The organism is Streptomyces sp. LN549 (genome assembly GCF_043203805.1).
Lineage (GTDB): Bacteria > Actinomycetota > Actinomycetes > Streptomycetales > Streptomycetaceae > Streptomyces.
In genome coordinates, this window is the sequence record NZ_JAZHRI010000002.1 from 2,242,023 (window position 1) to 2,299,693 (window position 57,671).

Sequence of the window (57,671 nt, forward strand, 5' to 3'; positions counted from 1 at the left end):
CCGCGATCAGCGGCAACGTGCCGTAGACGGTCCAGCGCACGCCGCGCGCGTTGAAGCCAGGACGGAACAACGCGTACAGCAGGACCGGCGGCAGTACGGAGGCGGCGGCGGCGAAGGAGAGCGAGAGCAGCACCTGCGGATTGCGGTCGTGGGTGTACATCGAGACGTAGACGGAGAGCGCGCCGGTCAGGACGACTGCCAGGCGTGCGCGGAGGATCTCGCGACCGGCGGACCGGTCGGACCGGGCGGCCGTACGGGACCGGGCCTTCGTCGCGAAGTCGCGGGCGACGGAGGAGGCGGCGGCCAGCGTGATGCCGGCCACCGCGGCCAGTGTGGTGGCGAACACCGCGCAGGCCACGAACGCGAAGAGCAGACTCTCGCGCGGCCCGTCGGCACCCGGGTCGAGCGCACCGGTCACCAGCAGCAGCGCGGTGCCGCCCGCCGGATCCGCGGCCTGAATGATCTTGTGGCCGAGCAGGGCGGACGCGCCGAGGCCGACCACGACGACGCCGGCGCACAGGAAGGCCACCGGGGCCGCCGCCCAGACGGTGGCGCGGCGTACGGTCCAGCTGTCGCGCATCGGGTGCAGCCGCATCATGATGTGCGGCATACAGGCGGCCCCGAGGACCAGGGTCAGCTGGAAGCCGAGCAGATCCAGGGTGCCGGCGAAGGTGTGGCCGAACTGCAGTCCGGGGCGCGCGTAGGACCCGCCCGCACCGCTGCCGTGCCGGGCGGCGTCGAAGAGGGCGAACGGGTTCCAGCCGTAGCGGGCGAGCACCAGACCGGCGAGCAGGGTCACCGCGGCCAGCACCACGGCGACCTTGACGATCTGGATGTAGCCGGTGCCCCGCATGCCGCCGACGGCGGAGTAGCAGACCATCAGGGCGCCGCAGGCGACGGTGCAGCTGGTGAGCGCCCCGTCGGGCAGCCCGAACACGGAGGCCATGACCCGCCCCGCGGTGGCGAGTTGGACCAGCAGCAGGGGGGCCAGGACGACCAGAGTGGTGATCCCCAGGGCGCGGCGTACGGTCGGGTCGCCGAGCCGGTCCGCCAGGAAGTCGCCGAGGGTGAACACGCCCTTGCGGCGCATCGGTTCGGCCAGGATCCGCATGACCAGGATCAGGGAGGCGACCGTGGCGACGGCGAAGAGAATGCCGTCGAAGCCGGCGAGGGCTACGGAGCCGGTGGTGGAGAGCAGGGTGGCGGCCGAGATGTAGTCACCGGCGATGGCCAGCCCGCTCCCGGCCGGGCCGAGGGCGGAGCCGCCGCCCGCGTAGAAGTGTTCCGGGTCGTCCTGGTCCGCCGCGGCGAGTCCGCACAGCAGCAGCGACACGGCGACGAATCCGAGGAAGACGACCACGGCCAGCGACCGCGCGTCGAAGCCGCCGCTCACCGGCGCGGTCCCGGGGCCGGGACGGGCGTGGCGGCGGGTGCGCAGGCGCTCGCGGGGGCGCGGGGCGTGCGAGGTGTCGGGCGGTCTGAAGACATGCCGGTTACGGCATCAGGCCCCGGGGTCCGCGTACAGCGGGCGGGGTGGGGGCGCTGCGCGGGTACAGCCGGTACGGGCGAGGACTGTGCGCGAGCACATCCCCGGCCTGCGCGGTGGCGGAGGGGTGGATGTGGCCGCGGAGGGGCGGGCGGGGCCGCGAGGGGGCGGCGAAGGGACCCGTGGCGGTGGGGCGGCGGAGAGCTCCCGGCCGCCGGACAGTTGGCGGACCGGCGGCCGGGAGCGCCCGTCAGCCGGGCAGCAGGCGGCGGGCCGCCAGGGCGAGGGAGACCTCGACCGCGTCGGACGGGCGGGTGAGACAGCGTCCGGTCAGCTGCTCGAAGCGGCGCAGCCGGTTCAGGACCGTGTTGCGGTGGCAGTAGAGCCGGGCCCCCGCCCGCTGCGCGGAACCGTCCGAGTCGAGCCACGCCGTGAGCGTCTCGATGATCACGTCGCGGTCGGCCGGGTCCAGCCGGTCCAGTGGCCCCAACACCCGCGCGGCGAGCGCCGAGCCGAGTCCCGGGGACGAGACGACCAGGGCGGCGGGCAGCTGCTCGTCGAGCAGGACGACCCCGCCCCCGGCCGGGCAGGCCCGCAGAGCGGTCTCGGCGAGCCGCCGGGCGTCCCCGACTGCCGCCAGCCCGACGACGACGGAGCTGATGCCGACCCGGGCGCCCGGCGGGGCGCACAACCCGGCGGCCAGCGCGGCGAGTTCCCCGTCCCCGTCGACCGCACCGGCAGGCGCGTCGGACGGCCCGTCGCTCCCCTCCGCGATCGCGGAACCGGTGGCCGCCTCGGCGAGCGGCGCGACGGGGTGCGCCGCCCTCTCGCACCTGGCCAGTGGCAGGATCGCGAACTCCGCGTCCGGGCCCGGGTGCCAGAGCGCGTCCGTCCCGGCGGGCAGCGTCATCGGCGGCTGCGCGGTGCCGTGCGGGGCGCGACGGGCGGTGGAGACCGCGAGCACCGCGTACCTGCCGTGCTCCGGCAGCCCCAGCATCGCGGCGGCGTCCGGCAGTTCGGCGATCTGGGCGGTGCCGTCCAGCAGCGCCGCCGTCATCAGGCGCTGACGGTTCTCGCGCCGCCAGGCCAGCCGGCGCTCGGTCTGGCGGTAGGCGTCCGCGACGACACCGCAGTGCTCGTCCACGAAGTTCCAGACGTCCGCCGCGACATGCACCAGCAGCCGGATGTCCTCGGGGTGGCGGCGCGCGGTGTCGTCCACCAGGTCCTGCCAGACCATCGCACCGCCCATCCGGAAGGCGTGCAGAACCGCGTCGAGCGGCAGACCCTGCTCGGCCCGCACCTCACCGATCCGCCGTGAGGTCCGGTGGGCTGCGTCCCGGAACTCCCGGGGCTGGATCAGCGATCCGACGTTGTGCCGCAGCGAGTGGTGCACCTCCTGCCAGATCTCCGCCGCGTCGGCCTCGATGGCCGAGCGGTAGGCGGGTTCCTGCTCGCGCAGCGCCTCGACGAGCCGGTCCGTCAGCTCCGGCAGCGCCTCGACCAGCGACCGGGCAGCCCGGTGCAGTACGGCGACGGCCTCGCGATCGGCCAGCGAACGGAAGCGGCGCGGCACCGGCGCGGCGGGGGGCGGCCCGTGCAACGCCCTGACCCGTGAACGTACGACCTGCGGCATGGCGGCCTCCACCGGGATTCGGCCGGCTCCGGAAATCGGCCGGCTCCGGTTCACCCAGCCCGGCGTTGGGCATGAGCACACCGAATCATCCTGACGCCCGCAGAATGGCATACCGCCCGGTCGGTACCTAGGGGTCTGCGGCGTACTTCTCATCACGGTCCTGCAACCTCCCGGACTCGGACATGACTGCGGGGCCCCTGCCGGGGCCCCGCGCGCTGCCCCGCAGCCGGTTGCGCTAGCGGTCCAGCAGCCTGGCCAGCTCCGTTCTGGACCGCACTCCCAGCGCCGCGAACACGTTGCGCAGATGGTGGTCGACGGTCCGCGTGCTCACCGAGAGCCGCAGCGCCACCTCACGGTTGGTGGCCCCCTCGGCGACGCACCGGGCGATGCGCTGCTGCTGCGGGGTCAGCGCGGCCAGCGGAACCGTGCCCCGGCCGTGGCCGGGCCCTCCACGGCTTCACCGGCGGCCCGCAGTTCACCGCTCGCCCGGTCGGTCCAGGCCCGCGCACCGCACCGCTCGAAGGCGACCAGGGCGTCCCGCAGCGGGCTCCTGGCCTCCCGGGTACGGCGGCGCCGGCGCAGCCATGCCCCGTACAGCAGCTGGGTGCGGGCGCGTTCGAAGTCGCCGCCCGCACGGTCGTGGTGGGCGAGCGCCTCCTCGTACCGGCCGGCCACGTCGGCCGGTGCCGCCAGCAGGGCACGGCAGCGGGCCAGCTGGGCGGGGGCCTGGGGGTCGGTGGTGCACGTGACCCAGACGGCGAACTCCGCCACGGCGTCGGCCACCGGGTCCGCTCCCCTGCCCCGGGCCGCCCGCCCGGCCAGGACGGACGCCTCGACGTAGCACGGTACGGCGAGCATCCGGGTGGCGAAGTGCCCGCGCCGGGGCCCGGGCCGGACGAGCGGGTCGAGCCGGGCCGCGGCCGCGCCGGAGCGCCCCGCCGCCAGGTCCGCGCGGGCGAGTGCCCAGGTGGCGAGGGTCGCGGCCTGGGCGAGTCCGTGCGGTCCGGCCCCCGCGAGGGCCGCGTCGGCATGGGTGGCACAGGCCTCCGGGCCGCCCTCCACGGAAGCGGCGAGTGCGAGCACGGCGTGCAGGTGGGAGGCGGTGTTGGGCTGCCCCGTGCGTCGGGCGGCGTGCAGGCCCTCCAGCGCGTGGGCGCGGGCGGGGGCATGGCGGCCGGCCCGGAGCTCGGCGTACGCCAGGTGCTCCAGGGCCTGCGGCAGCAGGGCCTCGGGGCCGGCCGACCGTACGGCGGCCAGGGCCCGGGTCCCGAACCGGCAGGCGGCGTCGATGTCGCCCAGCACCAGGGCCGAGACCCCGCCGCGCAGCAGCGGGGCGGGGTCGTGCGCCCGGCCGGCCGGGTCGAGGCAGCGGCGCAGCAGCGCCTGCCCTTCGGCGATGCGTCCGCAGAGCACCGCGCTCATGCCGTCGCAGTACTGGGCGAGGGCCGGATCGGACACGGAGACCGGGATACGGGTCATGGCGTCGAGGTACGCGAGCGCGTCCCCCATCGCCCAGGCGGCCTCGGCGGCACCGAGCCGGGCGTCGAGGGCGCGGCGCGGGTCGTGCGGCGCGAGCAGCGCCGCAGCGGTGAGGAGGGCCTCGTGGGCGTCGGCGGCCGGTCCGTCGCGCAGGGCGAGCAGTCCGCGTACCAGATGCGCTCCGCCGTGTGCGGGGCGCGGGCCGATCCGGGCCAGCAGCGCGCGGGCCCGGCCGGCGTCTCCCGCGAGCCGGGTGTGCTCGGCGGCGCCGGCGAACCGGGCGGCCCGCACCGCCTCGTCCGTGGTGAGCACCGCCGCGCGGGCGAGCGCGGCTGCCCGCTCGGCGTGCGGCCGGGGAGCCACGGCCGCCGCCTCCAGCGCATCGGCCAGTCCGTCGTCGGGCCCTCCGGCAGCACAGGCGCGTTGGACGAGCGCGGGGAGCACGGACGGCCCGGCCGCCAGGTGTCCCGGTCCGGACCGGAGGGCTGCCTGCTGAAGGGCGAGGGCCGGCACGGCACGGGCGGCGCCGTCACGGGCCGGACCGGAGACGGTGCCGGGTGCGGAATCGGAACCGGCTACGGAACCGGCCGCCGCGCGGGCGTCACCGGTACGGAAACCGGAGAAGGAACCCCCCGCACGGGCGCCACCGGAACCGGAAGCAGCCGCCCCGCCATCACCCGGACGGGAACCGGAAGCGGTCACGTACGAGGCACCGGATCCGGTCCGGGGGGAAGCCGGGCCGCCGTAGCCCGCTCCCCCCGCCCCCGTGGACCGTCGCAGCGGTCGGCGGACGCGTCCGCGGGCGTCGGCCGGGACCGTCGCCAGCACGGTGGCGAGCAGGCCGTGCACCGCGCGGCGGCGCTGCGGGGAAGCGCGGTGCAGGACCGCCCGGCGCACCAGCGGGTGACTGAAGTGGAGGCGGTCGCCCGCTCGTTGGAGGGCGCCGGCGGTCCCGGCCGGGGTGAGCAGGGCGAGGTCGAGCGCTGCGGGGCCGAGGCCGGCCGAGGCGGCCGCGCGGAGCAGGAGGGTCACGTCCGTGCCGGCGCCCTCCGGCTCGTGCTCCTGCGCCGCTGCCGCGAGTAGCAGCAGCGCTCGGGTGTCCGGGGGCAGCCCGTCGAGGCGGGCGGCGTGCGCGTCCAGGACGTCCTCGGCGCCGGGCAGTGGATAGGGCGGCGGGGTCCGGCCGGCGAGCTGGTCGGGGGTGAGCCGGCCGGCCAGCCCGGCGAGCAGCCGGGGATTCCCGGCCGCCTCCCGGAGGAGTTCGCCGCGGACCACCGGATCGACCTGGTCCGCGGCATCGGTGATCCGGTCCAGGACGGCGGCCGCCGCGTCGTCGTCGAGAGGGCCGATCCGGAGCGCGGGCAGCCCGGCGAAGCTCGTCTCGTCACCGGCGCCGATCACCACTGCGACCCGGCTGCCCGCGCCGAGCCTGCGGGCCGCGAAGACGAGGGCGGCACGCGATTCGGGATCCCAGGCGTGCGCGTCGTCCACGCACACCAGAAGCGGCTGTTCGGCGCCGAGTTGGCGCAGCAGGGCGAGCAGCGCCGTGGGGGTGATGCCGTCGTGCAGCACGGCGTCGGGCGACAGCGGAAGCGGGCCGGGTGCGGAACAGAGCAGGGCGTGCAGCCCGCTGTACGGCAGCCGCTGCTCGGCCGGGGCCGCGGTGGCGGTCAGGACGGGGCCGGTGCGCCGTTCGCGGTGCGCGGCCACGGCCTTGTCCAGGAGCGCGGTACGACCGATGCCGGGCAGCGCGGTCAGCACCAGCGCACTGCCGTCACCGTTGCGCAGCCGTACCAGCAGAGTGTCGAGGATGGCGAGTTCACCGCTGCGGCCGTACAGCCGGAGCGGACTGTGCACGGTCGTCGATGGAGTCACAACCGGCACGTTACTTCCGCGTAAACAGTGTCGGAAGACGTGCGTCCGCCCCCGGACCGCGCCCGGCCGGTTGTGGGGCACCCTCCCAAGGTGAGCCGTAGTTGACTGTGCACGCGCACAGTGCGGACCCGGTCTCGCGCGCGCCGCCCGTAACGTCGGGCCATGACTGATGAATTCCGTACGGACGACGGTCTGACGCTGCGTTACAGGTCCTGGTCCCGCGGGCCGCGGGCCGGACTGCCCCCGGTGCTCCTGCTGCACGGTTTCGCCGCCGATGCCCGGCTGAACTGGGAGGGTCCCGGTGTGGTCGAGGCCCTGGTGGCGCGGGGCCGCCACGTCCTCGCACTCGACGCCCGGGGACACGGTTCGTCGGACAAGCCGCACGACGACGCCCGGTACGGCGAGTCGGTGATGGCCCGTGACGTGAGGCAGCTGATCGACCGCACCGGTGCCGGCGAAGTGCATCTGGCGGGCTACTCGATGGGGGCGGTCGTGGCGCTGCTCGCGGCCGCAGGCGACGAGCGGATCACCCGGCTGGTGGTCGGCGGGATCGGCGCGGGCGCGGTGGAGGTGGGCGGGCTGGACACCCGGGCCATGCCGCCGGAGCTGGTGGCGGCCGCGCTGACGGCCGAGGACGCGGCCGACGCCCCCGAACGGACCCGGGGCTTCCGGATCCTGGCCGACACCGCGGGCTCCGACCGGCTGGCTCTGGCCGCGCAGATCCGCTCGGTGCACCGGGGCCCGCTGCCGTTGGACCGGATCCGGATACCCACGCTGGTGCTCGCCGGGGCGGACGATCCCCTGGCCGTGCGGCCCGAGGTGCTGGCCGACGCCCTGACGGGCTCACGCCTGAAGGTGCTGCCGGGAGACCATCTCACCGTCGTCCGCGATCCGGGATTCGCCGCCTGTGTCGCCGGGTTCCTCACCGAGGAGGACTGACGCGGCCCGTGGCGGGCCCGACGACGAAGGGCCGGACCGCCGTGCGCGGTCCGGCCCTCACCAGGCGTCAGGAACTACGAGGTGTGGGGGCAGTTGCCCCGGGACTCGGCGATCGTCAGACTCGCCGCGGGCAGCGGGCACAGGAACTGCTCGTAGCGGGAGTCGTTGTCGATGAAGCGCTTCAGCCACGAGATGCTGTACTTCGCGATCGTGGTGTTGGAGGAGTTCGGGGTGAAGTGCGTGGCCCCGCGCAGCTCCACGTACGCCTTGTCCAGCGTGCTCGGCAGCGACTGGTAGAACGGCTCGGAGTGGGTGGCTACGGGGGCGATCGTGTCCCCGTCCGCGCCGAAGATCAGGGTGGGCGTACGGACTTCGGGCCAGGTGGTGTCGAGGTTCCAGCCGGTCAGCGGGATCGCCGCCTTCAGCGAGGTACGGCTCTTGGCGGCCTCCAGAGTGCCGCCGCCGCCCATGGAATGGCCCATCACGCCGAGCCGGGAGGTGTCGATCCGGCTGCGCACCGAGCTCGACTGCGTCAGGTAGTCGAGCGCGGCCAGGAGCTGACGGCCGCGGCTGTCGGGCTGGTCCAGCGTGGTGTTGGTGTCGATGGTGAAGACGACGAAGCCCTGCGAGGCGAGCCGCGGTCCGAGCCAGGCGATGCTGGACTGGTAGGCGGTGAAGCCGGGCGAGATGGCGACCGCGCCGAAGGTGCCGTCCGCGGTGGACGTCGGGTAGTAGATCGTGCCTCCGCCGAAGCCGCTGACGCTCAGCGAGGAGACGCTGGTCTGCGAGACCGCGTACGAGCCGCGGCTCGCCTCGATACTCGAATTGCTCGGGGCCGGGCCGCGCTCGTAGGGGTTGTCGGCGGCCTGGGCGCCCGGCATCAGCGCGGTGCACAGACCCGCGGTGGCGATGGTCGCGGCCAGCAGGCCCTTCACGATGCGGGAACGGCTCCTGGACATCCGGTGGCGCGGGGAGGTGTCGCCGGAGGGGAGGTGCTGCACGAGGGGGGTCCTCTCGGTCGTGGCGTGAGCCACGCCGGGCAGGAACCGAGGACCCGTTGTCACCTGGGGCCGTTCGGGGTGCACCGCGTGGAACCGCCGTTGTTCTCTGGCGGTCGCCACTTTCGCGGTGCACCCCGGTGGTACACATCGGCAACTTCACCGGTCTTCGCGACCGGTGCTCCCTGCCGGTCCTCAGCGGACCGGGTGTCCGGCCTCCCGCAGAGCGCCCTTGACCTCGGAGATCCGCAGATCGCCGAAGTGGAAGACGGACGCCGCGAGGACCGCGTCGGCCCCGGCGTCGATGGCCGGTGCGAAGTCCGCGAGCCGGCCCGCGCCGCCGGAGGCGATGACGGGAACGGTCACGTGCTTCCGTACGGCGGCGATCATCTCGGTGTCGTAGCCGTCCTTGGTGCCGTCGGCGTCCATCGAGTTGAGCAGGATCTCGCCCGCGCCGAGCTCGGCGGCCCGGTGCGCCCACTCGACGGCGTCGATGCCGGTGCCCTTGCGGCCGCCGTGCGTGGTGACCTCGAAGGTGCCGGCGGGCGTGCGGCGGGCGTCCACGGACAGGACGAGCACCTGACGGCCGAAGCGTTCGGCGATCTCCCGGATCAGCTCCGGCCGGGCGATGGCCGCGGTGTTGACGCCGACCTTGTCGGCGCCGGCCCGCAGCAGTTTGTCGACGTCGTCGGGGGTGCGGACGCCGCCGCCGACCGTGAGCGGGATGAAGACCTGCTCGGCGGTGCGGCGCACCACGTCGTACGTCGTCTCCCGGTCACCGCTGGATGCGGTGATGTCGAGGAAGGTCAGCTCGTCGGCGCCCTCGGCGTCGTACAGCTTCGCCATCTCGACGGGGTCACCGGCGTCGCGCAGGTTCTGGAAGTTGACGCCCTTGACGACCCGGCCCTTGTCCACGTCGAGGCAGGGGATGACACGTACCGCGAGCGTCATCGCGCACCTGCCCGGTAGGCCTCGACCTCGACCTCGACGACCAGGCTCGGGTCGACGAGACCGGACACGATGAGCATGGAGGCCGCGGGCCGCACGTCGTCGAACAGCTCCTTGTGGGCGCGGCCGACCTCGTCGGTGTCCCGGGCGTGCGTGACGTACATCCGGGTCCGGACGACGTCCTCGCGGCCGAGACCCAGCTGCTTCAGCGCCTCGAAGGCGACCTGGAAGGAGGTGACGGTCTGCTCGTAGGGGCCGCCGGCGGAGATCGCGCCGCCCACCACCGACGTGCACCCGGCCACCAGCACCAGCCCGTTCGGCAGCTCGACGGCGCGGGAGTAGCCGAACTTCTCCTCCCAGGGGGCGCCGGAGGAGATGCGGTGTACGGAGTCCGTCATACGGAGACCGCCTCCAGCGCCTCTTCGAGGGTGAACGCCTTCGCGTACAGAGCCTTGCCGACGATCGCGCCCTCGACGCCTGCCGGGACGAGCGAGGAGATGGCGCGCAGGTCGTCGAGCGAGGAGACGCCGCCGGAGGCGACGACGGGCTTGTCCGTGGCCGCGCAGACGTTCTTCAGGAGCTCCAGGTTGGGGCCCTGGAGGGTGCCGTCCTTGGCGATGTCGGTGACGACGTAGCGGGCGCAGCCCTCGGAGTCGAGACGGGCGAGCGTCTCGTAGAGGTCGCCGCCGTCGCGGGTCCAGCCGCGGCCGCGCAGCGTGGTGCCGCGGACGTCGAGGCCGACCGCGATCTGGTCGCCGTGCTCGGCGATGGCCTTGGCGACCCACTCCGGGGTCTCCAGGGCGGCGGTGCCGAGGTTGACGCGGCGGCAGCCGGTGGCGAGGGCGGCGGCGAGCGAGGCGTCGTCGCGGATGCCGCCGGAGAGCTCGACCTTGATGTCCATGGCGCCGGCCACTTCGGCGATGAGCGCGCGGTTGTCGCCGGTGCCGAAGGCGGCGTCCAGGTCGACGAGGTGCAGCCACTCGGCGCCGGAGCGCTGCCAGGCGAGTGCGGCCTCCAGCGGGGAGCCGTAGGAGGTCTCGGAGCCGGACTCGCCGTGCACCAGGCGGACCGCCTGGCCGTCGCGGACGTCTACGGCGGGGAGCAGTTCAAGCTTCGGCATTACAGCGTCTCGATCCAGTTGGTCAGCAGCTGGGCGCCGGCATCGCCGGACTTCTCGGGGTGGAACTGGGTGGCCCACAGCGCGCCGTTCTCCACGGCCGCCACGAACCGTTCGCCGTGCGTGGCCCAGGTGACCTTGGGGGCACGGATCTTGGCGTTGGTGACTTCGAGGGACCAGTCGTGCGCCGCGTAGGAGTGCACGAAGTAGTACCGGGCCTCGGGGTCGAGTCCGGCGAACAGCCGGGAGTCCTCGGGAGCCTCGACGGTGTTCCACCCCATGTGCGGGACGACGTCGGCCTTGAGCGGGCCGACCGTGCCGGGCCACTCGTCGAGCCCGTCGGTCTCCACACCGTGCTCGATGCCGCGCTCGAAGAGGATCTGCATGCCGACGCAGATGCCCATGACGGGGCGCCCGCCGGAGAGCCTGCGTCCGATGATCCATTCGCCGCGGGCCTTCTTCAGACCCTCCATGCAGGCGGAGAACGCACCGACGCCGGGCACCAGCAGCCCGTCGGCGTTCATCGCCGTGTCGAAGTCACGGGTGATCTCGACGTCGGCGCCGACATGGGCGAGAGCGCGCTCGGCGGACCGGACGTTGCCGAAGCCGTAGTCGAAGACGACGACCTTCTTCTTCGTATCCACGTTTCGCTCCTCAGTCCCACAGGCCCTGGATCCGCATGACGCCCGCTACCAGGCACATCACGGAAGCGATCGAGAGCAGCACGATGACGCCCTTGGGCATGCCCTGCTTCGAGAAGGAGTAGACCCCGCCGGCCAGGAAGAGACCGACCAGGATCAGGACGGTGTTGAGGCCGGTCACAGGGCGCCCTTCGTGGAGGGGAGGATGCCGGCCGCGCGCGGGTCGTGCTCGCTGGCGTAGCGCAGGGCGCGGGCCAGCGCCTTGAACTGGCACTCCACGATGTGGTGGGCGTTGCGCCCGTACGGGACGTGGACGTGCAGGGCGATCTGCGCCTGGGCGACGAAGGACTCCAGGATGTGCCGGGTCATCGTCGTGTCGTACTCACCGATCATCGGTGCCATGTTCTCGGGCTCGGTGTGCACCAGGTACGGGCGGCCGGAGAGGTCGACGGTGACTTGGGCGAGCGACTCGTCCAGCGGGACGGTGCAGTTGCCGAAGCGGTAGATGCCGACCTTGTCGCCGAGGGCCTGCTTGAAGGCGGCGCCGAGTGCGAGGGCGGTGTCCTCGATGGTGTGGTGCGAGTCGATGTGCAGGTCGCCGTCGGTCTTGACCGTGAGGTCGAACAGTCCGTGGCGGCCGAGCTGGTCGAGCATGTGGTCGTAGAAGCCGACCCCGGTCGCGACATCGACCTTGCCGCTGCCGTCGAGGTTGATCTCGACGACCACGGAGGTTTCCTTGGTGGTCCGCTCCACTCTTCCTACGCGGGCCTCGCGAGTCATGCGTCGTGCTCCTTCTTCAGTTCGCGTACCGCATCGAGGAACGCGTCGTTCTCGGCCGGGGTCCCTGCGGAGACCCGCAGCCATCCCGGTACGCCGTTGTCCCGGACCAGGACGCCCCGGTCGAGGATGTGCTGCCAGGCGGTGTGGCTGTCGGCGAAGCGGCCGAACTGGACGAAGTTGGCGTCCGAGTCGGTGACGTCGAAGCCGAGAGCGCGGAGCTCGGTGACGATCCGGTCGCGCTCGCTCTTGAGCTGCGCGACGTACCCGAGGAGCGTATCGGTGTGCTCCAGGGCGGCGAGCGCGGTGGCCTGGGTGACGGAGGACAGGTGGTACGGCAGCCGCACCAGCTGGACCGCGTCGACGACGGCCGGGTCCGCGGCGAGGTAGCCGAGCCGCAGTCCGGCGGCGCCGAACGCCTTCGACATGGTGCGGGAGAGCACCAGGTGGGGGCGGCCCTCGATCAGCGGGAGCAGCGAGTCGTGGTGGCTGAATTCGCCGTACGCCTCGTCGACCACGACCATCGACGGCTTGGCCGCCTGCGCGGCGTCGTACAGCGCGAGGACGGTGTCGGCGTCGACGGCGGTGCCGGTGGGGTTGTTCGGCGAGGTGATGAAGACGACGTCGGGGCGCTCCTGCGCGATGACCGCGCGGGCCGCGTCGACGTCGATGGTGAAGTCCTCGTTGCGCGGCCCGGAGATCCAGCCGGTGCCGGTGCCGCGGGCGATGAGGGCGTGCATCGAGTACGAGGGCTCGAAGCCGATGGCGGTACGGCCGGGGCCGCCGAAGGTCTGCAGCAGCTGCTGGAGCACCTCGTTGGAGCCGTTGGCCGCCCACACGTGGGCGCGGGTGACCTCGTGCCCGGCGGTGCGGGTGAGGTAGCGGGCGAGCTCGGTACGGAGCTCGACGGCGTCCCGGTCGGGGTAGCGGTTGAGGTCGCGGGCGGCCTCGCGGACCCGTTCGGCGATCCGGTCGACGAGTGCGTCGGGGAGCGGGTACGGGTTCTCGTTGGTGTTCAGCCGGACGGGTACGTCGAGCTGGGGCGCCCCGTACGGGGACTGGCCGCGCAGTTCGTCACGGATGGGGAGGTCGTCCCAGGCGTTGCGCGGGGTGCCGTTTCCCTTGCCGCTGTCCGTGCCGTTGTCCGTGATGCTGTCGTTCGTCACTGCTGCGGAACCTTCCACCCGAACCTGGCCTTGAGCGCGGCGCCGTGGGCGGGGAGGTCCTCCGCCTCGGCGAGGGTCACCACGTGGTGGGTGACCTCGGCGAGCGCGTCGCGCGTGTAGTCGACGATGTGGATGCCGCGCAGGAAGGACTGCACGGACAGGCCCGAGGAGTGGCAGGCGCAGCCGCCGGTGGGCAGGACGTGGTTGGAGCCGGCGCAGTAGTCGCCTAGCGAGACCGGCGACCAGGGCCCGACGAAGATCGCGCCGGCGTTGCGGACGCGGCCGGCGACGGCTGCGGCGTCAGCTGTCTGGATCTCCAGGTGCTCGGCGGCGTACGCGTCGACGACCTTGAGACCGTCCTCCAGGTCGTTGACCAGGACGATCGCGGACTGGCGGCCGGCCAGGGCGGGTTCGATCCGGTCGGCGACGTGCTTGGTCGCGGCCACCTGCGGCTTCAGCTCGGCCTCGGTTGCGGCGGCGAGCTCCTCGGAGTCGGTGACCAGGACCGCGGCGGCCATCGGGTCGTGCTCGGCCTGGCTGATCAGGTCGGCGGCGACGTGGACCGGGTCGGCGGTGGCGTCGGCGAGGATCGCGATCTCGGTGGGGCCGGCCTCGGCGTCGATGCCGATGCGGCCCTTGAGGAGGCGCTTGGCGGCGGCGACGTAGATGTTGCCGGGGCCGGTGACGAGGTTCACGGGCAGGCAGTCCTCGGTGCCGTACGCGAACATCGCGATGGCCTGGGAGCCGCCGGCGGCGTACACCTCGTCCACTCCGAGCAGGGCGCAGGCGGCCAGGATCGTGGGGTGCGGCAGTCCGCCGAACTCCTTCTGCGGCGGGGACGCGACGGCGATGCCCTCGACGCCCGCCTCCTGGGCGGGGACCACGTTCATCACGACGGAGGACGGGTAGACCGAGCGGCCGCCCGGCACGTACAGCCCGACGCGCTCGACCGGCACCCACTTCTCGGTGACGGTGCCACCGGGCACGACCTGAGTGGTGTGCGTGGTGCGGCGCTGCTCGCGGTGGACGAGGCGGGCGCGGCGGATCGACTCCTCCAGAGCGGCGCGGACGGCGGGGTCGAGCGTCTCGAGTGCGCCCGCGATCGCGTCGGCCGGTACGCGGATCGAGCCGAGCCGCACCCCGTCGAGTTTCTCCCCCCAGTCGATCACTGCCGCCGAGCCACGATGGCGTACGTCCTCGCAGATGGGCCGCACCGTCTCCAGGGCGGCTTCCACGTCGAACTCGGCACGGGGCAGCAGGTCGCGCAGGGCGCCGCCCTCGGGGAGGGCGTCGCCGCGCAGATCGATTCGAGAGATCACACCGCAATTCTCTCAGACCGCCTCAGGCGCCCGGACGTCCGTATCACTGGCTGATACATGCCCCCGGTGTGACGGCTGACTATGGGCGTTCACCTGGTCACTCAGAGGGAATAAGGGGATTACGACCTGGTGCGCGACAGAGAGCGGATCAGTGAGCGGCGTCACGCGGCTTCGATTCCGGCTTCGCCTCCCGTTTCGGTTCCGGTTCCGGTTCCGAGGCGGGGAGGGAATCGACGCGGAGCGTCGTCGGACCGACGACGAGACCGGCGCCGGAGTCGCACGACGCCGGGGCCCGCTCGCCATCGTGCACCAGGCCGTTGCAGCTCCGAGTGGAAGGAGCGTCGGTGACCGAACCGCACGACGGGGAAATTCCGGACGGCCTCAGCGCGGCAGAGCTGGGCATGTGGCAGTCCTTCCGGACCGGGACCACCTACGACCTGCGCGCCCGCGACAGGGTGCGCGACGATCCCTTCGCCCCATACCTCTGGGGTCCCGAGCGCAGCGTGGAGGCCCGGGTCGTCGCCCGGCTGCTGCTGAGCGCGCCTCGGGCCCGGCCCGGCCGGGTGGCGGCGCTGAAGCTCCGGGGGCTGCGGATCACGGGAAGGCTCGACCTCGCGGGCGGCCGCGTCGATCCGTACGTGGAACTGACGGGCTGCCGCTTCGATGAGGAGGTGGTGCTGCCCGAGTGCCACTTCACGACGCTGCGGATGGTGGGCTGCGCGGTGCCGCGGCTGGAGGCGGCGCGGCTGCGCACCGAGGGCGACCTGCATCTGCCGCGGTGCCGGATCGAGCGCGGGATCAGGCTCACGGACGCCCAGATCGGTACGGATCTGCTGATCAACCAGATCGACATCGGCCCCGACCGGCAGGGGCGGGCGCTCAACGGTGACGGGCTCACGGTCGCCCAGGACCTGCAGGCCGAGATGATCGAGACGCTCGGCGAGCTGAGCCTGCGCGGGGCGAAGGTGGGCGGTTCGCTCAGTCTGCGCGGCAGCCGGCTGCGGGCGACGCAGGGGCGCCGCGCGCTCAACGCCCCGCAGCTCAGCGTGGAGCGGACGCTGTACATGAGCGAGGCCTGGGTCAGCGTGGATTCGGGGAACCTTGGCACCACTCCCCCGCACGGCATCCCCACATCCGCGACACCGGCCCGCGGCACCCGCCCGCAGGTCTTCCGGTGCCGGGGTGGGGTGCGGCTGGACGACGGGCGGTTCGGTGACGCGGTCGATCTGCACAAGGCCGTCTTCGTGCTGGCCGGCCACGAGGAGCTGTCGCTGCGCCGGATAGTCGCTCCGGAACTGCGGTTCAACCCGGCGCGCCCGGCGCAGGGCAGGGTGGTGCTCAACGGGGCGAAGGTCATCACGCTGATCGACGTGTCGACCAGCTGGCCGGGCCCGGGCGGTCTGGCGATGGGCGGTTTCGTGTACGAGAACCTCGTCCCGTACGGACACTTCCCGCTCTCCCGGCGCCTGGAATGGGTGTCGGCGGCGACCCCGGAGTACGTGCCGGAGCCCTACGAGCGGCTGGCCGCCGTGCTCCGCAGCAGCGGGGAGGACTCGGACGCCCGCGAGGTGCTGCTCGCCAAGCAGCGGCGCCGCCGCGAGACGCTGCCGCCCGCCGCGAAGCTCTGGGGCTTCGTCCAGGACTGGACGGTGGCGTACGGCTACCGGCCCGGGCGGGCCGCGGTGTGGATGGCGGTGCTGTGGGCGGCGGGCACGCTGGCCTTCTCGCGGTACGAGCCCGCCGCGATCAAGGCGGACGAGCATCCGGAGTGGAACGCGGCTCTGTACGCGCTGGATCTGCTGGTGCCGGTGATCAACCTCGGCCAGGACGGGTACTGGCGGATGGAGGGCGGCTGGCAGTGGGTTGCGGCGGTCCTGGTCCTGCTGGGTTGGATACTGGCCACCACCGTCGCGGCCGGCGCCTCGCGGATGCTGCGCCGCAACTGACCGGGCGGGCTGCCCCACGGTGGGGCAGCCCGGCCGGGCCCCCTTGTGCCGGCAGGCCGGGAGGTGACCGAACCCTCGCACCCCTGCGTCGGACGCACGGCCGCATCCCCGCCACCGGAACATCCGGAACAGGCCAGACTCCGCGATTTCCTTTACCCTTTCTTGGCCCCGGACAGCACAACCCATCCACTCCCTACCAAAGCTTCACAGCACCCCTCTGGCGCCGTCCCGACCAGCGCTTTTCAATGGTCTGCACCATGCCTTTCCTCCGCGCCCTGTTCCGTACCGCGCGCATGATCCGGCACGCCCCGGTGCTCTCCGCCGGGTTGCCCGCGGACCATGTGGTGATGCTCGACGCCCCCGACGAGCGGCTCTCGCCCGCGCTGGTGGCGGCCGCCCTCGGGGAGTACGAACCGGCGGCGAAGTTGCTGGCGACGACCCGGGACGCCGCCGAGTGGGAGAGCCGGGACCGATATCTGAACCGGCTGGTGGCCTTCGCCCGCAACCGGGACGGCTGGCTCCGCGACTGGCTGGCCGTCGCCCCGCACGACTGCGACGCGATCCTCGTCAAGGCCCAGCTCGCGGTCGAGCGGGCCTGGGAGTCACCGGCCCGCGCCGAGCAACTGCGCGCGGTCGCGCCGATGATCACGGCGGCGGCCGAGAGCGATCCGCGGGATCCGGTGCCCTGGCGGCTCGCGCTGGACCACGCCCGCGGCACCCATGCCACGCACACCACGTTCGAGGCGCTGTGGGAACAGGCGATACAGCGCTCCTCGCACCATTACGGCTGCCATGTCGCCGCCCTCCAGTACCTCTCCGCCGCCTGGTACGGCTCGCACCGCGAGTGCTTCGACTTCGCCGAACGGGCAGCCGAGGACTCGCTGCCCAGTTCCCTGGTGCAGGCGCTGCCGCTGCGGGCCGCCTTCGCGGTGCTGACCGAGGGGCCGGGGGCCGGGTTCACCTCGGTGCAGGAGGAACGGATCGACTCCGCGGCGGATCTGGCGATCTCGCTGTCCGCCGCCTTCGCACCGGGTGACGCATGGCCGGCCGAGGTGCGCAATCTGCTCGCGTACGTGCTGGTGGTGCGGGGCCGATGGGACGAGGCACTGGAACAGTTCCGGCAGATCGGACCCCACGCGGCGTCGTTCCCATGGACCTCCGTGTCCGACGATCCGCTCGGCAGGTTCCTCGACGTACGGGACGCAGCACGGCTCCAAGTGGCCTCCGGAACGCCGTTGCGCGACCGGGCCGACCGGGGACGGGCGCGCGGCCATTACGCTTGACCGTTGTGACCACCGCTCGCCTGCCTCTGTTCCCGCTGAACGCGGTGCTGTTTCCCGGCCTTGTGCTGCCGCTGAACGTCTTCGAGGAGCGTTATCGCGCCATGATGCGCGAGCTGCTGAAGACCGACGAGGACGAACCGCGCCGCTTCGCCGTGGTCGCCATCCGCGACGGCCGCGAGACCGCCCCGACGGCCGCGGGCATGCCGGACGCGGTGAGGGTCCCCGTCGAGCGCGGCCCGGCGGACGGCTTCGGCCCGGACCCCGTCCAGACGTTCCACCGGGTCGGGTGCATCGCCGACGCGGCGAAGATCCGGGAGCGTTCGGACGGCAGCTTCGAGGTCCTGGCGACCGGCACCAGCCGTGTGAAGCTCCTGTCCGTGGACGCGACCGGCCCGTATCTCACCGCCGAGCTCGAAGAGCTGGACGAGGATCCGGGCGAGGAGGCGGAGGCGCTCACCGAGGGCGTCCTGCGGGCCTTCCGCGCGTACCAGAAGCGACTGGCCGGCGCGAGCGAGCGCTCCCTGACCACGGGCGCGGAGCTGCCCGACGAGCCGTCGGTCGTCTCCTATCTGGTCGCCGCCGCGGCGGTCCTCGACGTCCCCGCCAAACAGCGGCTGCTCCAGGCCCCGGACACCGCGACCCGGCTGCGCGAGGAGCTGACGATCCTGCGCTCCGAGACCGCCGTCATCCGCCATCTCCCGTCGCTGCCCGCCGTGGAACTCACCCGCGCCCCGACCCACCCCAACTGAGCGACCGGAGGGCCACTCCCCCGTGGCGAAGAAGCCGAAGAAGCAGCCCCAGTCCGGCGGCACCCCCGCGACGGTCGCGCTGACCGCGGCCGGCACGGAGTTCACGGTGCACGCGTACGAGCACGACCCCGCGTCGGCCTCCTACGGCGAGGAGGCGGCCGAGGCCCTCGGAGTCTCCCCCGACCGGGTGTTCAAGACCCTGGTCGCCGACGTGGACGGCCGGCTGACGGTCGCGGTCGTCCCCGTGGCGGGCTCCCTGGACCTGAAGGCCCTCGCCTCGGCGGCCGGCGGCAAGCGCGCCACCATGGCGGACCCGGCGGCTGCGGAGCGCACCACGGGCTACGTGCTCGGCGGCATCTCCCCCCTGGGCCAGCGCAAACGGCTGCCCACGGTGCTGGACGCGTCGGCGCGGTCCCACACGACGATCTGCGTGTCGGCGGGCCGCCGCGGCCTGGAGGTCGAACTGTCCCCCACGGACCTGGCCGCCCTGACGGACGCGGTGTTCGCCCCGATCGGCCGGGCGTAGACCCACCGCGGTCCGCCGCCCCCGGCCGCCCCGGTCTCGTCCTCATACGTTCGACGGGCCCACCATCGCCCCGTCCACCCGCCACCGGAGGACCGGGGCACAACCCAGCCCGTCCGGCGCTTGAGGACCGGGGCACAACCCAGCCCGTCCGGCGCTTGAGGACCGGGGCACAACCCAGCCCGTCCGGCGCTTGAGGACCGGGGCACAACCCAGCCCGTCCGGCGCTTGAGGACCGGGGCACAACCCAGCCCGTCCGGCGCTTGAGGACCGGGGTCCGGGGCAGAGCCCCGGTTACGGGAAGGGGCGGGTAGGGGACAAGCCCCGCGCAGCGGCCCCGCTCACCCGGCGGCCGGCGGCGCAGGCGGCTCGGGCGAGGACGACGGCGCAGGCGCAGGACCCGACGGCGCAGGACCCGACGGCGCACCCCCGGACGGCACCGAGTGGTACACCCCCCACTCCGGCTCCGGATCCCGCGGCCCGAACAGCGCCGTCAACCCCAGATGCACGGCCATCGCCGCCAACGACCACGCCAGCAACGCCCCCTTCGCATGCAGCTCCAGCGGCGCATCGAAGATCACACCCTTGCCGACCTCGCGCGCATGGGCGACCACGTCGTCGGTCGGCCCCAGCCGGGTACCGAGCTGCCACGCCAGGAGCGAGCCGAGTACGCCGCCCACGGCGAGCGCCACCACGAGGGCGATTCCGCCCTTCCGGTGGAACCAGAAGACCAGCCCCGCCGAAACCGCACCGAAGGCCAGCGCGAGCAGCGCGAACGTGCCGTCGGCGCCGATCGCCTCCTCGCCCTCGCTGTCGCTGAGGAAGACGGCCGTGGAGTCGGAGACCAGTGGCACCCGCGGCGCCAGCCACAGCCAGAGCAGGCCGAGCGCGACCCCGGCGACCGTCACGGCGACGGCGACCAGTGCCGCCCGGCGCAGTTCCGTACGGAGTTCTCTCTCCTCCGGCGACCGCAACAGGGTTCCGAGGTGGGATCCACCGGGGCCACCCCCTTCCGGCGGCTTCTGCCACGGGTCGTGGGGCGAGGGCTGGTGCGGCGGCGTCAGAGGTGCTGTCACCGTGCCATCGTGCCAGGCGTCCTTGTGGCGCGCCTCACCGGACCGCTGCCCTGCGGTACGCCCAGGTCGCCACGGCGAGCGAGAGGACGCCCACGACGGCGCAGACGGCGAGATCGAGGGCGATGACGGCCCAGTCGGGGTGGGCGTCGAAGGAGCGGGCGAGCGCCTCGACACCGTAGGTGGAGGGCAGCAGGTCGCGGGCCCAGCCGATGGGCCCGGGCAGCCGGTCCGCCGGGAGCACGCCCAGCAGGAGCGCCGCGGACATGCCCAGCTGGCCCAGCAGCGTGGCCAGCTCCTGCCGGGGTGCGAGCAGCCCGAAGGCGGCGCCGAGTCCGGAGAGGGCCGCGCCGGAGAGCGGGATGACCGCGACGAGCACCCACAGATGGGTGACGGGCAGCCCGAACAGCACGCTGCCCGTCACCGCCGTCACGATCGTGCCGGGCACGGTGAAGGAGGCGTACGCCCCGGCCGCGCCGAGCACCACGGCGGCGGGCGGCACCGGCAGGGTCGCGTAGTGGTCGAGCCCTCCCTGGGCCCGCAGCTGCCCGAAGTACTGGGCGAGCATGTTCAGCGCGACGAAGGCGACGACCAGGACGCTGGACCCGGCCACGACGGCGCGGGCCTCGGAGCCGCCGTCCACGACCCCGCGCATCAGGACCATGATCCCGATGGACTGGAAGGTCGCCACGAAGAGCAGCGGGATGCGGGCGACGCGGGCGCGGGACAGCTGGGCCCGGTAGACCGCGGCGAGCGAGGGGAACAGCCGGGCGCGCGGCGCGAGCGGCGCGGGCGCCGGGCCCGGTGCGCCGGCGTCGTCACCGGCCGGCCCGCTCCGCCCCGTCCGGCCCGGCTGCCCGTCCTGCCCGGACACCGCTTCCGCAGGAACGATGCTCGTCACCTGACGCTGCTCCTGTTCGGTCCCTGCCCGGCCACGCACCCGTACCGCTCCGCTTCGCCCACCGCACCGATCCCGCTCATGACTTCACCAGTCCCTTGGTCGCGTCCCCGCCGAGCGCCAGGTAGACATCCTCCAGGCTGGGTGTCGCCAGGGTGAAGTCGTCGAGTGCGGCGAAGGCCGCGCCACCGGTCACGGCGGCGACCGCCGCCCGCGCCTCGTCGGGCCCGAGCCGCAGCACCCAGCGCCGCCCGGACTCCTGCGCGGACGCCCGCAGGGCGGCGACCTCGGGCACGTCCAGCGGCGCACGCTCGCGCCACACCAGCTCCACCCGGACCTCGCCCGCGACCCGCTCCTTGAGCCCGGCCGGGGTGTCGCAGGCGATGACCTTGCCGCGTTCGATGACGGCGACCCGGTCGAGGACGGTCTCGGCCTCGATGACGTTGTGGGTGACCAGCAGCACCGTCGCACCGCGTTCGGCTCGCCGGCGGTCGACGGCGGCCCAGACGGCACGCCGGGCCACGGGGTCCATTCCGGTCGTCGGCTCGTCGAGAATGAGCACCGGCCGCTCCCCGACCAGTGCGGCCGCGACGCAGGCGAGCCGTCGCTGTCCGCCGGAGAGCTTCTTCAGGGGGCGGCCGGCAAGCTCGTCGAGGCCGAGTTCACCGAGCACCGCGTCGCGTTCGGCGCGGGCCTCGCGCACCGGCAGGCCGCGCAGCCGTCCGGTGGTCTCGGCGGCGAGGCCGACGGTCAGCTCGTCGAGCGCGGTCGATTCCTGCCCGAGGTAGCCGATCAGCCGGGAGGCCCGTTCGGGATGGCGCACGAGGTCGTGGCCCAGCATGTCGACGCTGCCGGAGTCGGGCCGCATCAGTCCGGTGAGCTGTCGTACGAGGGTGGACTTGCCGGCGCCGTTGGGGCCGAGCAGTCCGAAGATCTCACCGCGCCGGATGTCCAGGCTGATGCCGTCGGTGGCACGCACCTCGGGTGTGGCGGGCGTTCCGCGCCGGCCCCGGGCCGCGGGATAGGTCTTGACCAGATCACGCACCGCGCACACGGTGCCGTTCGCCGTCTGCGCCTGTGCTGTGCCCGTACTCACGAGGTACGAGGGTACGGGGTCCGGAGACCCGCATTACGCCCGGGGCCGCACCGATCGGACATCAACGCGGTGAACACGGACCGGGTTGAGCACCGCAGGTACCGATGCGGCCTCAGTCCCCGGACGCCGCCGCATTCTCCGGTTTCCCGACGGCAGGAGCATGCCGGTCGGCCACCGGGGTGTGCTTCTCGCCCGCGGGGGCGTGCTCCGCCGCGGCCCGTACGTCGATCTCGCGCCAGAAGCCCGCCCGGATCGCATAGCGGTCGTGCTCGTCGATCTGGTCGTCCTTGTGCGCGAGCAGCCCGAAGCGGGCCGCGTACCTCAGCAGTTCGCCGTCGATGCGGTGCGGGATGCGGGGGTACATCGTGGACAGCTTCTGCAGGTGGACGGTCTCCGGCAGCCGTTCCATCCAGCGCCGGGCGAAGACCTGCCCCACCTCGAAGGGGTCACCGCCGACCGTGGTGATGTCCTCCTCCCGGTCCGCCCAGCGCTGCTCGGCGCTGGTGACCTGGGCGAGCGTCGGCAGGGAGGCGGTCTCGGGGGGTTCGCCGAGGGGGCCGCCGCGCTCCACCCATCCCCGGTCGGAGGACCAGCGCAGAGTCGCGTTGGCGGGCGGCGGGGCAGGCTGCTGCCGGTCCGCCTGGGCCCCGGGGCCGCGCAGGGTGCCCGCGAGGTCCTTCGGGGTCGGGACGCCCCTGCCGCCGTGGCCGTGTGCGGTGTGGCCGGTGTTCTCGTCGGGCGGTGCGGACGTGCCGTTACGGGCGTCTTCGGCCTGGGCCCGGGCCTGGGAGCCCCGCTCGGCGGAGGCCGCGAGGGCCGCCTCGGGCAGGGGCGCGGAGAGGATCGCGGCGATCTCGGGGCGCGGTACGGGCGGCGGGGTGCAGGCGCCGCCGGTCTCCTTGGCCCGTACGGCCTGGGTGATCCAGGCCCGGTCCAGCACACGCCGCTCGTCCGCCTCCGCGACCAGGTCCTCCGACTGGTTGTAGTCGCCGTCGGCGGCCTGGACGGCCCAGAGGTGGACGGCGACGCCGTGCTCCTTGGCGGACATCAGGCCGGGCAGCAGATCGCCGTCGCCGGTCACCAGGACGACGTCCGAACAGGCCCGGTTCCTGGCGAGTTCGGTGAGCTCTGCGTGCATCGCCGCGTCGACGCCCTTCTGCGCCCAGCGCCCGTCGCTGCGGGTGAGGGCGCCCAGCCGTACCGTCACCCGCGACATGACGCGCAGCCTGCGGTGTTCGGGCTGCGGTACGCGGTCGGGGGCGCCGTCGAACCAGTAGATCCGCAGCAGAGGCTGTTCCGTGTCGGCCTCGGCCCGCTCCCGCAGGGCCTGGATCAGAGCCGCGTGGTCGACGGTGATGCGGGAACGGGCGGGCTCTCCGGCCAGCAGGCTCGCGGCTGCGCCCAGCAAGTAGCCGGCGTCCACCAGGACGACGCAACGGTCCACGCGTTCCACCCTCTTCCAGGAATTCGGGAACGGGTCCGACGGGTCCGGTCTTCGGAAAAGGATCGGCTCCGCTTACTCAGGGTTTCCTTCGAGTCTGCCCGACCGCACGGGGGTTAACGGTCGGAACTCGATCATCGGCGTGGCGTATCCGGAAAACGGCGCATCATACCTCCTCGCTACGCACGGTAATGATCCAACATGCGCGGTTTATCCGATTATGTGAATCTGACATCGGTCCTGGCCCCGAGAGTCCCCATAGGAGGAACACCATGGCCAAGAACAAGAACCGCAAGCAGGGCAGCCAGCAGGATCGCGCGTCCGAGTCGGAGCGCGGTGCGCAGGAGGCACGGTCCACGGCTTTCGAGTCGCAGAACCAGCCCCAGGCGCAGTCCCAGGGCAGCCCTGCCGATGTTGCGCGTAAGCATCAGCGGCGCTTCGGCCACAACTGACCGGACTTCTCCGGTACGGCCACAGGCCGGTAGCCGAGAGGGGCGCACCCGCTTTCGCGGGGCGCCCCTCTCGTGCGTGCGGGTGCGGGCAGTGGCTCAGCCGGCCAGGCAGGACGGGCCGAGAAGCACCTTCAGGTCACCGAAGAGCGCCGGGTCGGGCTTCACCCGGTGCCGGTCGAGCCGGAGCACCGTCGTCTTGCGGGGGCCCTGGAGCTTGATCCGTACCTCGGTGTCGCCCCGGTGGCTGTTGAGCACCTCGCCGAGCCGGCTGACCATGGGCGGGGTGATCTTGACGGTGGGGATGGTCAGGACCACCGGTGCGTTGGTACCCGCCGACGAGATGTCGGGGACCTGCATCTCCATGGCGACCAGCCGGGGCACGTCCTCGCGCTTGTCGAGCCGGCCCTTGACGAAGACGACGGTGTCCTCGACGAGCTGGGTGGAGACCAGCTGGTAGGTGGCCGGGAAGAACATGCACTCGATGGAGCCGGCCAGGTCCTCGACGGTGGCGATGGCCCAGGCGTTGCCCTGCTTGGTCATCTTGCGCTGGAGGCCGGAGATGATGCCGCCGATGGTGACGATCGCCCCGTCACTGTGCTCACCGCCGGTGAGCTGCGAGATCGCCGCGTCGGACTTGTCGCTCAGCACGTGCTCGATACCGAAGAGCGGGTGGTCGGAGACGTAGAGCCCGAGCATCTCGCGCTCCTGGGCCAGCAGGTAGGACTTCTCCCACTCGATGTCGGAGAACTCGACGTCGAGCCCGAAGCCCGGCTCGTCGCTGTCCTCCTCACCGCCGCCGAAGAGGTCGAACTGTCCCTCGGCCTCCTTGCGCTTGACCTGCACCACGTTGTCGATCATGGGCTCGTGGTGGGCGACGAGGCCCTTGCGGGTGTGGCCCATCTCGTCGAAGGCACCGGCCTTGATGAGCGACTCCACGGTCCGCTTGTTGCAGACGACCGCCTCGACCTTGTCGAGGAAGTCGGGGAAGCTGCTGTACTTCCCCTTCGCCTTGCGGCACCGGATGATCGAGTCGACGACGTTCTGGCCGACGTTACGGATGGCCGTCAACCCGAAGAGGATGACGTCGTCACCCTGTGCGGCGAAGTTCGACTCGGACTCGTTGACGTTCGGCGGGAGCACCTTGATGCCCATGCGACGGCACTCGTTGAGGTACACCGCCGACTTGTCCTTGTCGTCCTTGACCGAGGTGAGCAGCGCCGCCATGTACTCGGCGGGGTAGTTGGCCTTGAGGTATCCGGTCCAGTAGGTGACCAGGCCGTACGCGGAGGAGTGCGCCTTGTTGAAGGCGTATCCGGCGAACGGGACCAGCACGTCCCACAGCGCCTTGATCGCGGCGTCGGAGAAGCCGTTCTTCTTGGCGCCCGCCTCGAACAGGACGAAGTTCTTCGCCAGCTCGTCGGCCTTCTTCTTGCCCATCACACGGCGCAGGATGTCGGCCTCGCCGAGCGAGTACCCGGCGACGATCTGGGCGGCCTTCTGCACCTGCTCCTGGTAGACGATCAGGCCGTAGGTGAGGCCGAGGACCTCCTTGAGCGGCTCCTCCAGCTCCGGGTGGATCGGAGTGATCTCCTGGCGGGCGTTCTTCCGCTCGGCGTAGTTCGTGTGGGAGTTCATGCCCATCGGGCCCGGCCGGTACAGGGCCGAGACGGCGGAGATGTCCTCGAAGTTGTCGGGCTGCATCTGGCGCAGCAGCGAACGCATCGGCCCGCCGTCGAACTGGAACACCCCGAGCGTGTCGCCCCGGCAGAGCAGCTCGTACGTCTTGGGGTCGTCCAGCGGCAGCGCCAGCATCTCCAGATCGATGCCCTTGTTGGACTTCACCATCTTGATGGCGTCGTCCATGATCGTCAGGTTGCGCAGCCCCAGGAAGTCCATCTTCAGCAGGCCGAGCGACTCGCACTGCGGGTAGTCCCACTGCGTGATGGTGACGCCGTCGGAGTGCCGCACCCAGACCGGGGCGTGGTCGACGATCGGCTCGCTGGACATGATGACGCCGGCGGCGTGCACGCCCATCTGCCGGACCAGGCCCTCGACGCCCTTCGCCGTGTCGATGACCTTCTGGACGTCCGGCTCGTTCTCGTACATCCCCCGGATCTCGCCCGCCTCGCTGTAGCGCGGGTGCTTGGGGTCGGTGATGCCGTTGAGGTCGATGCCCTTGCCGAGGACGTCGGCGGGCATGGCCTTGGTGAGCCGGTCGCCCATCGCGTACGGGTAGCCGAGGACGCGGGCCGAGTCCTTGATCGCGTTCTTGGCCTTGATCTTGCCGTAGGTGCCGATCATGGCGACCTTGTCGGCGCCGTACTTCTCGGTCACGTACCTGATCACCTCGACGCGCCTGCGCTCGTCGAAGTCGATGTCGACATCGGGCATGGAGACGCGCTCGGGGTTGAGGAACCGCTCGAAGATCAGTCCGTGCTCGATCGGGTCGAGGTCGGTGATGCCCATCGCGTACGAGACGATCGAGCCGGCGGCGGAGCCTCGGCCGGGGCCGACCGCGATGCCGTTGTTCTTGGCCCACATGATGAAGTCGGCGACAACCAGGAAGTACCCCGGGAACCCCATCTGGATGATGATGTCCATCTCGTACTCGACCTGCTTCTGCCGGTCCTCGGGGACCCCGCCCGGGAAGCGGCGGTCCATCCCGACGCGGACCTCCTCCTGGAACCAGGTGATCTCCGTGTAGCCGTCCGGGATGTCGAACTTCGGCATCAGGTCGCGCTTCTCGAACATCCCGGTGGTGTCGATCTGCTGCGCGACCAGCAGGGTGTTGGCGCAGCCCTCCTGCCAGGCGTCCGAGGAGTCGACGCCGTACATCTCGTCCGTCGTCTTGAGGTAGTAGCCGGTGCCGTCGAAGCGGAAGCGGTCCGGGTCGGAGAGGTTCTTGCCGGTCTGGATGCAGAGCAGTGCGTCGTGTGCGGTCGCCTCGCTGGCGTAGGTGTAGTGCGAGTCGTTCGTCACGAGCGGCGGGATGTTCAGCTTCTTGCCGATTTCGAGGAGCCCGTCACGGACCCGGCGCTCGATCTCGATGCCGTGGTCCATCAGCTCCAGGAAGTACTTGCCCTCGCCGAAGATGTCCTTGTAGTCGGAGGCCGCCTGGACCGCCTCGTCGAACTGCCCGAGCCGCAGCCGCGTCTGCACCTCGCCCGAGGGGCAGCCGGTGGACGCGATCAGGCCCTCGGACCACTGGGAGATGGTCTCCCTGTCCATGCGCGGCCACTTCTGCAGCCAGCCCTCGGCGTAGGCGTCCGAGGACAGCTTGAAGAGGTTGTGCAGCCCCTTGGCGTTCGACGCCCAGATCGTCTTGTGGGTGTAACCACCCGAACCGGAGACGTCGTCGCGCTTCTGGTGCGGCTGGCCCCACTGGATCTTCCGCTTGTGCTTGCGCGACTCCGGGGCGACGTACGCCTCGATACCGATGATCGGTGTCACATTCGCCTTGGCGGCCGAATGGAAGAAGTCGTACGCCCCGTGCAGGTTGCCGTGGTCCGTCATCGCGATATGGGACATGCCCATCTCGTTGCAGGCCTCGAACATGTCCTTGAGCCGCGCGGCACCGTCCAGCAGCGAGTACTGGGTGTGGACGTGAAGGTGCGTGAAAGGCGGCTTGGTCACGGCGCTGTGCCTCCGGGGAAACTGACGATGACGGGCTGGGGGGACAGCGTGGAAGTCTACGTCTCCGAGGTGACGGACGACGGGCACTCCGCGATACGGTCGCGCGTTGGAAGGGCGAGAACACCCGTCCCTTTTGTCATGTACGTCGTCATGCAGGCCAGGTACCAGGAGGCACCCAGAGATGTCGGAAACGCAGACCGGCGCAGCGCAGCGCGGGGAGCAGATCCTCGAGGTCTTCGACACCGCTTTCGGTGAGCTGCTGGCCGCCGATCCGGCTGCCTTCCGGGTGAAGTTCCGCAAGATGGCGGGCTCTGCCTTCGCCTTCTACCGGGGCACGGCGTGTCTCTTCTACAACGACCTGGAGCGGGAGCGGCACGGCGGCCCGTATCTCGACGAGCGCACCGGCCGGGTGTGGATCCACGGCGATCTGCACGCGGAGAACTTCGGCACGTACATGGACGCCAACGGGCGCCTGGTCTTCAACGTGAACGACTTCGACGAGGCCTATGTGGGCCCCTTCACCTGGGACCTCAAGCGCTTCGCCGGCTCCGTCGCCCTGATCGGTTACGCGAAGGCGCTGAGCGACGACCAGATCAGCGAGCTCGTCCGGGTCTACGCGGCGGCCTACCGCGAGCGGATCCACGCGCTGGCGACGGGCGCGAAGAACGACGAGGTGCCGCCGTTCACACTCGACACCGCCGAAGGGCCGCTCCTGGACGCCCTGCGGGACGCCCGGTCGCTGACCCGGTTCTCGTTGCTGGACTCGATGACCGAGATCCGTGACTTCGAGCGCAGGTTCACGGAGGGCGGCGGCTCGATCGACCTGGACGCGGCGACGCGCTACAAGGTCCTCGCGGCGTTCGACGGGTATCTGGAGACGCTGCCGGAGTCGAGTCTGACCCGGCCCGACTCCTACCGGGTGAAGGACGTCGTCGGCCGTCGCGGGATCGGCATCGGATCGGCCGGGCTGCCCTCGTACAACATCCTTCTGGAGGGCAACAGCGACGCCCTGGAGAACGATGTCGTGATCTATCTCAAGCAGGCACAGACCCCTGCCGTCTCCCGGCACATCACGGACACGGCGGTGCGGGGCTACTTCCAGCACGAGGGGCACCGCACGGTGATCTCGCAGCGCGCCCTGCAGGCGCACGCCGACCCGTGGCTGGGCTGGACCGAGCTGGACGGGGCCGGGCAGCTGGTCGCCGAGGTGTCGCCGTACGCGGTCGATCTGGACTGGTCCGACATCGACGAGCCCGAGGAGATCGCGGCGGTCGTCGCCGACCTCGGCCGGGCGACGGCGACGATGCACTCCGCGGCGGACGACGAGAGCGGCCACTCGCTGGTGCCGTTCTCGACCGAGCGGGCGATCGACGCGGCGATCGCGGCGGACGAGGAGGGCTTCGGGGACCTGCTGGTGGACTTCGCCCACAGCTACGGGTCCCGGGCCCGCGCGGACCACCAGATCTTCGTGGACCTGTTCCGCAACGGCCGCATCCCGGGGCTGTAGGAAACGCACAAGGAGCTGTAAGCCTTCCCACGGCGCCCAGGACCTTTAGGGCTCGCTTACAGGTTCGCATGCGACACTCCCTGACGATGGACATCTCCGGGACGCAGCTCAGAGTCGTGCGCGCGGCGCTTTTCACAGCGCTCGTCGTGACGCTCTCCGCTGCCTCCCACGTGCTGCTCTCCCGGGTCCCGCTGCCGCTGACCCTCGTCGCCGTGCTGGCCGGCGCCGTCTTCGTCATGGCCTACGCGCTGGCCGGCCGGGAGCGCGGCTTCGGAGCCATCGCCGGGCTGCTGGTCCCCCTGGAACTGGCCGCGGACACCGTCTTCACCACCGGCCAGCACCTCTGTTACGGCGCGGCGGGCGGCCCCATCGCGGGGCCGCTGCGGTCGGTCGGCGTCGACGTGCTGTGCGGCGGCGGTGACGTCGGGACGGGCGCGACGGGGCTCGGCGGCGTCGGCCAGGTGGGCACCCCCTGACTTCGGTGGCCGTGGGCGGTCACGGCGCGGCCGCACTGCTGGCCTCGCCCGGCCCCCTGGTGCCGTGGCTGCTGCTGGCCGCGCACGTGACGGTCGGACTGCTCGCCGCCGCCTGGCTGCACCGCGGCGAGCTGGCGCTCGCCGGGCTGCTCGGCACGTTCGCCCTGCTGGCGTTCCGGCCGCTGCTGATCGCGGTGGCCGTGGCGGGGGCGGCCCGCCGCTCCGTACTCCTCAAGGTCCGTACGGCCGGCCCCGGCCCGCACCTGCTCGTCCACAGCCGCTTCCTGGTGCACTCCGTGGGACGGAGGGGACCACCGCGCTCGGCCTGCGCCACCGCCTGAGCACGCAAGTCCCTGATGACGTACGACCACGCACCCCACGGAGAACCGACCATGAGCAAGCGCAACAGCCAGGCCAACAAGTCCGCCGCCCGCGAGCGGCTGCGCGTGGAGCGCGAGCGCCAGGCCAAGAAGGACCGCACCCGCCGGCAGGTCGTCGTCGGCCTCTCGGTCGTCGCCGCCCTCGCGATCATCGGCGGCGGCGCCTACGGCGTGATGCAGCTGAACAAGCCGGACCAGTGGGACGCCGCGAAGGACGCGAAGAACGTCACCGCACCGAAGAACACCTCGGGCGAGGACGGCACGACCGTGGTGGTCGGCAAGTCGACCGCCAAGAAGACCCTGGAGCTGTACGAGGACTCCCGCTGCCCGATCTGCGCCCAGTTCGAGCAGTCCGTCGGCGAGACCGTCCACAAGGACGTCGACGCGGGCAAGTACAAGGTCAAGTACGTCGGTGCCACGTTCCTCGACAACAATGGCGGCGAGGGCTCGAAGAACGCGCTGAGCGCCCTGGGCGCCGCGCTGAACGTGAGCCCCGAGGCCTTCCTCGACTACAAGTACGCCCTCTACTCCGCGAAGTACCACCCGGAGGAGACGGACGACAAGTTCAAGGACGACTCGTACCTGATCAAGGTCGCCGACACGGTGGACGCGCTGAAGGGCAATGACGCGTTCCAGAAGAACGTCAAGGACGGCACGTACGACGCCTGGGCGATGAAGATGTCCGCCGCCTTCGACAAGACCGGCGTCGAGGGCACTCCGACGCTGAAGATGGGCGGCAAGACGCTGACCGGTTCGGACAACAAGAACGCCCCGATGACGGTGGCGGACTTCAACACCGCGATCACCGCAGCGCTGAAGGGCTGATCCGCCCCGCCCCGGACGAACGGGCAGGTGAACCCGCCGGGTTCACCTGCCCGTTCGCGTCCGCCGTGCGCGCGGACCGTCAGGATCCAGCCACTGGAGCCCGTGTTGACGGCTGATGACGACGCCGTGCCGGGCGGCTTCCTCCATGGATCCAATCCGGACACACCGGCCCTGAGTACACCCCGGTAGATGACGTACGTGTCTCAAACTCCGGAGCGGGCAGAAGATTTTCTTCCCGTTAAGCCGATTTGCACCATGAATGAATGGGCCGGATCGATCCTCACCCATGCATGACATGCCCACGTAATCTCCCCGGCGGCGGGTGAGGAAATCCCTCCCCCACACATCCGCGAGGAGCCCCTGTGCGCACTCTTGCTCGTATATCACCGCGTATGCGTCACCGTGCGATCGGCACCGCCGTCCTGGCCGGAACCCTGGCCCTGGCACCCCTCTCCGTCTCCTCCGGCGCCACCGCCGCTTCGGGCAAGGCCTCCGCGGCCACATCGGCCGAGGCCTGCGCCGACGCCCCGGCCGGCGCCACCGCCCGCCAGTCCCGCCCCACGGGCCCGCAGCACGCCGCGGATCCCAACGAGCTCACCACGGCCCAGGCCGCGGCCATCGACAAGCAGCTGAAGCAGAGAGTCGCCGAGCGCCGGGTCACCGGCTCCGCGCTCGCCGCCGGCGCGACCGTCCCCGTCTACTTCCACGTCATCCACTCCGGCACCACGGGCAAGCTCACCGCGGGCGCCATCAGCAGCCAGATGAGCGTGCTGAACGCCGCGTACAGCGGCCAGGGCACCGGCAACAGCCCCACCGGCTTCCAGTTCTCCCTGGCGGGCACCGACTACACGGACAACGCCTCCTGGTACAACGTCTCCTCGGGCTCGTCGGCCGAGAAGGCCATGAAGACGGCCCTGCGCAAGGGCGGCAAGAACGCGCTCAACGTCTACACCGCCAACCTCGGCGGCGGACTGCTCGGCTGGGCGACGTTCCCGAGCTCCTACAACTCCAGCCCCTCCATGGACGGCGTGGTGATCCTGGACACCTCGCTGCCGGGCGGCTCCGCCACCAACTACGACGAGGGCGACACCGCGACGCACGAGGTCGGCCACTGGATGGGGCTCTACCACACGTTCCAGGGCGGCTGTAACGGCAACGGCGACTACGTCTCCGACACCCCCGCGGAGAAGTCCGCCGCCTTCGAGTGCCCGACCGGGCGCGACACCTGCACCAACAAGACGGGCGTCGACCCGATCCACAACTTCATGGACTACACGTACGACTCCTGCATGTACCAGTTCACCGCCGGCCAGGTGCAGCGGATGAGCGACAGCTGGACCGCGTACCGCGGCTGATCCGCCCGCTCGTGCCCGAGGGGCCCCGCGCCGTTCCGTGCGCGGGGCCCCTCGTGTGCTCACAGCGTGGCGAGGAAGCCGATCGCGACCTTCCAGGCCAGCTCGGCCGACGCCTGGTCGAAGTCCGGCAGTTCCGCGTCGGTGAACAGGTGCCCCGCGCCGGGGTACCGGTAGACCTCGACATCGGCGCCGGTCCGCTGCATCTGCAGATACCAGGAGTTCAGCCAGTCGTGCGTCTCGAACGGGTCCGGGTCGGCGACGTGCAGCTGTACGGGCAGTTCGTCCACCGACGCGTTCTCGGCGATGTCCGACGTGCCGTGGAAGAGCAGCAGCCCGCGGGCCTTCGCGTCCCCGAGCGCCAGCGTCTGGGCGACGGACGCCCCGAGCGAGAAGCCCACGTACACCAGCCCGCGGTCGGAGTAGGGCGCAGCGGCGAGCACGGCCCGCTTGAGCAGCTCCTCCTTGCCCGTCTCCTCCTTGAAGGCCAGTCCTTCCTCGACGGATTCGAAGGTGTGTCCCCCGAAGAGATCGGGCACGTGCACCTCATGCCCGGCGGCGCGCAGCCGGTCGGCGGCCGCGTGCACCGCGGGGCGCAGGCCGTACGTCGAGTGGAAAAGCATGATGTTCATGAGGTCCATGGTGCCATTTACGGTCGAGAGCATGGAGAGCGACGACATGGAGAACGTACTGCGTCCGCTGATCGTCCTCGGCGGCTCGGCCCTGATCACCCTGGTGGCGGGCTGGCTGCTCGACCTGCTGCTCAGGCGGGCCGACGGCCGGCACAACGAGACCCCGTTGTGGGGTCTGCTGCGGCGCTGCCGGATCCCGTTCCAGCTGACGCTGTGCACGGCACTGCTGCGGGGCACGTACACCCACACCCGGCTCGACCTGGTCAGCGACCACGGGACGGGCATCGGTCAGGTGCTGACGCTGGTTCTGATCGGGGCGTCGGCCTGGCTGGTGGTGCGGATCGCGGTCGCGGTGGTGGACTCGGTGTACGCGCGCTACGCGGCGAACACCCGGGATCCGGCACGGGTACGGCGGGTACGGACGCAGGTGACGCTGATCCAGCGGGTGGTCATCGCGATCGTGACGACCGTCGCCGTCGCCGCGATGCTGCTGACGTTCCCCGCCATGCAGACGGTCGGCACCTCGATGCTGGCCTCGGCGGGCGTCCTCGGCATCGTCGCGGGTGTCGCCGCCCAGTCCACGCTCGGCAACCTCTTCGCGGGGCTGCAGATCGCCTTCGGCGACATGGTGCGGATCGGTGACACGGTGGTGGTGGACGGCGAGTGGGGCACGGTCGAGGAGATCACGCTGACCTTCCTCGCGGTCCGGACCTGGGACGAGCGGCGGATCACGATGCCGGTCTCGTACTTCACCAGCAAGCCGTTCGAGAACTGGTCGCGCGGCGGTGTCCAGATGAGCGGTTCGGTCTTCTTCCACCTCGACCACTCGGCCCCGGTCGCCGCCATGCGCGAACAGCTGCGGGACATCCTGGGCGAGTGTGCCGCCTGGGACGGCCGGGACTGGTCGCTGGCGGTCACCGACACCACGCCCTCGACGATCCAGGTGCGTGCGGTGGTCACGGCGAAGGACGCGGACGACATCTGGACGGTGCGCTGCGCGGTCCGGGAGCAGCTGATCGGCTGGCTGCGCGACCACCATCCGTACGCGCTTCCGAGGATCGCCACGGCCCCCGCCGCGCTGGCGCCCGGTGACGTGTGGCCGACGGTGAACGGCGCGGACGGGAAGCCGGCGGGGTGGGGCAGGGCGCCGCGCACCGGGCGCGGCTGAACGGAACCGCGGTCACCGCAGACTGCGTACGTCCAGCTGGCGCAGCACCCGGTCTACCACCTCGGGGTCCGCACCGGCCTCGCTGCGCGCGGAGAGCACCGCGTGGCGGGCGGCCGACATCATCTCGCGCTGGACGCGGTTGACCGCCTTGAACCGCTCGGCGCGCCGCGCGAAGGCCTCTCGCCGCTCGTCGTCGACCATGTCGGGGCTGATCCGCGCGCCCACGTCGTAGGCGAGCCGCTGGAGACGTTCCGCGAGGTCCTCGGGGAACTCCTCGACCTCCTGGATCTCCTTGAGCCGCTGCTTGGCCGCCTTGGCGGCGCGGATCGCGAGGTCCCGCTCCAGCGCGGCCTCGGCGTCCGTGTCCGCCCGGACCCCCAGCCGGCGCACCAGCCAGGGAAGCGTGAGGCCCTGGAAGACCAGCGTGACCATGATCACGGCGAACGCGATGAAGACGATCTCGTCGCGGCCGGGGAACGGCTTCCCGTCGTCCGTCTTCAGCGGGATCGCGAGCGCCAGGGCGACCGAGGCCACGCCGCGCATCCCGGCCCACCACATGATCACGGTCTCCCGCCAGCTCGTGGGGATCTCCTCGCTGACGTCGCGGCGGGTGTGCAGCCGTTTGGCCAGCCAGGTCGCGGGGAGCAGATAGAGCAGCCGTACGCCGACGACGACGGCGACGACGGCCAGCGCCCAGCCGGCCATCTCCAGCCGGCGCCCGTCGGCGGTCCCGAAGACGTTGTGCAGTTCGAGGCCGATCAGCCCGAAGGCGACACCGGTGACGAGGGTGTCGACGATCTCCCAGAAGGTGCGGCCGGTGAGCCGGCCGAGGACGTCGTCGGCGTCTGCCGTGTGCTCGGCGAGGAAGAGCGCGGTGGTCAGGACGGCGAGCACACCGGAGCCCATCAGCTCCTCGGCGAGCACATAGCTGACGAACGGCACCAGCAGGGAGAGGCCGACCTGGAGGGTGGCGTCGCCCAGCAGGCCCATGAGCTTGATGGTGAGCCAGCCGAGCGCGACGCCCACCGCCACGGCGACGACGGCGGACAGGCCCAGCAGCCCGAACGCCTCGGGCAGCGAGAAGGTGCCGCTCACCGCCGCGGCGATCGCCACGTGGTAGAGCACGATCGCGGTCACGTCGTTGAACAGCCCCTCCCCCTCCAGGATGGAGACGAGCCTGCGGGGCAGCCCGACCGATCCGGCCACAGCGGTGGCCGCGACCGGGTCGGGCGGGGCGACGAGCGCGCCCAGTGCGACGGCCGCGGCGATGGGCAGTCCGGGGACGACCGCGTTGGCCACCGCGGCGACGGCCGCCGTCGTGAGGAAGACCAGCGCCACGGCCAGCAGGAAGATCGGCCGTTTGTTGGCGGCGAACTGCCGCCAGGAAGTGCGTTGCACGGAGGCGTAGAGCAGCGGGGGCAGCAGCGCGGGAAGAATGATCTCGGGCGGGATGTCCACGTTCGGTACGAAGCTGAGGAAGGCCATCCCGACGCCCACGAGCGTCATCAGCACCGGGGCCGGCAGCCCCAGCCGTTCGCCGAGCGGCACTGTGACCACGGCTCCGAGCAACAGCAGGAGCAGCAGTGCCATTTGGTCCACGAGGTGCCTTCCGGAACGCGCCGAACCGGCCTCGGTGACCGGCCGATCTGGGGTTCAAGCCTGCCATGCAGGCCCCACAATCCGGACAACACCCCCACCTCCCGAGGCCGCCGCAGCTCCCGGGCCTTCGGCAGGGGCGCAGCGCTCGTACGAGAGGTCTACGCGTCCACGGCCCGGCGCATCGCCCGGTGCGGAATGCCCGCGTCCGGGAACTCGGGGCCGTAGGCGGCGTATCCGAGCCGCTCGTAGAAGCCGAGCGCATGCGTCTGGGCGTGCAGGTCGACGGCCGACAGGCCGAGTTCGCGGGCGGCGTCCTCGATGGCCCGTACCAGGGCCGCGCCGACACCGAGACCGCGGGCCTCCTTGGTCACGGCGAGCCGGCCGAGCGAGCCGACGGTGGGATCGCCGCCGGTCTTCGCCGCCACGGCCGGGCCGTGCAGCAGCCGCCCGGTGCCGAGTGCCGTGCCGTCCGCAGCGACGGCCATGACGTGCACCGCGTCCGCGTCGTAGGCGTCGTACTCGATCTCCTCGGGCACGTTCTGCTCGCCCACGAAGACGTCCTTGCGGATCTGGAAGCAGGCGGCGCGGTCCTGCTCGCCGGTGACCGTGCGGGTGGTGTAGACGGTCATTCGCTCTCTGCCGCGATCCTGTCGAGGGCCTGCTGGAGGTCGTCCGGGTAGGTGCTGGAGAACTCGACCCAGCTGCCGTCCGAGGGGTGCTCGAAGCCGAGCCGGACCGCGTGCAGCCACTGCCGGGTCAGGCCCAGCCGCTTGGCCATGGTCGGGTCGGCGCCGTAGGTCAGGTCACCGACGCAGGGGTGGCGGTGCGCGGACATGTGCACCCGGATCTGGTGCGTGCGGCCGGTTTCCAGCTTGATGTCCAGGAGGCTGGCGGCGCGGTACGCCTCGATCAGGTCGTAGTGCGTCACGGAGGGCTTGCCCTCGGCGACGACGGCCCACTTGTAGTCGTGGGTGGGGTGGCGGCCGATGGGGGCGTCGATGGTGCCGCTCATCGGGTCCGGGTGGCCCTGGACCAGCGCGTGGTACTTCTTGTCGACGACCCGGTCGCGGAACTGGGCCTTCAGCAGCGTGTAGGCGCGCTCGGACTTGGCGACGACCATCAGCCCGGAGGTGCCGACGTCGAGGCGGTGCACGATGCCCTGGCGCTCGGCGGCGCCGGAGGTCGAGATCCGGTACCCGGCTGCGGCGAGACCACCGATGACGGTGGTGCCGGTCCAGCCGGGGCTCGGGTGCGCGGCGACGCCGACCGGCTTCATGATCACGACGATGTCGTCGTCGTCGTGGACGATCTCCATGCCCTCGACGGGCTCGGCGACGATCTGCACCGGAGCGGGAGCCTGCGGCATCTCCACTTCCAGCCAGGCGCCGCCCCGCACCCGCTCTGACTTCCCGACGACCGAACCGTCCACCTGCACCTTCCCGGCGGCGGCCAGCTCTGCGGCCTTGGTGCGGGAGAAACCGAACATGCGGGAGATGGCGGCGTCCACACGCTCGCCTTCCAGGCCATCGGGTACGGGCAGGGTTCGGATCTCGGGTTGCGTACTCACCTGTCGAGTATGCCTTGCGTGGCCCAGTGCGTCGGCACTAGTCCTTGTGCACGGTGCCGTCGGGGTCCAGGCCCTTGAAGGAGAGCAGCACGATCAGGATGCCTCCGCAGACGATCGCGGAGTCCGCCAGGTTGAAGACGGCGAAGTGCGCGGGGGCGATGAAGTCCACCACCGCGCCCTCGAAGACACCGGGCGAGCGGAAGATGCGGTCGGTGAGGTTGCCGAGGGCGCCGCCGAGCAGCAGGCCGAGGGCGATCGCCCACGGCAGGCTGTACAGCTTGCGCGCGAGCCGGGCGATCACCACGATGACGGTCGCCGCGATGATGGTGAAGATGATCGTGAAGGCCTCGCCGAAGCCGAACGCGGCTCCCGCGTTGCGGATCGCGTCGAGCCTGAGCCAGTCGCCGAAGATCTCGATCGGCTCCTGGTGCTCCAGCTTCGCCACCACGAGCATCTTGCTGCCCAGGTCGAGCAGGTAGGCGAGGACGGCGACGCAGAAGAGCAGGATGATCCGGCGCCGGCGCGTGGCCGGCGACCGGTCGACCGCCGCGTCCGCCGCCGCAGAGTCCGCGTCCTGTCCGTCCGGCTCGACGGCCTCCGGGGACCCGCTCCCTGCCGCCTGCTCCGGCTCGGCTCCTTCGTGTCCCTCAGCCTCGGGGATGTCCGGCGTACCGATGATGCGCTCCGCCTCTGCCACGTGAGTCCCTCAACCTAGTTCCCGACTGAGGACGAGGGTACGACACACCGGTGGGGATCAGCCGCGTCGCTCCTGCTTCTGTTTGTCCTCGACGCAGAGGGTGGCCCGGGGGAACGCCTGCATCCGTGCCTTGCCGATCGGATTGCCGCAGATCTCGCAGAGTCCGTACGTGCCCGCGTCGAGCCGGGCCAGTGCCCTTTCGGTCTGCTCCAGCATCTCCTGGGCGTTGGCGGCGAGCGACATCTCGTGCTCGCGGGTGATGTTCTTGGTGCCGGTGTCCGCCTCGTCGTCACCCGCCCCGTCGCCGGAGTCCCGCATCAGCCCGGCCAGCGCCAGGCCCGACGCCTCCAGCTCGTTGCGCAGCCGCGTGATCTCGCCGGTCAGCTCGTTGCGGGCCGCCGAGACCTCCTCCGGCGTCCAGGGGTCCTCTCCCGGCCGTACGGCCAGCTCCCCCGGGGCTGTCGCCGCTGCACGGGCCGGGGGCACGGGTGCCGCGCTCCGGCCGGCCGTGCGGGTCCTGGCCGCGCTCTTCTTGGCTACCACCGTGTGGGCTCCCGTCTGCTCGGCGGCCTCGGCCGCCCCCGTGGCCGCCTCGGCGGCCTTCTTCGAAGCCTTCTCGGCCGTGGTCTTCCCGGCCGCGCTCTTCTTCGCCTTCGCCGGGGTCTTCCCGGCCTGGTCCTCGTGCCGGCCGGCCCCGTCCGGAGCCGGTCCCTCCACGGCCTTCCCGGCCGCGGTCTGCTTCGCCGCCGCCTTCCTGGCCGTGGTCTTCCTGGCCCCCGATCCGGGCACCGCCTTCTCGGCTGCCTTCTTGACAGCCTTCCTCGGGGCCTTCTTCGCGGCCTTCCCCGCCGCGGTGGTCCGCGCGGCGGCGTGCTCCGGCCCGGTCTCCGTCGCGCTGCGCGTATCCGCGTCCGAAGTGCTCTCCCGGCCGGTCTCTCCAGTCGTCTCCCCGGCTGCCGCGCCCGTGGATCTCGCTGACGCCGTCTTCTCTGCGGCGGTCTTCTTCGCCACCATGGCCGCGGCCCCTTCACGCATTGTGATCTTGCTCGCGAGTCGTGCTGGGACGATAAGTCGACCCCAGCCCCGCGGCAACGGGGCACGCCGCCGCATCGCCCCTCCCCGTGTCCGGATCACCGCACGCCTGAATCCGTTGTGCCCAGCTCCCCGCCCGGTAATCCGCCTTCCGGCCGCCCGCCGGACGGCCCCGGGACCCGTTACGCCCGTCTGGCCATTCGGGTCACGCGGGGGGCCGCCGGAAACCGGTCGGCCGCCGCACCCCGGGGCCCGTACACTGGCGTCAGCGAGAGGCATGGATGGGACGAGTAGCGTCGTACGCAGCCCAGAGCGACCCGGGGACGGTGGAAGCCCGGGGGCGAGCGCGCCGTGAAGATCACCCCGGAGCCGCCGGAAGAAAGCTTTGGACCGTGGGCTCCGCCCACGGGTGCAAGGCCAGTAGAACCGGCATCGCACCCCAATGAGGGGGCCACGGGCGGCACGCCCGGGGCCAAGGAGGGTGGTACCGCGGGATCCGGGCATCGGTTCTCGTCCCTCCGACGGAAGTGGAACCCGTCCGCCGGAGGAAGCCCGCACATGACATCGCCGCAGTACCGCCAGGTACCCGCCCAGGTCGACCTGCCCGCGCTGGAGCACGCCGTGCTCGACTTCTGGCGCGAGAACAAGGTCTTCGACCAGAGCCTCGAACAGTCCGAGGGCCGCCCCGAGTGGGTCTTCTACGAGGGCCCGCCGACCGCCAACGGCATGCCGGGCGCCCACCACATCGAGGCCCGCGTCTTCAAGGACGTCTTCCCGCGCTTCCGCACCATGCAGGGCTACCACGTCGGCCGGAAGGCCGGCTGGGACTGTCACGGCCTGCCGGTCGAGCTCGCGGTCGAGAAGGAGCTGGGCTTCAACGGCAAGAAGGACATCGAGGCGTACGGCATCGCCGAGTTCAACGCCAAGTGCCGCGAGTCCGTCACCCGGCACACCGACGCGTTCACCGAGCTCACGACCCGGATGGGCTACTGGGTCGACCTCGACGACGCGTACCGCACGATGGACCCCGAGTACGTCGAGTCCGTCTGGTGGTCGCTGAAGGAGATCTTCAACAAGGGCCTGCTCACCCAGGACCACCGCGTCGCCCCGTGGTGCCCGCGCTGCGGCACCGGCCTCTCGGACCACGAGCTGGCGCAGGGGTACGAGACGGTCGTCGACCCCTCGGTCTTCGTACGCTTCCCGCTCACCTCCGGCCCGCTGGCCGGCGAGGCGGCCCTCCTGGTCTGGACGACGACCCCCTGGACCCTGGTCTCCAACACGGCCGTCGCCGCGCACCCCGAGGTCGGTTACGTCGTCGCGACGAACGGCGAGGAGAAGCTGGTCGTCGCCCGGCCGCTCGTCGAGAAGGCGCTGGGCGAGGGCTGGGAGCTGACCGGTGACTCCTTCACCGGCCGCGAGATGGAGCGCTGGACCTACGAGCGCCCCTTCGCGCTGGTCGACTTCCCGGCCGAGGCGCACTACGTCGTCAACGCCGAGTACGTGACGACCGAGGACGGTACGGGTCTGGTCCACCAGTCCCCCGCCTTCGGCGCCGACGACCTCCTGGTCTGCAAGGCGTACGGCCTCCCGGTGGTGAACCCGGTCCGCCCCGACGGCACCTTCGAACAGGACGTGCCGCTGGTCGGCGGCGTCTTCTTCAAGAAGGCCGACGAGGCGCTCACCGAGGACCTGGCCGCCCGCGGCAAGCTCTTCCGGCACGTCCCGTACGAGCACAGCTACCCGCACTGCTGGCGCTGCCACACGGCGCTGCTGTACTACGCGCAGCCGTCCTGGTACATCCGCACGACCGCGGTCAAGGACCGGCTCCTCGCGGAGAACGAGAAGACCAACTGGTTCCCCGACTCCGTCAAGAACGGCCGCTTCGGTGACTGGCTGAACAACAACGTCGACTGGGCCCTGTCCCGCAACCGCTACTGGGGCACCCCGCTGCCGATCTGGCGCTGCGAGGACGACCACCTCACCTGCATCGGCTCGCGCGCCGAGCTGACCGAGCTCACCGGCACCGATCTCTCCGGCCTGGACCCGCACCGGCCGTTCATCGACGAGATCACGTTCACCTGTTCGCACGAGAACTGCCAGCTGGAGGCGTACCGCGTCCCCGAGGTCATCGACGCCTGGTACGACTCGGGTTCGATGCCGTTCGCACAGTGGGGCTACCCGTACAAGAACAAGGAGATCTTCGAGAGCCGCTACCCGGCGCAGTTCATCTCGGAGGCCATCGACCAGACGCGCGGGTGGTTCTACACGCTGATGGCGGTCGGCACCCTGGTCTTCGACAAGTCCAGCTACGAGAACGTCGTGTGCCTCGGTCACATCCTCGCCGAGGACGGCCGGAAGATGTCCAAGCACCTGGGCAACACCCTCGAACCGATCCCGCTCATGGACCAGCACGGCGCGGACGCGGTCCGCTGGTTCATGGCGGCAGGCGGCTCCCCGTGGGCGGCGCGGCGCGTCGGTCACGGCACGATCCAGGAGGTCGTCCGCAAGACGCTCCTCACCTACTGGAACACGGTCGCCTTCCAGGCCCTGTACGCCCGTACGTCGAGCTGGGCGCCCTCCGCGGCCGACCCGGCACCGGCGGACCGTACGGTCCTGGACCGCTGGCTGCTCAGCGAGCTGAACGCCCTGGTGGACCAGGTCACCAAGGCTCTGGAGGGGTACGACACCCAGCGCGCCGGCAAGCTGCTGTCCGCGTTCGTCGACGACCTGTCCAACTGGTACGTACGCCGCTCCCGCCGCCGCTTCTGGCAGGGCGACAAGGCGGCGCTGCGCACCCTGCACGAGGTCGTCGAGACGGTCACGCGGCTGATGGCCCCGCTGACCCCGTTCATCACCGAGCGGGTCTGGCAGGACCTCGTCACGCCGGTCACCCCGGACGCGCCGGCATCGGTCCACCTCTCCACCTGGCCGCAGGCGGACCTGTCCGCGATCGACCCGGACCTGTCCACGCAGATGGCGCTGGTCCGCCGCCTGGTCGAGCTGGGGCGTGCCACGCGTGCCGAGTCGGGCGTCAAGACCCGTCAGCCGCTGTCCCGCGCCCTGGTGGCGGCCTCGGGCTTCGAGAACCTCTCCCCGGAGCTGCACGCGCAGATCACGGAGGAGCTGAACGTCTCCTCGCTGGCCTCCCTGTCCACGGGAGGCGGCTCGCTGGTCGACACGACGGCGAAGGCGAACTTCCGGGCCCTGGGCAAGCGGTTCGGCAAGGGCGTCCAGGCGGTCGCGAAGGCCGTCGCGAACGCGGACGCCGCGGCGCTCTCGCTGGCCCTGCGCGAGGGCACGGCATCGGTCGAGGTCGACGGGGAGCAGGTCACGCTGGCCCCCGACGAGGTCATCATCACGGAGACCCCGCGCGAGGGCTGGTCGGTCGCGTCCGACTCGGGCGCGACGGTCGCCCTGGACCTGGAGATCACCCCGGAGCTGCGGCGTGCGGGCCTGGCCCGTGACGCGATCCGGCTGATCCAGGAGGCGCGCAAGAACAGCGGCCTGGACGTGGCGGACCGCATCGCCGTCCGCTGGACGTCCACGTCACCCGCGACGGCCGAGGCCCTGACCGAGCACGCATCGCTGATCGCGGACGAGGTCCTGGCCCTGGACTACGCCGAGGGCGAGGCGGACGCGGCGTACGGCGAGCCCTTCGAGGACGAGGGCCTGTCCCTGACGTTCCGCCTCCGCAAGACGGAGCGGTAAGGCCCCAGCGCGCAGGGAGGCCCGCCCAGACCGTTTCGGTCGGGGCGGGCCTCCTTCGTTTGCGTTTCGAGCTCCTGCGGCGACGCTTCAGGCCCCTCCGGCGGGCTCGTTGAGGAGCGGGGTCTGGGGCAGAGCCCCGGTTCGGGAAGGGGCGGGTAGGGGAACAGGCCCCCGCGCAGCGGCCCCGGCCCCACCCCGCGCACCCGGGCCCGCCCACGGCAAAGGGCCGGGCCCCAGGGAATCCCTGGGGCCCGGCCCTCAGCCTGCCGACGGCTACGCGCTCAGCGAGCGCGACCCGCTCAGTTGTCGTCCTCGTCGATCAGGAACCCGCGCATCGGCGAAGGCGCCTGCTGCATCGGCTGCGGCGCCTGCGGCCGCACCGGTGCCATCGGCTGGGTCATCGCCGGCGACATCTGCTGCTGGCCGCCGTAGGAGGGCCCACCGCCCATGGACGGGTTGCCGCCCATCTGCTGGTTGCCGTGACCGCCGTGGTTGCCGCCCATGGTGTGACCCATGGCACCGGCACCGGCCGGAGCCAGCGAAGGCGACGGCGGCAGCGAAGCGGCCGCAGGGGTCCGCGGCGGAGCCAGCGAGTCGTCGGCCTGGGTCTCCAGCTGACGCAGCTGGCTCTCCAGGTAGGACTTCAGACGGGTCCGGTACTCGCGCTCGAAGCCTCGCAGGTCCTCGACCTTGCGCTCCAGCGTCGCGCGGGCCGACTCCAGCGAGCCCATCGCCACGCGGTGCTTCTCCTGCGCGTCCCGCTCCAGGGCGTCCGCCTTGGCACGCGCGTCGCGCTCCAGGCCCTCGGCACGGCTGCGCGCCTCGCCGACGATCTTGTTGGCCTCGGAACGGGCCTCCGCGATCGCCTGGTCGGCGGTCTGCTGCGCCAGCGAGAGGACACGGGCGGCGCTGTCGCCACCGGGGCCCTGCTGCTGCATCTGCGGCGGCTGCTGCTGCTGCATCTGCTGCATCTGCTGCTGCGGGTTGTGGCCGCCCATGGGGCCACCCATCGGTCCACCCATGGGACCGCCCTGCATCGGGCCGGGGCCGTGCGGGCCCTGCGGACCGGGACCGTGCGGACCCTGGGGGCCGTGGCCACTGGGACCGGCCGGCAGCTGAGGAGCACCACCGGGCAGCTGGGGCGGACCCATCTGCGGCTGCTGCTGCTGCTGCTGGACCGGCGGACCAGATATGGCGGCGGGCACAGGTGCACCGGGACGGTCCTGCGGCTCCGGCTTGCGCATGCCTTGCTGCTGCTGGTTCTGCGCGGCGGCACGCGTGGCGGCGGCCAGCTTGGCGCGCAGGTCCTCGTTCTCACGGAGCAGGCGGGTCAGCTCGGACTCGACCTCGTCGAGGAAGGCATCGACCTCGTCCTCGTCATAGCCTTCTCGGAGGCGGACCGTCGTGAACTGCTTGTTCCGCACGTCCTCGGGGGTCAGCGGCATCTCTTCTTCACCTCTACGTAGTCGTCGGCAGTCGGCAGGACCGTATCGCTCACAGCCTGGTCACGAGGGTGATCAGGATGGAAACGATGATCATCAGAACGAAGAAGGACAGGTCGAGTGCCACGCCCCCGAGACGCAGCGGCGGAATGAACCGCCGCAGGAGCTTCAGCGGTGGATCGGTGACCGTGTAAGTGGCCTCAAGAACGACCACCATCGGCTTGCCCGGCTGCCATGAACGTGCGAACTGAAAGACGTAGTCCATGACCAGCCGGAAGATCAGCACGATGAGGAAACACATCAACGCGATGTAGACAACACTTTGTGCGACGCCCATCCTCGCGCTTCCCTCTCCCCTGGCTCTCGTAGCTCCGGCCTTGCGGCCGGGTTGTTCCCGGTGTCGTGTTCTCAGCTCTGGTTGAAGAATCCGCCCTCTGCGATGCGGGCCTTGTCCTCCGCCGTGACATCGACGTTAGCAGGCGACAACAGGAACACCTTCTGCGTCACTCGTTCAATGCTGCCATGGAGACCGAAGACGAGTCCCGCGGCAAAGTCGACAAGTCGCTTCGCGTCCGTATCGTCCATCTCCGTGAGATTCATGATCACCGGAGTGCCCTCACGGAAGTGTTCCCCGATGGTACGGGCCTCGTTGTAGGTCCTGGGGTGCAGCGTGGTGATGCGGTACGGCTCCCGCTCGGACACGACCTTGGGCATGATCACCGGTGCGTTCTTCTCCATGTTCGGGCGTTCAGGTGTGATGGATGCCACGGGGGCGATTCGGGCGGGTCGCTCCCTCTCCGCCGGAATCTGAACCGGCTCCCGCTGCGCCGGGGGCTGCACCACTCGTACCGGTTCGTCCCGCTCCCGCTCCACCTGATGCGCGGGCTGGTGCCGACGCCGGTCGCGCTCGGGCTCCGGCTCGGGTTCGAATTCGTCGTCGGGGTCGAACCCCGGACCGTCGTACCCATCGTCCTCCACGAGGCCGAGGTAGACCGCCATCTTGCGCATCGCGCCGGCCATGCTCTGAGTCCTCCGCTCTGTGGTGGATCGGCATCTGTCACCAAGTGCCCGCGATCCACTGTGGCCTGCCCGCCATAGGCGGTAATGACCATATTTTCTGCTGTGGTCCGACTTGCTTGGCGACGTTACCCGAGCCCGGGTCGGACTCCGAGTACCGCAGTACCGACGCGCACATGTGTCGCTCCGGCCGCAACGGCGTCCTCGAGGTCCGCACTCATCCCTGCAGAGACCATGTTCGCAGCCGGATGGTTCCCGCGCAGCCGGGATGAGAATTCCATCAGCCGGTCGAACGCGGCACGTTGCCTTCCGGCGAACGGCCCGGCGAGCGGCGCGACGGTCATCAGGCCGTCCAGCCGCAGCCCGGGCGCGGACGCGACCGCGTCGGCCAACTCCTCGATCCCGTCGGGTGCGACACCGCCGCGCTCACCGCGCTCACCGCTCTCCGCGTCGAGCGCGACCTGGATGAGACACCCGAGCTCGCGTCCGCCGCGGCCGGCCGCGGCAGAAAGCGCGGTCACCAGCTTCGTGCGGTCCACCGACTGCACGACATCGGCATAACTTGCCACAGATCGGACCTTGTTCGTCTGCAATTGACCGACAAAGTGCCACGTGAGGGACAGATCCGCACATTCAGTGGATTTCGGAGCCGCATCCTGGTCACGATTCTCCGCGACATGACGCACACCGAGTTCGTGCAGAATCCGCACATCGCTTGCGGGGTAGGTCTTGGTGACCACGATGAGGGTCACCTCTTCCCGATTGCGACCGGCGGCGGCGCAGGCGGAAGCAATGCGTTCCTCCACCTGTGCCAGATTCGCCGCGAGTTGTTCCTTACGGTCCGTCATGCCCTATCAGTCCAACCAGACATATCCGGCGAGCCGCCCGGTGGTGCGGTCGCGTCGGTACGAGAAGTGATCGCCCGATTCGAGGGTGCAGACGGGCGACATCGCCCGGTCGGTGACCCCGAGGTCCGCCAACTGTGCGTGGACTCCGGCGGTGACGTCCACCGCCGGGGTGCCCCAGCTGGTCTCGGACCACGAAGCGGGGACGACCGCCGCGACCTCGTCCCGCATCGCGGCCGGCACCTCGTAGCACCGGCCACAGACGGCCGGCCCCGTGCGGGCGGTGATCCGGGAGGGGTCCGCGCCGAGTTCGACCATGGCCCCGACCGCGGCGGGCACGACTCCGGCAACCAGCCCGGGACGGCCCGCGTGTGCTGCTGCGACGATCCCGGCGACCGGGTCGGCGAGCAGTACAGGCGTGCAGTCGGCGGTGAGGACGGCGAGCGGGAGTCCGCGTCGCGCGGTCACCACCGCGTCCACGGCGGGAATCTCGCGGGCACCGCCCCAGGGGCCGTCGACCACGGCGACATCCCGCCCGTGCACCTGGTTCATCCAGACGACCTGCGCCGGATCGAGTCCGCGGGCCCGTGCCGCCCGCTCCCGGTTGGCGAGAACGGCGGCGGGGTCGTCGCCGACCGCACCGCCGAGATTGAGCTCCGCGTACGGAGCGGCGCTCACCCCGCCCCACCTGTCGGTGAAGGAGAAGTGAGCGCCGCCGTCCGAAGAAACAGAATCCTCATGGCTCACTGAGTGGTGCGGACCTATCACTTCAAGAAGTCCGGAACGTCCAGCTCTTCGGCCTGGGAGTCCTGGTAGGGACGGGCCGGCGGGACGTGCGGCGGGGCGACCGGCGGCAGGTGGCTCTCATGGGCCACCGGAACCGGCTCGACCTGGACCGGGGGCTCCTCGCGCGGGGGCACGGAACCCAGCCCGCTCGTCTGGCGCACGGGCTCGGCGGCCCGCACAGGCGGAGCCGACTCCTCACGCTTGGCGGAGCTCGCACCCAGGACGTTCTCCCGCCGGGCCGGCGGCTGTCCGCCGTCGAAGCCCGCCGCGATGACGGTGACCCGCACCTCGTCGCCCAGTGCGTCGTCGATGACCGCACCGAAGATGATGTTCGCCTCGGGGTGAGCCGCCTCGCTCACCAGCTGGGCGGCCTCGTTGATCTCGAAGAGACCGAGGTCGCTGCCGCCGGAGATGGAGAGCAGGACACCTCGGGCACCGTCGATGGACGCCTCCAGGAGCGGCGAGGAGATCGCCATCTCCGCCGCGGCCACCGCGCGGTCGTCGCCGCGGGCCGATCCGATGCCCATGAGCGCCGATCCGGCCTCGGACATGACCGACTTGACGTCGGCGAAGTCGAGGTTGATCAGACCCGGGGTGGTGATGAGGTCGGTGATGCCCTGGACGCCCGAGAGCAGCACCTGGTCGGCCGACTTGAACGCGTCGAGCACGCTGACCTGGCGGTCCGAGATGGACAGCAGTCGGTCATTGGGAATGACGATGAGGGTGTCGACCTCTTCGCGGAGTTCGGCGATGCCGTCCTCCGCCTGGTTCGCGCGACGCCGGCCCTCGAAGGTGAACGGGCGGGTGACCACACCGATCGTCAGGGCGCCGAGCGAGCGCGCGATATTGGCGACGACGGGTGCGCCACCGGTGCCGGTGCCGCCGCCTTCTCCTGCGGTGACGAAGACCATGTCGGCCCCCTTGAGGACCTCCTCGATCTCTTCACGGTGGTCCTCTGCCGCCTTACGACCGACGGCCGGGTTCGCCCCGGCGCCAAGGCCGCGGGTGAGTTCACGGCCGACGTCGAGCTTGACGTCGGCGTCGCTCATCAACAGGGCTTGCGCATCCGTGTTGATCGCGATGAACTCGACGCCCTTGAGACCGACCTCGATCATTCGGTTGATGGCATTGACACCACCGCCGCCGACACCGATGACCTTGATGACTGCGAGGTAGTTCTGCGGTGCTGCCACGTCGAAGGCCTCTCGCCTCGAGTTACGTGTCGTCGCTTGGCGGTAGTCCCGCCGCGACGACGGATGCCGATTGGGACGGTCCGAACGCCGACCCAAACCCTAACGTTGAAGTTTAGGGTTACCAGTGTGTCTGCTTCATGGACTCTTCCGAACAGGACACTAAGTCGACAAGTGGCGCACGTTCAACGAACACGCCGAACCTCCCGTTTTTCTTTTCACCCTATGTGATCACCCGTAGCGCTGACCAACCAGGGTGCTGGCCAGGCCAAATGTGCGTCAACTACCCGACACCGCCGGAGCGGTGGGTGCACTCACGTCGAAGTGTCCCGCTTTGGGAGCGGCTTTCATGAGAGCGGTGAGGACTTTCGCCTTCACCACACCCTCTTCGCTGCTCCCCCAGATCACCGTGCGGCCCCCGGTGAGCCCCAGGGAGACCGAATCGTACGAGATGACCCGCACGACCTGAGCGTCCTCGGCAACTGCGTCCGGAAGATCGCCCGCAACCCGGACCGCTTCCCGCACCAGCCGGTCACTGCCGAATCGGCGCAGGCTCGCGGACTGACCTGGTGTCAGCTCCAGTAGAGGCACATGCCCGGGAGCCTTGTCCACCGTGGCGAAGCGCACGCCTTCGGCGTCCACTTCAATGAACTTTGCGCCCTCTTTCACCAACAGGACCGGCTGTCGTTCGGTCACTTTAAGTCCGATACCGCGCGGCCATGACCGTACGACATCCACTGAGTCGATACGAGGCAACTTCTGGCGCAACCTCTCGGCGACCGCGTCCGTGTCGACGGAGATCAGCGGGGCGCCCATGGGCACCGCCGCCGCGGTCTCCACCTCGGCCGGTGTCAGTACGTCGACACCGGTGATCCGGACCTGTTCGGTACGGAGCCAGGAGGAACCGTAGAGCGCCCAGACGGCGCCGGTGCCGAGCAGCAGCACTGCCGCGGCGATCACGATCAGGAGCGCGCGCCGGGACATCCGGCGCTCCTGCGCGCGTGGGCGCGTCGGGCGGTCCCGGGTGTCCTTCTGCTGCCCTGCACCGCGCTGGGCGGTCGTCGGTCCGGCCACGCTCGCTCCTTATGCCGGGTCCGGGGGCGCCGCCCCCGGACCCGTCCGCCTCACGCGCCTCGGCGTGCGGCGATCGCCTCGTACACCATGCCGACCAGCAGGTCGTCGGCGTCCCGGCGGCCGAACTCGGCGGCGGCTCGGGACATTTCGTACAGCCGGTGCGGATCCGACAGCACCGGAAGGACGTTGCCCTGCACCCACTCGGGGGTGAGCGCCGCGTCGTCCACCAGCAGGCCACCGCCGGCGTTGACCACCGGCTGGGCGTTGAGCCGCTGTTCGCCGTTGCCGATCGGCAACGGGACATAGGCGGCGGGCAGCCCGACGGCGGAGAGTTCGGCGACGGTCATCGCGCCCGCACGGCAGAGCATCATGTCGGCCGCGGCGTACGCGAGATCCATCCGGTCCACGTACGGTACCGGGATGTAGGGCGGCATCCCGGGCATGTTGTCGACGCGCGGCATTTCGTTCTTCGGGCCGACCACGTGCAGGATCTGGATCCCGGAGCGCTGGAGCAGTGGCGCGACCCGCTGGACCACCTCGTTGAGGTGGCGGGCGCCCTGCGAGCCGCCGGAGACCAGCAGCGTCGGCAGGTTGGGGTCGAGACCGAAGGCGGCACGCGCCTCGGGACGGACCCGGGCCCGGTCCAGGGTGGCGATGGTGCGGCGCAGCGGGATGCCGATGTAGCGGGCACCGCGCAGCTTGCTGTCGGGGGTGGAGACGGCTACCCCGTGCGCGTACCGCGAACCGATCTTGTTGGCCAGGCCCGGCCGGGCGTTGGCCTCGTGCACGACGATCGGCACTCCGGCGCGCTTGGCGGCGAGGTAGCCGGGCAGGGCCACGTAGCCGCCGAAGCCGACGACGCAGTCCGCCTTGGTGCGCTCCAGGATCTGCTCGGCGGCCTTGATGGTGCCGCGCAGCCTGCCCGGGACGGTGATGAGCTCAGGGGTGGGCTTGCGCGGCAGCGGTACGGCCGGGATCAGGGCGAGTTCGTACCCCCGCTCGGGTACGAGCCTGGTCTCGAGTCCGCGCTCCGTGCCGAGAGCGGTGATTCCCACGCTCGGGTCCTGCCTCCGCAGTGCGTCCGCGAGGGCAAGCGCGGGCTCGATGTGGCCGGCGGTCCCCCCACCGGCGAGTACGACATGCACCGAAATTCACCGCTCTCCGGACGGACGCTTCTTGACGCGCCGTCTCATCGTCTTCCATCTCACCCCGGGCCTCCGCATGGCCAGGGCAGCCTTCGCTGCGGGATCCGCTCGCGCGAACGCGATCAGCAGCCCGACAGCGAACATGGTCGGCAGCAGGGCCGACCCCCCGTAGGAGAACAGCGGGAGCGGGACACCGGCGATCGGCAGCAGGCCGAGCACCGCACCGATATTGATCACGGCCTGAGCCGTGATCCAGGTGGTCACACCTCCCGCTGCGTACCTCACGAAGGGGTCCTCCGTGCGTCCGGCCACGCGGATACCCGCATAGCCTAGAGCCGCGAAGAGGGCGAGTACCGACAGCGTCCCCGCCAACCCCAGTTCCTCCCCGGTGATGGCGAAGATGAAGTCGGTGTGTGGTTCGGGGAGTTGGCCCCATTTTTCCACACTTGCCCCGAGCCCGGATCCGAACCATCCGCCGGACGCCAGAGCGTAGATGCCGTGCACGGCCTGCCAGCACGAGCCGCCGGGTCCGGGTTCGCTGGCGCCCATGCAGTCGAGCCGGGACATCCGGTTCGGACTGGTCTTGATCAGCAGGAAGGCGATCAGGCCGGCGGAGGCGAGCACTCCGGCGAACAGCCGGGTCGGCGCTCCGGCCAGCCAGAGCAGTCCGAACAGGATGGCCGTGAGAATGATCGCAGTGCCCATGTCACCGCCGAGCATGATCAGCCCGAGCAGCATGAAGGCGACCGGGACCAGCGGCACGAGCATGTGCTTCCACTGGTTCAGCAGCCGTTTGTCCTGTTTGCGGGAGAGCAGGTCGGCGCCCCACAGGACGAGGGCCAGCTTTCCGAACTCACTGGGCTGGAGCTGGAAGGGGCCACCCAGGTAGAGCCAGTTCCGGTTGCCGTTGACCGACATCCCTATCCCGGGCACCTGGACCAGCACCATCAGGAAGACGGCGCCCATCAGCAGCGGGTAGGACAGGGCACGGTGGAGCTTCACGGGCATCCGGGCGGCGGCCGCCATCAGGCCGGCCCCGATGACGGCGGCGAGGAACTGCTTGCGGAAGAAGTACGTGCCCGGCTTGCCGAGTTCCAGCGCCTTGATCATCGAGGCTGAGTAGACCATCACGAGCCCGAGCACGGTGATGAGCAGCCCGGCGCCCAGGATCAGGTAGTACGCGGTCAGGGGGCGGTCCCACGCCCGGCGCGCCTGTTCGTACAGCCGCCGCGCTCCTCCGCCCCGGGGGGAACGGGGGCCGCCGGAAGTCCTGGAGCGCGCCGCAGGGGGCCGTCGGGCGCCGGCGGCGGGCCGGACGCGCAGGGCGAGGCCCTCGGGGAGCGGTGCGCCCCCGGCCGCGAGGAGGGGCGGATGGAACACCCGGCTGATCGCCGAGGTCGCCCGTGAGCGGTCCCCGCGGCGTGCGGCAGAGCTCTCTTCGGCCGGCATGGTCCCTGTCCCCTCCACTGCTCGTGCCCGGGGCTTCGGTGCCGGGGCCCGGGCCCCGGCACAGCCGTACGTACCCGGGTGGTCCGGGACGGTACGGCGCGGAGGCCGGGCCCGTCAGGCGTTCTCGGCTGCGAGTGCGCGGACGGCGTCCGCGAAGGCCTCGCCCCGCTTGTTGTAATTGACGAACATGTCCATCGAGGCGCAGGCCGGGGCCATCAGTACGGTGTCTCCCGGCCGGGCGAGCCGTGCCGCCTCGCGGACCGCCTCGGACATCGCCCCAGTGTCGGTCCGGTCGAGGTCGGTCACCGGGACCTCGGGCGCGTGTCGCGCGAGCGCTTCGCGGATCAGGGCCCGGTCGGCGCCCATCAGCACGACGCCCCGCAGACGCCCCGCGCACCCGGTCACCAGCTCGTCGAAGGTGGCGCCCTTGGCCAGTCCCCCGGCGATCCAGACGATCGGGTCGTAGGACGCTAGGGAGGCCTCGGCTGCGTGGGTGTTGGTGGCCTTGGAGTCGTCGATGTACGTGACCCCGGCGACCTCCGCGACGCGCTCGATGCGGTGCGGGTCGGGGCGGAAGGCCCGCAGCCCGTCGCGCACGGCGGCGGGCTCCACGCCGAAGGCGCGGGCCAGCGCCGCGGCGGCCAGCGCATTGGCGACGTTGTGCGGGGCGGGCGGGTTGACGTCCGCGACCTCGGCGAGCTCCTGGGCCTGCTTCTGCCGGTTCGTCACGAAGGCCCGGTCGACGAGGATGCCGTCGACGACCCCGAGCTGGGAGGGCCCGGGCGTGCCGAGGGTGAAGCCGATCGCCCGGCAGCCCTCCTCGACGTCCGCCTCGCGCACCAGGTCCTCGGTGGCTCCGTCCGCCACGTTGTAGACGCAGGCGACGGTGTTGCCCTCGTAGATCCGGCCCTTGTCGGCGACGTACGCCTCCATGGAGCCGTGCCAGTCGAGGTGGTCGGGGGCCAGGTTGAGCACGGCCGCGGAGTGGGCGCGCAGTGAGGGCGACCAGTGCAGCTGGTAGCTGGAGAGCTCGACGGCCAGTACGTCGTACGTCTCCTCGCCGAGGACGGCGTCCAGGAGCGAGACCCCGATGTTGCCGACGGCGGCGGTGCGCAGCCCGGCGGCCTCCAGGATCGAGGCGAGCATCCGCACCGTCGTGGTCTTGCCGTTGGTGCCGGTGACCGCGAGCCAGGGTGCGGCGCCGGGTCCGCGCAGCCGCCAGGCGAGTTCGACGTCGCCCCAGACCGGGACGCCCGCCTCGGCGGCTGCGGCGAAGAGCGGCTTGTCGGGCTTCCAGCCCGGAGTGGTGACGATGAGCTCGGTGGACTCGGGCAGGGTGGCCCCGTCGCCGAGGCGCACGGTGATGCCCTGCGCCTCCAGCTCCGCGGCCTGGCGGCGGGAGCGCTCGTCGTCCCCGTCGTTGACCACGGTGACGACGGAGCCGAGGCCGTGCAGCACCCGGGCCGCCGGGATCCCGGAGACCCCGAGTCCGGCGACCGTGACGTGCTTGCCCTGCCAGTCCACGTTGCTCACTTCTTGGCTGCCCATCCTGCGTAGAAGAGGCCGAGGCCGACGATCACGCACATGCCCTGGATGATCCAGAAGCGGACCACGACAAGGACTTCGGACCACCCCTTGAGTTCGAAGTGGTGCTGGAGCGGTGCCATCCGGAAGACGCGCTTGCCGGTCATCTTGAACGAGCCGACCTGGATGACGACGGACATCGTGATCATCACGAAGAGGCCGCCGAGCACCGCCATCAGGAACTCGGTGCGGGAACAGATCGCCAGACCGGCGAGCGCTCCACCGAGGGCCAGCGAACCGGTGTCACCCATGAAGATCTTGGCGGGCGAGGTGTTCCACCACAGGAAGCCGAAGCAGGAGCCCATGAGGGCGGAGGCCACGACCGCGAGGTCGAGTGGATCTCGTACCTCGAAACAGGCGCTCGGGTTGGTCAGGGTGGACGCGTTGGCGCAGGACTCCTGGAACTGCCAGAGCCCGATGAAGGTGTACGCGCCGAAGACCATCACCGACGCACCCGTGGCGAGGCCGTCCAGACCGTCCGTCAGGTTCACGCCGTTGGACATGGCGAGAATCATGAAGAGCGCCCAGAGCACGAACAGCACCGGGCCGATCGACCAGCCGAAGTCCTCGACGAACGAGAGCCTGGTGGAGGCGGGGGTGTTGCCGCGGGCGTCGGCGAACTGGAGCGAGAGCACCGCGAAGGCGATGCCGACGATCAGCTGTCCGGCCATCTTGGCCTTGGCCCGCAGGCCCAGCGAGCGCTGCTTGACGATCTTGATGTAGTCGTCGAGGAAGCCGACGAGTCCCATGCCGGCCATCAGGAAGAGGACCAGCACGCCGGAGAAGCGCATGTCCTCGCCGGTGATGACCTTCGCCAGGACGTACGCGATGATCGTCGCCAGGATGAAGGCGATGCCGCCCATGGTGGGCGTGCCCTTCTTCGATCCGTGGCTGCGCGGGCCGTCGTCCCGGATGAACTGCCCGTATCCCTTGCGGGCCAGCAGCTTGATCAGCAGCGGGGTACCGACCAGGGTCAGGAAGAGCCCGATGGCCCCCGCGAAGAGGATCTGCCTCATCGGCCGGCAACCTCGCCCTCGGACGCGTCATCCAGCAGTGCCATGACAACCTGCTCCAGGCCGACCGACCGGGACGCCTTCACCAGCACGACGTCTCCCGGGCGCAGTTCACTGCGCAACAGGTCGACGGCAGCCTGTGCGTCGGACACATGCACCGACTCCTCACCCCACGAACCCTCGTTGTATGCGCCCAGTTGCAGCCAGGAGGCTTCTCTGCCCCCGACCGCGACGAGCTTGCTGACGTTGAGCCGGACGGCGAGCCGTCCGACCGCGTCGTGCTCGGTGAGCGAGGCGTCGCCGAGCTCGGCCATCTGGCCGAGCACCGCCCACGTACGACGCCCCTTCCCCATGGCGGCCAGCGCGCGCAGCGCGGCCTTCATGGATTCGGGGTTGGCGTTGTAGGCGTCATTGACGAACGTCACGCCGTCCGGACGCTCGGTGACCTCCATGCGCCAGCGGGAGAGGGTGCCCGCCTCGGAGAGCGCCTCGGCGATCTCGTCTGCGGACAGGCCCAGCTCATGGGCGACGGCGGCCGCGGCGAGCGCGTTCGACACGTGATGCTCACCGTACAGGCGCATGGTCACATCGCTGCACCCGGTGGGTGTGTGGAGCCTGAACGCGGGGCGGCCGTCCTCGGTGAGCCGTACGTTCTCACCCCGTACGTCCGCATCCGCGGCTTCGCCGAAGAGCAGCACCCGGGCCTTGGTCCGGGAGGTCATGGCGCGGACGAGCGGGTCGTCGGCGTTGAGTACGGCGAGGCCGTCCTCGGGGAGGGACTCGACCATCTCGCCCTTGGCCTTGGCGATCTGTTCCCGGCCGCCGAACTCGCCGATGTGCGCGGTGCCGACGTTGAGGACTAGACCGATCCGCGGCGGGACGAGCCCGGTGAGGTAGCAGATGTCGCCGATGTAGCGGGCACCCATTTCGAGGACCAGGTGCTGGGTCTCCTCCGTGGCGCGCAGGGCGGTGAGCGGCAGGCCGATCTCGTTGTTGAGGTTGCCCGCCGGGTAGACGGTGGGGCCCTTGCGCTCCAGGAGTTGGGCGATCAGGTCCTTGGTGGAGGTCTTGCCGGCGGATCCGGTGAGGGCGACCACGGTGGTGCCGAGGCGGCCGACGACGGTGCGGGCGAGCGCGCCGAGCGCCGCCACCACGTCGTCGACGACGATCGCGGGAACGCCGACGGGGCGGGCGGCCAGGACGACTGCCGCGCCCGCCTCGACGGCGCGCTGCGCGTAGTCGTGGCCGTCGACTCGTTCGCCGGTGAACGCGACGAAGAGGCTGCCTTGCTTCACCTCCCGGGAGTCGATGACGACGGGCCCGCTGACGGTTGCCGCCGGATCCGGTATGTCGTACGACTGCCCGCCGACGATTTCGGCGATCTCGGCGAGGGAAAGGGCGATCACTTGGTCATCCCTGACTGTTGTTCTCGTGGGTGGGGGCACGGTGGGTGGTGTTCTCGTGTCCCAGGGACCGCTCGATGGCCGCGCGCAGGACCACCCGGTCGTCGAAGGGGCGCACCACTCCGTGGACGTCCTGGCCCTGCTCGTGGCCCTTGCCGGCGATCAGCACGGTGTCGCCGGGTCCGGCGCGGCCGACGGCGGCCGCGATGGCGGCGGCCCGGTCGGCGTCGACCAGGACGTCGCCGCGTTCGTGCACGGGCACTTCGGCGGCGCCGGCGAGCATCGCGGCGAGAATGCCGAGCGGGTCCTCGGAGCGGGGGTTGTCGGAGGTCAGTACGGCGGTGTCGGCGAGCCTGGCCGCGGCCGCGCCCATCGGGCCGCGTTTGGTGGTGTCGCGGTCGCCGCCGCAGCCGAGGACGATGTGCAGTCTGCCCTCGGTGACCTTCTGCAGGGAGCGCAGCACCGACTCGACGGCGTCGGTCTTGTGCGCGTAGTCGACGAGTGCGAGGTACGGCTGTCCGACGTCGACCCGTTCCAGCCGGCCGGGCACGCCGGGCACGGCGGCGACACCGTCGGCCGCGGTCTGCGGGTCGATGCCGGCGACGGCGAGGGTGACGATCGCGGCCAGGGTGTTGGCGACGTTGAACGGGCCGGGCAGCGGGGCCTTGGCGGTGGCCCGCTCGCCCTTGGGCCCGACGACGGTGAAGGTGGAGCCGAGCTGGCCCACCTCGACGTCCTCGGCTCGCCAGTCGGCGTCCGGGTGGCCCTCGGCGGAGAACGTGGTGACGGGGACGGAGGCCTCGGTGATCAGCCTGCGGCCGTACTCGTCGTCGTGGTTGACGACGCCCTGCCTGCTGCGCTGCGGGGTGAACAGCCGCGCCTTCGCCTGGAAGTAGTCCTCCATGCCGGAGTGGAACTCCATGTGCTCCGGGCTGAGGTTGTTGAAGACCGCGACGTCGAAGACGCAGCCGTCGACCCGGCCGAGCACCAGGGCGTGGCTGGATACCTCCATCGTCACCGCGTCCACGCCGCGTTCACGCATCACGGCGAAGAGGGCCTGCAGATCGGTGGCTTCGGGAGTGGTGCGCTCGGACTTGATGCGCTCGTCGCCGATCCGCATCTCGACGGTGCCGATGAGACCGGTGTCGCGTCCGGCGCCGCGGAAGCCGCCCTCGATGAGGTACGCGGTCGTGGTCTTGCCGGATGTTCCGGTGATGCCGATCTGGAGCAGGTCGGCGCCGGGGTGTCCGTAGATCTCGGCAGCGAGTTCGCCCATCCGGCCGCGCGGATCCTCGGTGACCAGCACCGGAAGTCCGGTGGCCCTGGCGCGTTCGGCGCCCGCCGGGTCGGTGAGGATCGCGGCGGCACCGAGACCGGCGGCCTGGGCGGTGAAGTCGGCACCGTGCAGACGGGCACCCGGCAGCGCCGCGTACACGTCCCCGGGGCGTACGGCCCGGGAGTCGTGGGTGATGCCGGTGACTTCGCCGTTGCCCGGCGGTTCGACTCCCAGCCGGGCTGCCAGCGTAACCAGGGAGGTCGGCCGCAGCCGATCCGGGCGGGGCGCTCCCGGGTAGTTCACAGGGGCGTCCTTCTGGGTGGTTCGGGACTGTTCAGCGTGGGGCACGGCGGTGAGCGTACCGGGCGCACCCGGCCTCTCGCGAAGTGAGGGGGCGGGGGTGCGGTGGTTCCCGTTCCGGTTCCCTGGATCGGGGGTGATGGTGGTCACTGATGGTCTCCCCGAGTTCACTCGCCGGGTTTGAAGGACACCGGCAGCCGGGCCGGCTCGCTGCCGGAGGGTGCGGTCTGCAGCGTCTTCAGCGCGAATTCCATGACCTGCTTGTAGATGGGTCCGCAGATCTGGCCGCCGAAGTAGCTGCCCTTGGTGGGGTTCTGGATGGCGCAGTAGACGGTGATCTGAGGGTTGTCGGCGGGGGCGAATCCGGCGAAGGAGGCGGTGTAGCCGTGGTAGCCGCCGCGCACCGGATCGACTCGGTTGGCCGTACCGGTCTTGCCCGCGACCCGGTAGCCGGGGATCTTGGCCTTCGTTCCGGTGCCCTCCTCGTCGCCGACGACCGACTCCAGCATGGCGGCCAGCGTCTTGGCGGTCTTCTCGCTGACCACCCTGGTCTGCCCGGGGGCCTCGGCGGGAGTGAAGCGTCCGTCGGCGCCCTTGGTGCCGCGGACGAGGGTCGGTTCGATCCGGACCCCGCCGTTGGCGATCGTCGAGTAGATCGAGGCGGCCTGCATGGCGTTGAGCGAGAGGCCCTGACCGAACGGGATCGTGTACTGCTGCGAGGTCGACCAGTCC

Annotated in this window: 49 protein-coding genes and 1 pseudogene (2 of these 50 cut by a window edge); 12 read left to right on the forward strand and 38 right to left on the reverse strand. The window is 71.2% G+C overall.

The genetic code is table 11. From position 1 onward, the window contains the following. The 4 genes from SH922_RS09890 to SH922_RS09905 form a co-directional block, all read right to left on the reverse strand. On the reverse strand, window positions 1-1,393 hold the 5' portion of the coding sequence (locus SH922_RS09890) for a cation acetate symporter (RefSeq protein ID WP_393057030.1). Its footprint begins 212 nt before the window's first position; 1,393 of the gene's 1,605 nt are visible here — the first part of the coding sequence; its start codon is at window positions 1,391-1,393; the stop codon falls past the left edge of the window. 343 nt (window positions 1,394-1,736) lie between these two features. After that, window positions 1,737-3,119: a helix-turn-helix domain-containing protein gene (locus SH922_RS09895; protein WP_393057032.1), complete on the reverse strand. Its 1,383-nt coding sequence runs from the start codon at window positions 3,117-3,119 to the stop codon at window positions 1,737-1,739. A 235-nt stretch (window positions 3,120-3,354) separates the two neighbouring features. Continuing rightward, on the reverse strand, window positions 3,355-3,537 hold the full coding sequence (locus tag SH922_RS09900; RefSeq protein WP_393063510.1) for a helix-turn-helix transcriptional regulator: 183 nt from the start codon (window positions 3,535-3,537) through the stop codon (window positions 3,355-3,357). Further along, window positions 3,525-6,473, reverse strand: a complete 2,949-nt coding sequence (locus SH922_RS09905; RefSeq protein WP_393057034.1) for an AAA family ATPase — start codon at window positions 6,471-6,473, stop codon at window positions 3,525-3,527. Before SH922_RS09905 ends, SH922_RS09900 begins: the two co-directional genes overlap by 13 nt. Before the next feature lie 162 nt (window positions 6,474-6,635). Between SH922_RS09905 and SH922_RS09910 the strand changes: the two genes are divergently transcribed. Continuing rightward, window positions 6,636-7,412 (forward strand): alpha/beta fold hydrolase, encoded by a 777-nt coding sequence (locus SH922_RS09910; protein WP_393057036.1) that lies wholly within the window; start codon window positions 6,636-6,638, stop codon window positions 7,410-7,412. Between the two features lie 74 nt (window positions 7,413-7,486). On the opposite strand, the gene SH922_RS09915 is transcribed toward SH922_RS09910, so the two are convergent. The 9 genes from SH922_RS09915 to hisD all read right to left on the reverse strand — a co-directional run bounded on the left by SH922_RS09915 (window position 7,487) and on the right by hisD (window position 14,378). Beyond that, on the reverse strand, window positions 7,487-8,371 hold the full coding sequence (locus SH922_RS09915; RefSeq protein ID WP_393063511.1) for an alpha/beta hydrolase family protein: 885 nt from the start codon (window positions 8,369-8,371) through the stop codon (window positions 7,487-7,489). 234 nt (window positions 8,372-8,605) lie between these two features. Next, window positions 8,606-9,361, reverse strand: a complete 756-nt coding sequence (gene hisF / locus SH922_RS09920) for an imidazole glycerol phosphate synthase subunit HisF (protein ID WP_350988575.1) — start codon at window positions 9,359-9,361, stop codon at window positions 8,606-8,608. Further along, entirely contained in the window at window positions 9,358-9,756 is a 399-nt protein-coding gene (locus tag SH922_RS09925) for a RidA family protein (RefSeq protein ID WP_393057039.1), read from the reverse strand. The genes hisF and SH922_RS09925 overlap by 4 nt, the downstream gene beginning before the upstream one ends. After that, on the reverse strand, window positions 9,753-10,478 hold the full coding sequence (gene priA / locus SH922_RS09930; protein ID WP_393057041.1) for a bifunctional 1-(5-phosphoribosyl)-5-((5-phosphoribosylamino)methylideneamino)imidazole-4-carboxamide isomerase/phosphoribosylanthranilate isomerase PriA: 726 nt from the start codon (window positions 10,476-10,478) through the stop codon (window positions 9,753-9,755). The genes SH922_RS09925 and priA overlap by 4 nt, the downstream gene beginning before the upstream one ends. Then, window positions 10,478-11,119, reverse strand: a complete 642-nt coding sequence (gene hisH, locus SH922_RS09935; protein ID WP_393057043.1) for an imidazole glycerol phosphate synthase subunit HisH — start codon at window positions 11,117-11,119, stop codon at window positions 10,478-10,480. Before hisH ends, priA begins: the two co-directional genes overlap by 1 nt. Window positions 11,120-11,129: 10 nt before the next feature. Then, a complete protein-coding gene (locus SH922_RS09940) occupies window positions 11,130-11,297 on the reverse strand; it encodes a hypothetical protein (RefSeq protein WP_266777672.1) in 168 nt (55 codons plus the stop codon). Beyond that, window positions 11,294-11,896 carry an imidazoleglycerol-phosphate dehydratase HisB gene (hisB, locus tag SH922_RS09945; RefSeq protein WP_327711573.1) on the reverse strand — a complete coding sequence of 201 codons (603 nt, stop codon included), beginning with the start codon at window positions 11,894-11,896 and terminating at the stop codon, window positions 11,294-11,296. The genes SH922_RS09940 and hisB overlap by 4 nt, the downstream gene beginning before the upstream one ends. Beyond that, a complete protein-coding gene (locus SH922_RS09950; RefSeq protein WP_393063512.1) occupies window positions 11,893-13,044 on the reverse strand; it encodes a histidinol-phosphate transaminase in 1,152 nt (383 codons plus the stop codon). Before SH922_RS09950 ends, hisB begins: the two co-directional genes overlap by 4 nt. Before the next feature lie 11 nt (window positions 13,045-13,055). Continuing rightward, on the reverse strand, window positions 13,056-14,378 hold the full coding sequence (gene hisD, locus SH922_RS09955; RefSeq protein ID WP_393057046.1) for a histidinol dehydrogenase: 1,323 nt from the start codon (window positions 14,376-14,378) through the stop codon (window positions 13,056-13,058). Window positions 14,379-14,722: 344 nt separating this feature from the next. Between hisD and SH922_RS09960 the strand changes: the two genes are divergently transcribed. The 4 genes from SH922_RS09960 to ybaK all read left to right on the forward strand — a co-directional run bounded on the left by SH922_RS09960 (window position 14,723) and on the right by ybaK (window position 18,882). Beyond that, entirely contained in the window at window positions 14,723-16,324 is a 1,602-nt protein-coding gene (locus SH922_RS09960) for an oxidoreductase (RefSeq protein ID WP_393057048.1), read from the forward strand. Window positions 16,325-16,569: 245 nt separating this feature from the next. Beyond that, window positions 16,570-17,607 carry a hypothetical protein gene (locus tag SH922_RS09965; RefSeq protein ID WP_393057050.1) on the forward strand — a complete coding sequence of 346 codons (1,038 nt, stop codon included), beginning with the start codon at window positions 16,570-16,572 and terminating at the stop codon, window positions 17,605-17,607. Between the two features lie 5 nt (window positions 17,608-17,612). Next, window positions 17,613-18,356 carry an LON peptidase substrate-binding domain-containing protein gene (locus SH922_RS09970; RefSeq protein WP_393057052.1) on the forward strand — a complete coding sequence of 248 codons (744 nt, stop codon included), beginning with the start codon at window positions 17,613-17,615 and terminating at the stop codon, window positions 18,354-18,356. Between the two features lie 22 nt (window positions 18,357-18,378). Beyond that, window positions 18,379-18,882: a Cys-tRNA(Pro) deacylase gene (gene ybaK, locus SH922_RS09975; protein WP_393057055.1), complete on the forward strand. Its 504-nt coding sequence runs from the start codon at window positions 18,379-18,381 to the stop codon at window positions 18,880-18,882. A gap of 338 nt (window positions 18,883-19,220) precedes the next feature. On the opposite strand, the gene SH922_RS09980 is transcribed toward ybaK, so the two are convergent. From SH922_RS09980 to SH922_RS09995, 4 genes are all read right to left on the reverse strand, one after another. Then, entirely contained in the window at window positions 19,221-19,955 is a 735-nt protein-coding gene (locus tag SH922_RS09980; RefSeq protein WP_393057057.1) for an ABC transporter permease, read from the reverse strand. A gap of 34 nt (window positions 19,956-19,989) precedes the next feature. Then, window positions 19,990-20,718, reverse strand: coding sequence for an ABC transporter permease (locus SH922_RS09985; RefSeq protein WP_393063513.1), 729 nt, complete (start codon window positions 20,716-20,718; stop codon window positions 19,990-19,992). Window positions 20,719-20,929: 211 nt separating this feature from the next. Next, window positions 20,930-21,904 (reverse strand): ABC transporter ATP-binding protein, encoded by a 975-nt coding sequence (locus tag SH922_RS09990; protein ID WP_393063514.1) that lies wholly within the window; start codon window positions 21,902-21,904, stop codon window positions 20,930-20,932. 154 nt (window positions 21,905-22,058) lie between these two features. Further along, window positions 22,059-23,399 carry an NYN domain-containing protein gene (locus SH922_RS09995; protein ID WP_393057059.1) on the reverse strand — a complete coding sequence of 447 codons (1,341 nt, stop codon included), beginning with the start codon at window positions 23,397-23,399 and terminating at the stop codon, window positions 22,059-22,061. Between the two features lie 260 nt (window positions 23,400-23,659). Here SH922_RS09995 and SH922_RS10000 point away from each other — a divergent pair, with 260 nt between their 5' ends. Further along, window positions 23,660-23,839, forward strand: coding sequence for a hypothetical protein (locus tag SH922_RS10000; protein ID WP_148017758.1), 180 nt, complete (start codon window positions 23,660-23,662; stop codon window positions 23,837-23,839). A gap of 96 nt (window positions 23,840-23,935) precedes the next feature. On the opposite strand, the gene dnaE is transcribed toward SH922_RS10000, so the two are convergent. Next, complete coding sequence (dnaE, locus tag SH922_RS10005) at window positions 23,936-27,472, reverse strand: DNA polymerase III subunit alpha (protein ID WP_393057062.1); 3,537 nt, start codon at window positions 27,470-27,472, stop codon at window positions 23,936-23,938. A gap of 181 nt (window positions 27,473-27,653) precedes the next feature. Here dnaE and SH922_RS10010 point away from each other — a divergent pair, with 181 nt between their 5' ends. The 4 genes and pseudogenes from SH922_RS10010 to SH922_RS10025 all read left to right on the forward strand — a co-directional run bounded on the left by SH922_RS10010 (window position 27,654) and on the right by SH922_RS10025 (window position 32,015). Continuing rightward, the gene (locus tag SH922_RS10010) at window positions 27,654-28,979 is read left to right on the forward strand and encodes a DUF2252 domain-containing protein (protein WP_393057064.1); all 1,326 of its coding nucleotides are present in this window, start codon (window positions 27,654-27,656) and stop codon (window positions 28,977-28,979) included. Window positions 28,980-29,065: 86 nt separating this feature from the next. Next, window positions 29,066-29,796: pseudogene (locus SH922_RS10015) on the forward strand (hypothetical protein). Window positions 29,797-29,847: 51 nt separating this feature from the next. Then, window positions 29,848-30,660, forward strand: coding sequence for a DsbA family protein (locus SH922_RS10020; RefSeq protein WP_393057066.1), 813 nt, complete (start codon window positions 29,848-29,850; stop codon window positions 30,658-30,660). 392 nt (window positions 30,661-31,052) lie between these two features. Next, complete coding sequence (locus SH922_RS10025) at window positions 31,053-32,015, forward strand: zinc metalloprotease (RefSeq protein WP_393057068.1); 963 nt, start codon at window positions 31,053-31,055, stop codon at window positions 32,013-32,015. Window positions 32,016-32,074: 59 nt separating this feature from the next. On the opposite strand, the gene SH922_RS10030 is transcribed toward SH922_RS10025, so the two are convergent. Then, entirely contained in the window at window positions 32,075-32,653 is a 579-nt protein-coding gene (locus SH922_RS10030; RefSeq protein WP_350988539.1) for a dienelactone hydrolase family protein, read from the reverse strand. 37 nt (window positions 32,654-32,690) lie between these two features. Here SH922_RS10030 and SH922_RS10035 point away from each other — a divergent pair, with 37 nt between their 5' ends. Beyond that, a complete protein-coding gene (locus SH922_RS10035; RefSeq protein WP_393063515.1) occupies window positions 32,691-33,812 on the forward strand; it encodes a mechanosensitive ion channel family protein in 1,122 nt (373 codons plus the stop codon). A gap of 12 nt (window positions 33,813-33,824) precedes the next feature. Here SH922_RS10035 and SH922_RS10040 read toward each other — a convergent pair whose 3' ends face one another. From SH922_RS10040 to SH922_RS10060, 5 genes are all read right to left on the reverse strand, one after another. Beyond that, window positions 33,825-35,411, reverse strand: coding sequence for a Na+/H+ antiporter (locus tag SH922_RS10040; protein WP_393057070.1), 1,587 nt, complete (start codon window positions 35,409-35,411; stop codon window positions 33,825-33,827). A gap of 158 nt (window positions 35,412-35,569) precedes the next feature. Next, window positions 35,570-36,040 (reverse strand): GNAT family N-acetyltransferase, encoded by a 471-nt coding sequence (locus SH922_RS10045; RefSeq protein ID WP_393057072.1) that lies wholly within the window; start codon window positions 36,038-36,040, stop codon window positions 35,570-35,572. Further along, on the reverse strand, window positions 36,037-36,978 hold the full coding sequence (locus tag SH922_RS10050; RefSeq protein ID WP_359132364.1) for an RluA family pseudouridine synthase: 942 nt from the start codon (window positions 36,976-36,978) through the stop codon (window positions 36,037-36,039). Before SH922_RS10050 ends, SH922_RS10045 begins: the two co-directional genes overlap by 4 nt. Before the next feature lie 37 nt (window positions 36,979-37,015). Continuing rightward, the gene (lspA, locus tag SH922_RS10055) at window positions 37,016-37,675 is read right to left on the reverse strand and encodes a signal peptidase II (protein WP_393057075.1); all 660 of its coding nucleotides are present in this window, start codon (window positions 37,673-37,675) and stop codon (window positions 37,016-37,018) included. Window positions 37,676-37,732: 57 nt separating this feature from the next. Further along, window positions 37,733-38,689 (reverse strand): TraR/DksA family transcriptional regulator, encoded by a 957-nt coding sequence (locus SH922_RS10060; protein WP_393057077.1) that lies wholly within the window; start codon window positions 38,687-38,689, stop codon window positions 37,733-37,735. A 576-nt stretch (window positions 38,690-39,265) separates the two neighbouring features. On the opposite strand from SH922_RS10060, the gene ileS reads away from it, so the two are divergent. Then, entirely contained in the window at window positions 39,266-42,415 is a 3,150-nt protein-coding gene (ileS, locus tag SH922_RS10065) for an isoleucine--tRNA ligase (RefSeq protein ID WP_393057079.1), read from the forward strand. A gap of 299 nt (window positions 42,416-42,714) precedes the next feature. Here ileS and SH922_RS10070 read toward each other — a convergent pair whose 3' ends face one another. From SH922_RS10070 to SH922_RS10135, 14 genes are all read right to left on the reverse strand, one after another. Further along, on the reverse strand, window positions 42,715-43,860 hold the full coding sequence (locus SH922_RS10070; RefSeq protein WP_393057081.1) for a DivIVA domain-containing protein: 1,146 nt from the start codon (window positions 43,858-43,860) through the stop codon (window positions 42,715-42,717). A gap of 49 nt (window positions 43,861-43,909) precedes the next feature. Next, window positions 43,910-44,194 (reverse strand): YggT family protein, encoded by a 285-nt coding sequence (locus SH922_RS10075; RefSeq protein WP_393057084.1) that lies wholly within the window; start codon window positions 44,192-44,194, stop codon window positions 43,910-43,912. A 71-nt stretch (window positions 44,195-44,265) separates the two neighbouring features. Further along, complete coding sequence (locus SH922_RS10080; protein WP_136328319.1) at window positions 44,266-44,877, reverse strand: cell division protein SepF; 612 nt, start codon at window positions 44,875-44,877, stop codon at window positions 44,266-44,268. Window positions 44,878-45,002: 125 nt separating this feature from the next. Further along, complete coding sequence (locus SH922_RS10085; RefSeq protein WP_393057085.1) at window positions 45,003-45,722, reverse strand: YggS family pyridoxal phosphate-dependent enzyme; 720 nt, start codon at window positions 45,720-45,722, stop codon at window positions 45,003-45,005. 6 nt (window positions 45,723-45,728) lie between these two features. After that, a complete protein-coding gene (gene pgeF / locus SH922_RS10090) occupies window positions 45,729-46,487 on the reverse strand; it encodes a peptidoglycan editing factor PgeF (RefSeq protein WP_393057086.1) in 759 nt (252 codons plus the stop codon). Beyond that, complete coding sequence (gene ftsZ / locus SH922_RS10095) at window positions 46,484-47,698, reverse strand: cell division protein FtsZ (protein WP_393057087.1); 1,215 nt, start codon at window positions 47,696-47,698, stop codon at window positions 46,484-46,486. Before ftsZ ends, pgeF begins: the two co-directional genes overlap by 4 nt. A 276-nt stretch (window positions 47,699-47,974) precedes the next feature. Beyond that, a complete protein-coding gene (locus tag SH922_RS10100; protein WP_393057088.1) occupies window positions 47,975-48,769 on the reverse strand; it encodes a cell division protein FtsQ/DivIB in 795 nt (264 codons plus the stop codon). A gap of 50 nt (window positions 48,770-48,819) precedes the next feature. Then, window positions 48,820-49,914, reverse strand: a complete 1,095-nt coding sequence (gene murG / locus SH922_RS10105; protein ID WP_148017738.1) for an undecaprenyldiphospho-muramoylpentapeptide beta-N-acetylglucosaminyltransferase — start codon at window positions 49,912-49,914, stop codon at window positions 48,820-48,822. Window positions 49,915-49,920: 6 nt separating this feature from the next. Continuing rightward, window positions 49,921-51,363 (reverse strand): putative lipid II flippase FtsW, encoded by a 1,443-nt coding sequence (gene ftsW, locus SH922_RS10110; protein WP_393057089.1) that lies wholly within the window; start codon window positions 51,361-51,363, stop codon window positions 49,921-49,923. 114 nt (window positions 51,364-51,477) lie between these two features. Then, on the reverse strand, window positions 51,478-52,911 hold the full coding sequence (gene murD, locus SH922_RS10115; protein WP_393057091.1) for a UDP-N-acetylmuramoyl-L-alanine--D-glutamate ligase: 1,434 nt from the start codon (window positions 52,909-52,911) through the stop codon (window positions 51,478-51,480). Continuing rightward, window positions 52,893-53,963 carry a phospho-N-acetylmuramoyl-pentapeptide-transferase gene (gene mraY / locus SH922_RS10120; RefSeq protein WP_393057093.1) on the reverse strand — a complete coding sequence of 357 codons (1,071 nt, stop codon included), beginning with the start codon at window positions 53,961-53,963 and terminating at the stop codon, window positions 52,893-52,895. Before mraY ends, murD begins: the two co-directional genes overlap by 19 nt. Next, the gene (gene murF / locus SH922_RS10125; RefSeq protein WP_393057095.1) at window positions 53,960-55,366 is read right to left on the reverse strand and encodes a UDP-N-acetylmuramoyl-tripeptide--D-alanyl-D-alanine ligase; all 1,407 of its coding nucleotides are present in this window, start codon (window positions 55,364-55,366) and stop codon (window positions 53,960-53,962) included. The genes mraY and murF overlap by 4 nt, the downstream gene beginning before the upstream one ends. A 4-nt stretch (window positions 55,367-55,370) precedes the next feature. After that, entirely contained in the window at window positions 55,371-57,089 is a 1,719-nt protein-coding gene (locus SH922_RS10130; protein ID WP_393057097.1) for a UDP-N-acetylmuramoyl-L-alanyl-D-glutamate--2,6-diaminopimelate ligase, read from the reverse strand. 17 nt (window positions 57,090-57,106) lie between these two features. After that, a protein-coding gene (locus SH922_RS10135) for a peptidoglycan D,D-transpeptidase FtsI family protein (RefSeq protein WP_393057099.1) crosses the window boundary here: on the reverse strand, window positions 57,107-57,671 show its final stretch. It continues 1,436 nt past the right edge of the window; only the last 565 of its 2,001 coding nucleotides appear in the window; its start codon lies off the right edge, out of view; it ends in the stop codon at window positions 57,107-57,109.

Excerpts from the sequence above, each read along its gene's own strand:
- SH922_RS09895 (WP_393057032.1), bottom strand. The coding sequence starts at position 3,119 with ATGCCGCAGGTCGTACGTTCACGGGTCAGGGCGTTGCACGGGCCGCCC.
- SH922_RS09910 (WP_393057036.1), top strand. The coding sequence starts at position 6,636 with ATGACTGATGAATTCCGTACGGACGACGGTCTGACGCTGCGTTACAGG.
- SH922_RS09915 (WP_393063511.1), bottom strand. The coding sequence starts at position 8,371 with ATGTCCAGGAGCCGTTCCCGCATCGTGAAGGGCCTGCTGGCCGCGACC.
- hisF (WP_350988575.1), bottom strand. The coding sequence starts at position 9,361 with ATGACGCTCGCGGTACGTGTCATCCCCTGCCTCGACGTGGACAAGGGC.
- SH922_RS09925 (WP_393057039.1), bottom strand. The coding sequence starts at position 9,756 with ATGACGGACTCCGTACACCGCATCTCCTCCGGCGCCCCCTGGGAGGAG.
- priA (WP_393057041.1), bottom strand. The coding sequence starts at position 10,478 with ATGCCGAAGCTTGAACTGCTCCCCGCCGTAGACGTCCGCGACGGCCAG.
- hisB (WP_327711573.1), bottom strand. The coding sequence starts at position 11,896 with ATGACTCGCGAGGCCCGCGTAGGAAGAGTGGAGCGGACCACCAAGGAA.
- SH922_RS09965 (WP_393057050.1), top strand. The coding sequence starts at position 16,570 with ATGGTCTGCACCATGCCTTTCCTCCGCGCCCTGTTCCGTACCGCGCGC.
- SH922_RS10000 (WP_148017758.1), top strand. The coding sequence starts at position 23,660 with ATGGCCAAGAACAAGAACCGCAAGCAGGGCAGCCAGCAGGATCGCGCG.
- SH922_RS10010 (WP_393057064.1), top strand. The coding sequence starts at position 27,654 with ATGTCGGAAACGCAGACCGGCGCAGCGCAGCGCGGGGAGCAGATCCTC.
- SH922_RS10020 (WP_393057066.1), top strand. The coding sequence starts at position 29,848 with ATGAGCAAGCGCAACAGCCAGGCCAACAAGTCCGCCGCCCGCGAGCGG.
- SH922_RS10025 (WP_393057068.1), top strand. The coding sequence starts at position 31,053 with ATGCGTCACCGTGCGATCGGCACCGCCGTCCTGGCCGGAACCCTGGCC.
- SH922_RS10030 (WP_350988539.1), bottom strand. The coding sequence starts at position 32,653 with ATGGACCTCATGAACATCATGCTTTTCCACTCGACGTACGGCCTGCGC.
- SH922_RS10035 (WP_393063515.1), top strand. The coding sequence starts at position 32,691 with ATGGAGAACGTACTGCGTCCGCTGATCGTCCTCGGCGGCTCGGCCCTG.
- SH922_RS10045 (WP_393057072.1), bottom strand. The coding sequence starts at position 36,040 with ATGACCGTCTACACCACCCGCACGGTCACCGGCGAGCAGGACCGCGCC.
- SH922_RS10060 (WP_393057077.1), bottom strand. The coding sequence starts at position 38,689 with ATGGTGGCGAAGAAGACCGCCGCAGAGAAGACGGCGTCAGCGAGATCC.
- ileS (WP_393057079.1), top strand. The coding sequence starts at position 39,266 with ATGACATCGCCGCAGTACCGCCAGGTACCCGCCCAGGTCGACCTGCCC.
- SH922_RS10070 (WP_393057081.1), bottom strand. The coding sequence starts at position 43,860 with ATGCCGCTGACCCCCGAGGACGTGCGGAACAAGCAGTTCACGACGGTC.
- SH922_RS10075 (WP_393057084.1), bottom strand. The coding sequence starts at position 44,194 with ATGGGCGTCGCACAAAGTGTTGTCTACATCGCGTTGATGTGTTTCCTC.
- SH922_RS10080 (WP_136328319.1), bottom strand. The coding sequence starts at position 44,877 with ATGGCCGGCGCGATGCGCAAGATGGCGGTCTACCTCGGCCTCGTGGAG.
- SH922_RS10085 (WP_393057085.1), bottom strand. The coding sequence starts at position 45,722 with ATGACGGACCGTAAGGAACAACTCGCGGCGAATCTGGCACAGGTGGAG.
- ftsW (WP_393057089.1), bottom strand. The coding sequence starts at position 51,363 with ATGCCGGCCGAAGAGAGCTCTGCCGCACGCCGCGGGGACCGCTCACGG.
- murD (WP_393057091.1), bottom strand. The coding sequence starts at position 52,911 with ATGGGCAGCCAAGAAGTGAGCAACGTGGACTGGCAGGGCAAGCACGTC.
- mraY (WP_393057093.1), bottom strand. The coding sequence starts at position 53,963 with ATGAGGCAGATCCTCTTCGCGGGGGCCATCGGGCTCTTCCTGACCCTG.